Origin of the sequence: Gillisia xinjiangensis (assembly GCF_046298265.1) — a bacterium.
GTDB classification, from domain to species: domain Bacteria; phylum Bacteroidota; class Bacteroidia; order Flavobacteriales; family Flavobacteriaceae; genus Gillisia; species Gillisia xinjiangensis.
The window spans coordinates 1-57,671 of sequence record NZ_JBKAHK010000004.1 but is presented as its reverse complement, the minus strand read 5'-3'; the positions used below and the strand labels follow the sequence as shown (position 1 = coordinate 57,671).

The 57,671-nt window shown below is 38.7% G+C and carries 39 protein-coding genes, 1 tRNA gene and 1 pseudogene (1 of these 41 running past the window's edge); 9 read left to right on the top strand and 32 right to left on the bottom strand.

Going from position 1 to position 57,671, the window contains the following annotated elements; genetic code table 11:
* Nucleotides 1-940: the 5' portion of a flavohemoglobin expression-modulating QEGLA motif protein gene (locus tag ACKGJN_RS07770; protein ID WP_409538900.1), read on the bottom strand. 911 nt of this gene lie to the left of the window's left edge; only the first 940 of its 1,851 coding nucleotides appear in the window; its start codon is at nucleotides 938-940; its stop codon lies beyond the left edge, outside the window.
* Nucleotides 941-1,265: 325 nt separating this feature from the next.
* Here ACKGJN_RS07770 and ACKGJN_RS07765 point away from each other — a divergent pair, with 325 nt between their 5' ends.
* Entirely contained in the window at nucleotides 1,266-3,782 is a 2,517-nt protein-coding gene (locus ACKGJN_RS07765; protein WP_409538899.1) for a T9SS type B sorting domain-containing protein, read from the top strand.
* A gap of 1,067 nt (nucleotides 3,783-4,849) precedes the next feature.
* On the opposite strand, the gene ACKGJN_RS07760 is transcribed toward ACKGJN_RS07765, so the two are convergent.
* Entirely contained in the window at nucleotides 4,850-5,077 is a 228-nt protein-coding gene (locus ACKGJN_RS07760; RefSeq protein WP_409538898.1) for a hypothetical protein, read from the bottom strand.
* Nucleotides 5,078-5,405: 328 nt separating this feature from the next.
* Here ACKGJN_RS07760 and ACKGJN_RS07755 point away from each other — a divergent pair, with 328 nt between their 5' ends.
* Together ACKGJN_RS07755 and ACKGJN_RS07750 are read left to right on the top strand one after the other, a co-directional pair.
* Nucleotides 5,406-7,610, top strand: a complete 2,205-nt coding sequence (locus tag ACKGJN_RS07755; protein ID WP_409538897.1) for an amino acid permease — start codon at nucleotides 5,406-5,408, stop codon at nucleotides 7,608-7,610.
* A 314-nt stretch (nucleotides 7,611-7,924) separates the two neighbouring features.
* Entirely contained in the window at nucleotides 7,925-9,781 is a 1,857-nt protein-coding gene (locus ACKGJN_RS07750) for a PLP-dependent aminotransferase family protein (protein WP_409538896.1), read from the top strand.
* A gap of 244 nt (nucleotides 9,782-10,025) precedes the next feature.
* Here ACKGJN_RS07750 and ACKGJN_RS07745 read toward each other — a convergent pair whose 3' ends face one another.
* Complete coding sequence (locus ACKGJN_RS07745; RefSeq protein WP_409538895.1) at nucleotides 10,026-12,947, bottom strand: sensor histidine kinase; 2,922 nt, start codon at nucleotides 12,945-12,947, stop codon at nucleotides 10,026-10,028.
* A gap of 271 nt (nucleotides 12,948-13,218) precedes the next feature.
* Here ACKGJN_RS07745 and ACKGJN_RS07740 point away from each other — a divergent pair, with 271 nt between their 5' ends.
* Nucleotides 13,219-13,419 carry a YceI family protein gene (locus ACKGJN_RS07740; RefSeq protein ID WP_409538894.1) on the top strand — a complete coding sequence of 67 codons (201 nt, stop codon included), beginning with the start codon at nucleotides 13,219-13,221 and terminating at the stop codon, nucleotides 13,417-13,419.
* Between the two features lie 490 nt (nucleotides 13,420-13,909).
* Here ACKGJN_RS07740 and ACKGJN_RS07735 read toward each other — a convergent pair whose 3' ends face one another.
* The 3 genes from ACKGJN_RS07735 to ACKGJN_RS07725 form a co-directional block, all read right to left on the bottom strand.
* Nucleotides 13,910-16,132 (bottom strand): APC family permease, encoded by a 2,223-nt coding sequence (locus ACKGJN_RS07735; RefSeq protein WP_409538893.1) that lies wholly within the window; start codon nucleotides 16,130-16,132, stop codon nucleotides 13,910-13,912.
* 633 nt (nucleotides 16,133-16,765) lie between these two features.
* A complete protein-coding gene (locus ACKGJN_RS07730; RefSeq protein WP_409538892.1) occupies nucleotides 16,766-18,232 on the bottom strand; it encodes a serine hydrolase in 1,467 nt (488 codons plus the stop codon).
* Between the two features lie 111 nt (nucleotides 18,233-18,343).
* Complete coding sequence (locus ACKGJN_RS07725; protein WP_409538891.1) at nucleotides 18,344-18,697, bottom strand: hypothetical protein; 354 nt, start codon at nucleotides 18,695-18,697, stop codon at nucleotides 18,344-18,346.
* A 778-nt stretch (nucleotides 18,698-19,475) separates the two neighbouring features.
* On the opposite strand from ACKGJN_RS07725, the gene ACKGJN_RS07720 reads away from it, so the two are divergent.
* A complete protein-coding gene (locus tag ACKGJN_RS07720) occupies nucleotides 19,476-20,003 on the top strand; it encodes a CHRD domain-containing protein (protein WP_409538889.1) in 528 nt (175 codons plus the stop codon).
* A 676-nt stretch (nucleotides 20,004-20,679) separates the two neighbouring features.
* Complete coding sequence (locus ACKGJN_RS07715) at nucleotides 20,680-23,169, top strand: glycogen/starch/alpha-glucan phosphorylase (protein WP_409538888.1); 2,490 nt, start codon at nucleotides 20,680-20,682, stop codon at nucleotides 23,167-23,169.
* 252 nt (nucleotides 23,170-23,421) lie between these two features.
* Here ACKGJN_RS07715 and ACKGJN_RS07710 read toward each other — a convergent pair whose 3' ends face one another.
* The 12 genes from ACKGJN_RS07710 to ACKGJN_RS07655 form a co-directional block, all read right to left on the bottom strand.
* On the bottom strand, nucleotides 23,422-24,261 hold the full coding sequence (locus ACKGJN_RS07710; RefSeq protein ID WP_409538887.1) for a hypothetical protein: 840 nt from the start codon (nucleotides 24,259-24,261) through the stop codon (nucleotides 23,422-23,424).
* Nucleotides 24,262-24,617: 356 nt separating this feature from the next.
* A complete protein-coding gene (locus tag ACKGJN_RS07705) occupies nucleotides 24,618-25,346 on the bottom strand; it encodes a LytR/AlgR family response regulator transcription factor (protein ID WP_409538886.1) in 729 nt (242 codons plus the stop codon).
* 2 nt (nucleotides 25,347-25,348) lie between these two features.
* Nucleotides 25,349-26,479: a sensor histidine kinase gene (locus ACKGJN_RS07700; RefSeq protein WP_409538885.1), complete on the bottom strand. Its 1,131-nt coding sequence runs from the start codon at nucleotides 26,477-26,479 to the stop codon at nucleotides 25,349-25,351.
* Between the two features lie 1,440 nt (nucleotides 26,480-27,919).
* Nucleotides 27,920-27,993 (bottom strand) — tRNA-Arg (locus tag ACKGJN_RS07695).
* A 128-nt stretch (nucleotides 27,994-28,121) separates the two neighbouring features.
* Nucleotides 28,122-28,376, bottom strand: coding sequence for a hypothetical protein (locus tag ACKGJN_RS07690; RefSeq protein ID WP_409538884.1), 255 nt, complete (start codon nucleotides 28,374-28,376; stop codon nucleotides 28,122-28,124).
* 253 nt (nucleotides 28,377-28,629) lie between these two features.
* Nucleotides 28,630-29,628 carry an L-glyceraldehyde 3-phosphate reductase gene (mgrA, locus tag ACKGJN_RS07685; RefSeq protein ID WP_409538883.1) on the bottom strand — a complete coding sequence of 333 codons (999 nt, stop codon included), beginning with the start codon at nucleotides 29,626-29,628 and terminating at the stop codon, nucleotides 28,630-28,632.
* Nucleotides 29,629-29,897: 269 nt separating this feature from the next.
* Nucleotides 29,898-30,599: a purine-nucleoside phosphorylase gene (gene deoD, locus ACKGJN_RS07680; protein ID WP_409538882.1), complete on the bottom strand. Its 702-nt coding sequence runs from the start codon at nucleotides 30,597-30,599 to the stop codon at nucleotides 29,898-29,900.
* The gene (gene deoC, locus ACKGJN_RS07675; RefSeq protein ID WP_409538881.1) at nucleotides 30,599-31,252 is read right to left on the bottom strand and encodes a deoxyribose-phosphate aldolase; all 654 of its coding nucleotides are present in this window, start codon (nucleotides 31,250-31,252) and stop codon (nucleotides 30,599-30,601) included. The genes deoD and deoC overlap by 1 nt, the downstream gene beginning before the upstream one ends.
* Nucleotides 31,253-31,386: 134 nt before the next feature.
* Nucleotides 31,387-31,611, bottom strand: coding sequence for a hypothetical protein (locus tag ACKGJN_RS07670; protein WP_409538880.1), 225 nt, complete (start codon nucleotides 31,609-31,611; stop codon nucleotides 31,387-31,389).
* A gap of 80 nt (nucleotides 31,612-31,691) precedes the next feature.
* On the bottom strand, nucleotides 31,692-32,006 hold the full coding sequence (locus ACKGJN_RS07665; RefSeq protein ID WP_409538879.1) for a rhodanese-like domain-containing protein: 315 nt from the start codon (nucleotides 32,004-32,006) through the stop codon (nucleotides 31,692-31,694).
* Between the two features lie 45 nt (nucleotides 32,007-32,051).
* Nucleotides 32,052-32,255, bottom strand: coding sequence for a DUF6132 family protein (locus ACKGJN_RS07660; RefSeq protein WP_409538878.1), 204 nt, complete (start codon nucleotides 32,253-32,255; stop codon nucleotides 32,052-32,054).
* A gap of 236 nt (nucleotides 32,256-32,491) precedes the next feature.
* Entirely contained in the window at nucleotides 32,492-32,881 is a 390-nt protein-coding gene (locus ACKGJN_RS07655) for a DUF302 domain-containing protein (protein ID WP_409538877.1), read from the bottom strand.
* 359 nt (nucleotides 32,882-33,240) lie between these two features.
* Here ACKGJN_RS07655 and lpxD point away from each other — a divergent pair, with 359 nt between their 5' ends.
* A complete protein-coding gene (gene lpxD / locus ACKGJN_RS07650; protein ID WP_409538876.1) occupies nucleotides 33,241-34,233 on the top strand; it encodes a UDP-3-O-(3-hydroxymyristoyl)glucosamine N-acyltransferase in 993 nt (330 codons plus the stop codon).
* Nucleotides 34,234-34,735: 502 nt separating this feature from the next.
* Here the strand turns inward: lpxD and ACKGJN_RS07645 are convergent.
* From ACKGJN_RS07645 to ACKGJN_RS07580, 14 genes are all read right to left on the bottom strand, one after another.
* On the bottom strand, nucleotides 34,736-35,314 hold the full coding sequence (locus tag ACKGJN_RS07645; RefSeq protein WP_409538875.1) for an HD domain-containing protein: 579 nt from the start codon (nucleotides 35,312-35,314) through the stop codon (nucleotides 34,736-34,738).
* Nucleotides 35,314-36,201, bottom strand: a complete 888-nt coding sequence (locus ACKGJN_RS07640) for a YitT family protein (protein WP_409538874.1) — start codon at nucleotides 36,199-36,201, stop codon at nucleotides 35,314-35,316. Before ACKGJN_RS07640 ends, ACKGJN_RS07645 begins: the two co-directional genes overlap by 1 nt.
* Before the next feature lie 10 nt (nucleotides 36,202-36,211).
* The gene (locus tag ACKGJN_RS07635; RefSeq protein ID WP_409538873.1) at nucleotides 36,212-37,111 is read right to left on the bottom strand and encodes a YitT family protein; all 900 of its coding nucleotides are present in this window, start codon (nucleotides 37,109-37,111) and stop codon (nucleotides 36,212-36,214) included.
* A 62-nt stretch (nucleotides 37,112-37,173) separates the two neighbouring features.
* On the bottom strand, nucleotides 37,174-38,214 hold the full coding sequence (locus tag ACKGJN_RS07630) for an adenylate/guanylate cyclase domain-containing protein (RefSeq protein ID WP_409538872.1): 1,041 nt from the start codon (nucleotides 38,212-38,214) through the stop codon (nucleotides 37,174-37,176).
* A gap of 16 nt (nucleotides 38,215-38,230) precedes the next feature.
* Nucleotides 38,231-38,605, bottom strand: coding sequence for a response regulator (locus tag ACKGJN_RS07625; RefSeq protein ID WP_409538871.1), 375 nt, complete (start codon nucleotides 38,603-38,605; stop codon nucleotides 38,231-38,233).
* A gap of 2 nt (nucleotides 38,606-38,607) precedes the next feature.
* Nucleotides 38,608-41,037, bottom strand: coding sequence for a GAF domain-containing protein (locus ACKGJN_RS07620; protein ID WP_409538870.1), 2,430 nt, complete (start codon nucleotides 41,035-41,037; stop codon nucleotides 38,608-38,610).
* Nucleotides 41,038-41,467: 430 nt separating this feature from the next.
* Nucleotides 41,468-42,037, bottom strand: a complete 570-nt coding sequence (locus ACKGJN_RS07615) for a sensor histidine kinase (RefSeq protein WP_409538869.1) — start codon at nucleotides 42,035-42,037, stop codon at nucleotides 41,468-41,470.
* Nucleotides 42,038-42,071: 34 nt separating this feature from the next.
* Entirely contained in the window at nucleotides 42,072-43,211 is a 1,140-nt protein-coding gene (locus ACKGJN_RS07610) for a catalase family protein (protein ID WP_409538868.1), read from the bottom strand.
* Between the two features lie 3 nt (nucleotides 43,212-43,214).
* The gene (locus ACKGJN_RS07605) at nucleotides 43,215-45,404 is read right to left on the bottom strand and encodes a lipoxygenase family protein (RefSeq protein WP_409538867.1); all 2,190 of its coding nucleotides are present in this window, start codon (nucleotides 45,402-45,404) and stop codon (nucleotides 43,215-43,217) included.
* 24 nt (nucleotides 45,405-45,428) lie between these two features.
* Complete coding sequence (locus ACKGJN_RS07600) at nucleotides 45,429-50,534, bottom strand: adenylate/guanylate cyclase domain-containing protein (RefSeq protein ID WP_409538866.1); 5,106 nt, start codon at nucleotides 50,532-50,534, stop codon at nucleotides 45,429-45,431.
* Between the two features lie 608 nt (nucleotides 50,535-51,142).
* Nucleotides 51,143-51,316 (bottom strand): hypothetical protein, encoded by a 174-nt coding sequence (locus ACKGJN_RS07595; RefSeq protein WP_409538865.1) that lies wholly within the window; start codon nucleotides 51,314-51,316, stop codon nucleotides 51,143-51,145.
* 476 nt (nucleotides 51,317-51,792) lie between these two features.
* Nucleotides 51,793-52,002, bottom strand: a complete 210-nt coding sequence (locus tag ACKGJN_RS07590) for an ATP-binding protein (RefSeq protein WP_409538864.1) — start codon at nucleotides 52,000-52,002, stop codon at nucleotides 51,793-51,795.
* A gap of 814 nt (nucleotides 52,003-52,816) precedes the next feature.
* Nucleotides 52,817-53,680, bottom strand: a complete 864-nt coding sequence (locus ACKGJN_RS07585) for a site-specific integrase (protein ID WP_409538863.1) — start codon at nucleotides 53,678-53,680, stop codon at nucleotides 52,817-52,819.
* A gap of 96 nt (nucleotides 53,681-53,776) precedes the next feature.
* Nucleotides 53,777-54,019 carry an Arm DNA-binding domain-containing protein gene (locus ACKGJN_RS07580; protein ID WP_409538862.1) on the bottom strand — a complete coding sequence of 81 codons (243 nt, stop codon included), beginning with the start codon at nucleotides 54,017-54,019 and terminating at the stop codon, nucleotides 53,777-53,779.
* A 611-nt stretch (nucleotides 54,020-54,630) separates the two neighbouring features.
* On the opposite strand from ACKGJN_RS07580, the gene ACKGJN_RS07575 reads away from it, so the two are divergent.
* Together ACKGJN_RS07575 and ACKGJN_RS07570 are read left to right on the top strand one after the other, a co-directional pair.
* A complete protein-coding gene (locus ACKGJN_RS07575; RefSeq protein WP_409538861.1) occupies nucleotides 54,631-55,176 on the top strand; it encodes a DUF6252 family protein in 546 nt (181 codons plus the stop codon).
* A 37-nt stretch (nucleotides 55,177-55,213) separates the two neighbouring features.
* A pseudogene (locus ACKGJN_RS07570) lies at nucleotides 55,214-57,671 on the top strand (hypothetical protein); the annotation flags it as partial.

Here is a 57,671-nt window from a genome sequence, read left to right as displayed (position 1 = left end):
CCCTGAAGAGGTAAGACATAGCGGGATCATCAATTTCTTCGATCTTTAAATTAAAAAGTTCCCTTTTTAAAACATCCGGATCTATTGGTAGCAACCTGTAATGATAATCGAGCAGTTTTTCATAGTTGCTGTCAAAAAATGTTTGTTTGATATCCTGAATATTCGCGGGAGAAACCAGCCATAAAAACTGGTAGCTGCCTTCAATTTCAGCAAGTTTTCGGTCAATTTCAAAAACCTTCTCTTTCAAATACTTTGTGCCAAGTGCATTGTAACTCGGTATTTCAAAGGAAGATTGCACCCTTATAAAATCATAAACAAACTTATGTATGGCAGGAATAAAATAATCTCTGAAACCACGGAAAAACACCGGGTATAAAGCCCCGTTCTCATTTCTGAAAACCGGTGGTATTTCCAGACTTATTACCACCCCACCCGAAAGTTTTGCGCTTTCAACCTCCATTAAAGGTAATTCCCCTTCAGGATTCCGGTGCGGGGTATTTTTTATTTTGGCTTGTAGGTAAAGCCCGGAATAAACTTCATTGATATTTTCCAACTCCGTTTTTAAAATATTAAGGGAAGAGGATAATTTATCTTCGGGCCCTTTGATTAAAAAAGTATTGCTTCGCGGTTCCCCGGAATATAACTCCAGGATCATATACGTATTAAAACGGGCAGAAAGTATATTCGTCACTTCAAAAAGCAGGTCTTTATAAAGGTCAAATTCCTCATCACCAATGATCAGGTAGGAGGCTTCGCTTCTGGCAAGTCTTGAAATCCCAGTATCCTGCTTTTTTTTTCGGTACACCACCAGATAGGGTATGTCCTTTTCAATATGCAGCATTCCGCCACCGGGAAGTACCGCAGTGACTTCGTGATTATCCTTTAGATCTGTTAAAATTTGAAAAACTGATTTATCTGAAGAATTTGATATTTCCAGCATGGAATTATTTTTTTTTAAACATTTCAATTTAAAATCCATCAGCAAAGCCTTATTTTGCCGAGTTTTAAAGATTTTATATAATTAGGTTAATAGTAAATTTAGAATAAATTATGGGCCTGAAGGAGCAAAGAAGCTACTTTAGGTAATTTTTAAGAAACCTAAAGAATTGAAATAACCGGAAAGCTTTTCATGTTATTTTAAAGCAGTACGGGATAAAAGCCTTTTTTTTATAAATGTTGCAGTTTTGTGAGGATCTAAAAAATTGACTTTTGGTGGTGGAAGCCAAATTTATATTACTTTAGACCGCTTATATAAATCTTTTTATTTGAAGCCTCTTCTTTTATTTCTTTTTTGTTTTATATTCTGTAAATCTGTCGTAGCGCAATGTCCCCCAGGAGATGTACAGCTTAATGATCAGGTTGAAGTAGAAGAATTCCTCAATAATTATCCATCTTGTGAAGTCATAGCCGGAGATCTTTTCATAGGAGGTGGAGTTACAGATCTTTCCGGTCTTACTGCAATAAGAAAAATAGAAGGCTCTCTGCTTATCTCTCAGGCAGAGGTAACTACGTTTACCAATTTCTATAATTTAGAATTCATAGGAGGAGATTTGATCTTTGACGGACTCAACAAGGCCAAAATTCTTATCGGTTTTGATAAATTGAAGAAGATTGGCGGGAGTTTTGAAATTACAAATTGGTATAGCCTTAGTGATATCGATGCTTTTGATGCGCTTGATGAAATTAAAGGCGATTTTCTCATCTCTAATAGCGGTCTAATTTCTCTTACCGGCTTCGGGAATCTTGAAATTATTCACGGTAATTTTGAATTAAGCAATTATCCCCATGGTATAGCTGATTTTGGGAAACTACATACTATAGGAGGCGGATTTCAAATAAGCAATACCGGAATAAATTTTATAACCGGCTTTAACAATTTAACTTCCGTAGGAAGCTTATCTCCTTCTGGAGGTGATTTTATTATTTCCGTGAATGAGGAACTAATTGAAATAAGCGGATTCAATAATATAACCCGCATATATGGCTCCATGGTGATTAACAGCAATATAAACCTGCCGGATATAAAAGGTATAAGAAGCCTTAATGAACTCAATGGAACGTTACAGATTACCGACAATACTTTGCTAACAACCCTGGAGGGATTGCAAAGCCTTTTGTATGCAGGCGATGTTTCGGTTCAGGATGGGGTTCTCATTTCAGGAAATAATTCTTTAACTGATTGTTCCGCTATTTGCAATCTTTTGGGCTCCAATAGAGTTACAGGTATAGTGAGCATTTGGGGGAATCCTGCCAAATGCAGCAGCGAAATGGAAGTCAAAGAAGATTGTCTTGGAGATTTTGACGGGGATGGTATTCCCGATGATGTTGATCTCGATGATGATAATGACGGGATTTTGGATACCGTAGAACAACAGGGGCAGGAAGACAGGGATACAGATGGAGATTCTTTTCCCGACCATAGGGATCTGGACAGTGACGGAGATGGCTGTTTTGATGTTACAGAAGCAGGTTTTGCGGATGAAGATGAGAACGGCCGCCTGGGAACTGCACCCGAAAGTGTGGATATACAGGGTTTGGTAACAGGGGTTTCTTCAGGATATACCACTCCTGCCGATGCGGATGGGAATGGAATTTTTGACTTTCAGGAAGACCAAATATTACAGGCAGGATCAGACAAACAGCTTGAAATTTGTGCCGAAGACAGTCCTTCAGATCTTTTTGATTTACTGGGCAGTGAGGCAGATACTGGAGGTTCCTGGAATCCGCAAACTTCAGGCGGGAATGGAATCTTTGATCCTGCGGTAGACGCTTCGGGTATCTACGTGTATGCGGTGGATAATGGGGCTTGCGGAAAGGATTCCGTAGAAATTAAGGTGCAGGTAATCCCGAATCCGGAGATGGGAACCAATACCGAACTGGATTTGTGCGCAGGGGATGCTCCTGTAAACCTCAAACAGCTTATTGGAGTTGATGCTAATCTTGAAGGCACCTGGAGTTCCAGCCTGTCTGATGATGATATTTTTGATCCTGCCAGAGATCCCGAAGGAATGTACGTTTTTACGGTAGACAGAGGTTCCTGCGGAAGTAGTTCTACACAAGTGAAAATAACCGTAGGTAAACAACCCGATGCGGGAGAAAGTACTGCTGTTGAGCTGTGTTCTTATGAGGAGCCGGTAAATCTTTATGATCTTTTAGGAGGCACACCTGATATTGGTGGTACCTGGGATCCGCTTCCAAAGAGTGGAGGCGATATGCTGAATCCGGCAAGGGATAATCCTGGAATTTATACCTATACGTTGGACAACGGCTTTTGCGGGAAATCCAGCGCAACAGTGAATGTGGAAATAACGGGATATGTTCCCATTATCGGTTATGAATTCAAGGTGACATCTTTTAATGCCGATAAAAGCATTGTTGTAGTGATATACGACGATGGAGATTTTGAATATTCACTGGATGGTATATCCTACCAGGAAAACAATACCTTCAGAAATTTACGCGGAGGAGATTATCAGGTTTTTGTGCGGGAAATTCAGGGCTGCGGATATCTTGAGAAAGAAGTTTCTATACTATCTTTTCCTGCATATTTTTCTCCTAATAACGACAGTTACAATGATACCTGGAAAATGAATGGAAAAACCGAAAAAGAGTATACTCTCACGATTTTTGACCGCTACGGAAAACTTCTAAAAAAGCTGAATATTGATCAGGCCTGGAATGGCAGCTTCAATGGAAAGCCAATGCCAGCAGATGATTACTGGTTTCGGGTGGAATTTTCGACCGGTGATATGACAACAGGACATTTTAGTCTTATCAGATAAAGGGACATACTGGCGTTATTTTAAATTTAATGGCTAAGGTCTAAATATTCACTAAAAAAATGTTGTTTGTTAGACTGCTGGAAAGGAGCGAATTCGCGAGTATTGGTTCCTGTTAGAATCTTAAAATCCCTATACTAACAAACCCGTAAACAATATAGACCTCACAGGGCTTTTCCGAAGATCAATATTAGCAGAGTCATTCGCGAAAGTTGGCGAGATTTCGTTAATGAAACAGGAAATGTTTATATTTAATAATGTAAAATTTCTGTAAATAAAACCAGGATGGAAGAGAAAGAAGGCGATTTGCAAAAGAGGGACATTCCTTGTTGGGTTAATCAATGTACCTATCAAGCAGTCCGCTTAGATTTTCCAGGACCATCCAGGCAAAACCATTACAGAAAAAATGAGAGCCCATTTTAATTCAATTTTGATATTTTTCATTTTTAGGTGAAAAGTTGAAAGAAAAGTTGAAAGTTTATAGTTTAAAAATAACAAGAAAAATCGGATAGTTAATAACCGATTTTTCTTGTTATTTCAGCCAGATCGTAATTATCAATAATGCAAGCCGGGAAAATCATCAGCTCGATATTGTATAAAAATGTTGTTTTCATTTATTCCTGAAAAATCAAAAATAAAGAGTCCAATGTTTCCTGATAAGAAAGAACCCAATCGATAATGCTTTGAAGCTGGTTGACAAGAAAATGGGCCTGGTGATATCCGGATACCTTTTAGATACAATTTTTACTAGCTTTACCGCTGCAGTTGCTGGAGAATAAGATTGAAAAGTGGATTGATGTGGAGAAGGGAGATTAGTTTTTAGGAACAGTTGAGAAGTGAAAGTGGTCCCAATGCTTTTGGAGTGATCCCAAATTTAGGTAGGAACTACCTGGAGGACAAAACCCATCTAAAATAACCCGTTCCAGGATCCGTGGAACAGGGCTCTAATTTGGTTCCTGGCACGTTTGCTCTCATTTAAGGTTTAAGTCGTCTGAAGGACCTGCAGGTTCCCCAAGGCCTGCCCGCATTATTCCTTGCGGGCCTTCCCCGGGGTTTTTAATTTCTATACCTTAAAACGCCACTTCTGGTTTTCCTTTTAAACGTATTTCGATTTTTTTCTTCTTTGCCGTTAAACCTTTCATTATGTCCATAAGCTTAGTATCCTTGGATTTCTTATAAACCTCGTTTAAAGCTAGTATTAAACGTTTGGCTTCTCTGGATGCAGCCACTCTGTCACTGGTAGACATGTTGCTCATTTTTGATTTCTCAAATTCAAGAGCTTCATTTATTAAGTCCATATTATTAGAAATTGTTTATTGGCTGGTAATATAATTAAACAAATAATTATTTTTACATATTTAATATCTATTGTTATTATCTTAAGATAGGGCTGACCTATCGACAACTGAATAAAAGTGAAAATTTCTAAACCAGAGTAACAGCTGTTAAGACGGTATAGTACTCTCCGTCTAAGTTTTACTGAATATTATTATCTTCAAAATGCCTGATCACTCTTGTAAATCTTTTATATTTGAAAAGGAGTTTGGCAGCAAAACGCTTGAAATTAATTTCTAAACCGAAAGAAGAAAGAACATGCGGTTCCATAATTGAACGTAAATATTATTAATGAAGAATCCTTTTAAAAGCTATTCAAAAATCATTGGAAAAGTCAATCCATCCAAAAAAAAAGGATTAGGTACTTTTGGAGGGGTTTTCACCCCTTCTATTTTAACTATTCTCGGGGTTATAATGTACCTGCGTTTTGGTTGGGTAGTGGGAAATGTCGGGCTTATTGGTACCCTTATAATTGTTACTGTTTCGGTTTCAATTACTTTTCTTACAGCTTTATCAATTGCGGCGATCGCTACAGATCAGCGGGTAAAGGGGGGAGGAGCCTATTATATGATAAGTCGGTCGCTGGGGATTGAGGTGGGGGGAGCGGTGGGAATCCCGCTTTTTATCGCACTGGCGCTCTCAGTTGCTCTTTATACTGTAGGTTTTGCAGAAAGTATAGTGAGCGTATTTCCGAATTTAGATTTTAAAACAGTTGGTTTGGTCACCACCATTGGAGTTGCCAGTTTGGCTATTATCTCTGCTAAGATCGCTATCCGGGCGCAATACTTTATAATGTTTGGGATCGTTCTTTCGTTGCTATCCCTGTTTTTTGGAAGTCCCATAGAAGAAACGAATATAGAAATGTGGGGTGCGGCAGACAGGCATTCAGAAAGTTTCTGGATCGTTTTTGCCGTCTTTTTTCCTGCTGTCACAGGTATTATGGCTGGGGTGAATATGTCCGGTGATCTTAAAGATCCTGCCAAATCTATTCCCAAAGGTACTTTCGCGGCTGTTGGTGTAGGGTATCTTATCTATATGACTTTACCTATAATACTTGCGAATCGGGCAGATGCCATTAGCCTTATAGAAGATCCAATGATCATGCGAAGAATTTCTTATTGGGGAGATGCCATATTAATAGGGGTATGGGGAGCAACCCTCTCCAGTGCAGTGGGGAGTATATTGGGTGCTCCACGGGTACTTCAGGCTTTGGCAAAAGATCGGGTTTTGCCTGACTGGCTGGGAAAAGGCTCAGGAGAAGATGATTCTCCCCGCATCGCCACCTTTTTTACATTAGGGATTGCTCTTATTGCGGTTTTCTTCGGTAACCTGAATATTATTGCTCCCATACTAACCATGTTTTTTCTTACTACTTACGGCGTGTTGAATGCCGCTGCCGGTCTGGAAAAAATCCTGGACAGCCCTTCTTTCAGACCAACATTTAAAGTGCACTGGATTTTTTCACTTCTTGGGACCTTAGGTTGTATAGCTGTGATGTTTCTTATAAACGCCTTAGCCACAGCAATGGCCTTTGTTTTTGTAATTGTTATTTTTTTATGGCTGCAAAAACGCAGGATGAAAACCGCGTTTGGCGATGTACGAATGGGGATATGGATGACATTGGTGCGCAAAGGTCTTTTAAACCTTCGGAAAGAGAAGGAGGCTAAGACCTGGAGGCCAAATCCCTTAGTCCTGTCGGGTGCACCAACTAGTCGCTGGCATCTTATAGATTTTGCTGCTGCCATAAGCCATGACCGTGGTATCTTAACCGTCGCTACTGTGCTCACCGGCAGGCCCATTAGCCATGAGCGGCGTAAGAAGATAGAGGATAACATTCAGGATTTTTTGGAGAAACACGATACTTTAGGTTTTGCCAGTGTAATTTCAGCATCAGATGCTTACCAGGGGGCCTCTGAATTTGTGAAATATTATGGACTTGGTACAGTGACACCTAACACTGTCATTCTTGGAGATAGTGAAAATGAGGGAAGCAGGCAGAAGTATGCCGATATGATCACCCATTTCCATGAGCTGAACCGCAATGTGATTATTATTGCCAATGACGACAAAAAAGGTTTCGGGGACCGGAACCAAATAGATATTTGGTGGGGCGGTGTTAAAGGCAACGGCGGGCTTCTGCTAATCCTGGGGCACCTGTTAAAAGGCAGCCGTTCCTGGCGCGATACGAAAGTCACTGTAAAAATAATGGTGGATAATGTAAACTCGGCAAAAGATGCAAAACGAAATCTGTCTTCGATTATTGCAAGGTTAAGAATAGATGCAGAACTGGAAATAATAGTTTCCAAAGGCCGGTCGTTTGATGAGGTGTTGCATAATTCTTCAAAAGATGCCGATATGGTATTACTCGGGTTGGCTGAACCCGATGAAAATTTTATGGAATATTACAAAAAGATGCAGCAGCTCATTGCTCCATTGCCTACTACTATCTTGGTGCGCGCCGCAGATGAAGTTTCTTTCAGGGAGGTATTGTTATAAGAAGACTACTTAACCAAAAGGTAGAATGTTATTTAGAAATAGAACAGAGAGAAAAAACATTGCATAATCGAATTGTTTTAGCAAACTTTTGCGTGCATACTAATATTTGAATTTTACGCTTTCTCCTTAACATGTATTATCAAAATTTTAATAGGTTTGCAGGAAATGTGAAACCTGTTTTTATCCGGTGGCTGCCAGAATATGGTTTGAGAAGGGGGATATAACGAGGTAAGGTACAATGCAACAAAATGCCTTTACCAGATAATAATAAATCTTATTCAACTATATTGCCGGCCCATCAAAAAGTAAGGATTATGCAAGAAAATAAAGTTCTAAATTATATAGAAGCTATATTAGAAAATATGCCAACCGACTGGTTGACGCTAACAACGCATCGCCTGGACATTTATAATGAAGCCTTGGCTAAAACTCAATTTTTAGAGCAGTTTGAAAGCTTATTTGAAAACAATAATTCTGAAACATCAGCACTAAGTGCATTACCCACGGCTTATGATTATATTCGATTAGGTCATCCATTATCTTCAGTATTGGAATGGGCAATCGCTAACTTAAATGATCTCAAACCGGAAAATGTAATAAGTTTTTCATCAAGGACGATTCCTGTTTTAGCAGTTCTGAGAAAAAATTTATTTGAGAAAAAGAACACCCAAATTTTTTATACTGGGGAATTACCAGAGTTTTTTGACGCTGAAGCACTAAAGCAAGTGTATGGTTATAAATTTGACTTAAAAAAGGTTGAGAATGTAGAGGAGATTTCCGTCCCTGATAGTTATCGGGATAACGGTAGTACCATTTTCTTTTCACAGCAGGATGAAATTGGTGATTTTGACCTTAACCCTGATATTGACTTTTTTGTAAAAATTCACCCTCAATTCGGAAGTATTTTATCAGTAAACAGAGAGCAAAACGAAAGTTACATTACAGAAATTCAGCATGTGCGAAGAAGGGAAACCATTGCTATGACACCAGCCGATTCTTTTTCAGCTTTAAAGCAGCTAATAGGGAAGTCTTCTTCTTATCAGGAAAAAAATACTGTTGAAACAAACAAAACTCAGGTTTTAGATTCAATTAAAAAGATTACCGGTACAAATACAAAAGCGCTGCTGGGTTCTTCCGGATTATCTGTTCAATATGCAATTATGATGGGGCTAATTGACGATGCACTGGAAAAGCATAAAGGAAAGGCTATCAAAATTATTGTCCCTCCAAATTGTTATGGTGGAACAAACGACCAGGCAAGACGGGTTGCTGCGTGCCTGGATAATGTTGAAGTGGTGGATTTACCCGTTGATGGTGATAATGATATGGTACAGAGTACTGATTTGGTTTTGGATCAGGTTGCGAAAGAAAATGCTGTCCCTTACATTATCGCTGAAATTCCAACAAACCCCAGAGTCGAAGTTCCGGATCTGGAAAAGTTAAGGGATGTTTTAAGCAAGGCTCGTAATACTGCAACGGGTGAAGCTGCTATAGCTCCTGTATTTATTTTAGATCAAACATTTTGTCCTAATGTACAATTCTTAGCTGAAGATGGAATTTTCTCAACAATCAGGAGTATTTCATACGTTAGTGGATCAAAATTTCCAAGTGGAGGAAAATGTACTGCCGGTTATTGTGTAGCCAATAAAAGGGCTGAAGCTTTTTTGGATAAAATCGAAAAGCATCTAAGACTTTGCGATAATGAGGCTACAAATCTACAAGTTGAAATATTAGCAAAACAATTACCTTCAATGAATCAAAGGATTGTTGATGCTTATAAGAATACACGTGAATTTGTAAACTTTATCAAGGAGACTTTACCTGCGGCGAAGATCAATTTTGTTTCAGAAGAATTGGCTCAAGCAGGATTCACCCCATCTGTATTTTCATTAGATCTTCCCACTAAAGGGAATACTGAAGAAAGAGAAGCTTATAAAAGAGCGTTGAATAAAAAATTGATCGATATGATGATCAGTAAAATACCTGATGAAAGTAAATACTGTGTGAGCTACGGGCAGTTAAAAGGATGTTATTGGACGATACCCGCAACATCTACTCAGGGGACCACTAAAGAAGGCGACAAAGATTATATCGCCCGGGTATCAGTATCGCCTGATTTGGATCTTGAACTTCATAAAAAAGTCTTTTTAGATTTCGTTAAACAAATTTGATTCTGGTGAAGGTGGTGTTTTAAAAATATTAAAGTATAATAAATTTGTTGATGGAGAAACAGTCAATGGCTCTGTTGAAGGCTAAAGTTCCAATTGGCTTGGTTAAATGGAAAGTACTCATTCTGGAGGGACTTGGTAATAGTAGCTTTCCGGTATGAAGTGTTTTGGGATCCTTTAAATTTATGGAAACAGGTTAAACCGACATATCTTCTGCGACCAGGGCTTTTTTAAATATGATAAAATTTTATACCGGAATTAGGATCCTAATCTTTAATCCTTTTCCCTTTTCAGTTTCAAAAGTAAGTTTTCCCTTTACGGAAAAAATCCGGTTTTCTACATTTTTCAGTCCGTTGCCGTTTTGAATAGCTTGTCTGGTAGCGCCTTCACCGTTATCGGAATAGTTTATTTTTAAATGTTTTTCTTCTTCAGTAAAAACCAAAGCCACAAGCGATGCCCGACTATGCTTTTTCATATTCACCATAATTTCCTGCAATACCCTATAGGTCACAAACTTTTTTTCGGGATTTAAATCATTCCAGGAAATCGTCTTTTCCCCGCTTAAAATAAGTCTTGCATCTGGGGGGCAAATAACCGACAGCAATGCCGTTAGGTGATCTAAATACCCCGGTCCGGTGTCGATCTCACTGTTTTCCCTGGAAATATTTCGTGTGCGGCTATAGATGTTTTCCAGTTTGTCCATCATTTCTGCCGGGGCAATTGCTTCCAAACTGCTCATAAGGTTATATACATCATTGGCCAGCTCGTCGTGAATTACTTTTGAAATACGGGTTTCGGTATTATAAATTTCCCTTATTTTTTCCTTTTTATGTCTTATTTGAAATTTATAAACACTGTAAACCACCATAAATATGATGCTCATTATCAAAAACACAAACCACCAGGTTTTCCAAAAAGGCGGCAGGACAGCCAATTTTAACAAAGACTGAGCATAGCTTAAACTGGTGCTTTTATCGAACACTTTTACGCCAACATGGTAATTGCCTGTTGGTAAAAAAGGCAGGAATATTTCAGATTTAGAAGAGGGAATACTCCAGGCTTCATTTGCATTTAATCGGTATTGATAAGATAATTTTTGGGGGTAGGGATGTGCATTGGTGCCTAGTTTCAGCAATATTGTATTTTCATTGTGCGACAAATTTATTTCCGCTTTATTAGCAGATTGGCCTAAAGAAGATTTATTGTTGTTGATAAATATTTCTTTGAGTTTTAGGTGATTCACCAATGGTTCCGGATTGGTAAGCACCTCAAGATTTAGTGCATAATAGCCATTTTTGCTGCCAATGACCAATTTGTTTTCAAACTCCTCGGCACTCAATAAAGGTTGTTGAAGTCCTTGTTCCTGGTCTAAAAATATAAACTGGTTGTCTTTAAAAAGCGTTAATCCTTTTTCGGTCCCTATGAGTAAAGTTCCTTTATATTCTTTCAAAAAAGAAATGGAATTTCCCTGAATTTTAGCCCGCGGTATTTTTTTTAAAAGTTTAAATGATGCTTCATCATTTACGATAAACACATCGCCAAACTCATTTGAAATTGCCAAATTTTGACCGAAAGGCGTAAGGTGTTTTAATTTTTTTTCTTTCCAAATTCCATTTTGCAAATAGGAGCTAAACCCATCATTTTCCCATACAAAAAGGCCTGAGAAAACAGATAAAAAATAGGTTTTATTCCCCTGTTGAAAACTGTTTACCACCATGGTGGGAGTTTGGGAATTTTCTTTTTTAAAATGGGTATATTTAAAATCGTCTAAATCGCTATAAATTCGTGCCCCGCCATAGGGATTTGTTTCTATAAGATTCCCGGTTGGTGTGAAATTGATTTCTTCTGAATGTAAGGGTAAATAACGATGTATTTCCCCTGAATCTTTTATGGCAAATAGCCCAATATTGGTATTTACCCAATAAATATTTCGGGATACTTTTATATCATAAAAACTAATATCCTTTGCCGGTGTAGTGTAGTCCAATTCATAAAAAGAATCCTGGTGTTTTGGCAACGGCAGCTTGGTGTTTAACACATATTTTTCTTGCCATTTTTTAAGTTGGGGCAACGTAATTGTATATTCATTTTCAGCATTTTTCAGAAGGATGCCGTCGTTTAATAATATTGCGGACGTGTTTTTTGTTTTGGCAAATCCAATGACATTTTTTTCCTGAATCCCATTGAATTTTATTTGAGGATTTAATTTGATTTCAAACAATCCCGCATCTTTGGTTCCTACATATAATTTTTCAAACCTTGCATCATAACCCAATGAAATCACTTTATTGCTTAAAATATTAAAATCAGTAGCCCTGGAAATTAACTGATTGCCAACAACTTCATAAATCCCTCCTTTACTGCCATATATTCCCCAGGCTGCCGCAAATATTTTATGGTTTTTACTTTTAACATAATCCCAAATAATGGAATGTCCAAGCTTTTGATTTGGAATAGAATCTTTTTCATTCACATAATCAGCAAGCTTACTTTTTGTAAAAAAACCTTTGTTACTGCTGTAAATACTGTCATTATCCACTAAATTGGAATAAATGAATTTATGGTTATTCACCTTAATCAAGGCTTTTTGGTCATTCTTATTAAGAAATTTGTAGGTCCCTGAATTATAAGTGACAACGTAAATTTGATTCCTGTATCCAAAAAAGTTCTGAACCCTAAATAGCTCATTATTTGAGTCCTTATTTAAAGAATGCACTTTAAAAGTATTGACGTCAATTATAGAAACACCATTGCTGGTTCCCACAAACATAAAGTTCCCATAAGAAAACAGCTTGGTTATTTCGTTGTGAACCAATCCCTCTTTTTCTGAAATCACTCTAAATTTTACACCATCATAAATACTGACGCCTTCTCCATAGCTTCCAAACCATAATTTTTTATTTTTATCTTCTGCAATGGCCCAACAACTGTTTAAAGCCAGGCCATCTTCTTCAAAAAAGGTTGTAAAAACGTCATTTTCCTTTTTAACCACGCCGTTTTCAGTGCCAATCCATAAAATATTATTGCTGTCAACCAACAAGGATCTAACGGCATTATTTGGCAATTCACTGGCTGCAGTATAATTTTTACTGGGATAGTTCTGGGAAAACACAACATTGACCCACAAAAAAAATAAGAGGAAAAGTTTAATGATTTTGCAGGTTGGCATTGATAAATTCTTATTCTTTTTGAAAAGAAACAGGAAGTTTCTCTCCATTGGTTAATTTGTAATACCTATCAAGGGTTTCTCCAATAAAATTCGGGCATTTATTTTATCGGGTATGATTACTGCTTTTATCATATCATAAAAGTACAAATAAATGGTGAATTGCGAAGATACATAGACTGCCTTAGATTTTGTGAAATTTGGGCATTTGTCAAAAATACCTCGACGCTGATAGCCTTTGGTTTTTTTTGTATAACAGGAGGGGGTATCACGTATGGTTCCCCCGGTTGGTGCTGGTCCTGGAAAGTTTACAGTTGATATGAATACCATCCGGGTTACCGCATCTCCATCAGAGCCTATTCCGATTAAAAACCTTTCGGAGCATTTAAAAACAGCCTGTTTTTTTAATATGGAAAAATATCCTTCATCAGAATTTGAAATTCTTACGGTTAAATCCATTTCCGGTACAGTTTAAAGATCTCCGAAAATCTGACCATAAAAGATATTTCCAGCAACATTCAGAATGCTGCTTTGAAGAAATATCAATCCTTTACCACCACATTTCTTATAGCTCGTTTACATTGTAATATCGCCTAGGAAGGGAGTTGGGAAAACCAGACTCTTGTTGACAGGGAGATGGAGTTAAAGGTTGAGGTGTATTGGTAATTAGGGACTCGTTTTAATTTCAATCATACAAGTCTAATGGTGACGGGTCGGTACCTTTCGCCAGGCTCTTTTTCGCGTCCCGGGAAAAATAAACATTACAATCCTGTGGGCTAAATGAGGATTAGGGTGAACCCGAAATAAATGCCTTAGTAGTACATTATTATGCGCATCTTGAAAAAGAATGTTGAAGCTTTTAATTAGCTTGACAAGCCTACAACAAACGTGAAGTGGATTTAATTGTAAAGACTGACCCGAATTTATTTAAGGCTGGAGAACGATAGGAATTGGTCTCATATCTATTATTTTTTACTTATAAATATCAACGCCGTTTCTGTTTTTTCAGCCAGGGCATGTGCCAGGTGTCCAAATGCTTTCTCATTTTTACCGGCTTTCCCTAATCCCATAATTACCAGATCATGCCCGGAAGCCTGATTGATAAGTTCTGATGCCACGTCCCCACTTGGAATGATACGCACCTTAGTTTTTCCGGGAATTATACGGCTGGCAAAACGTGAAAGCCTTAAGTTATTCTTTTGAATTGTTTCCTGGGGGGTATTTAAAGGCAGGATTTGTATAAATGTTATTTCAGGTTGTGATGCACGCCACAGGCTGGCAGAAACCCGTGCCCGGAGCGGGTCATGACTTTCAAAACCGGCTACCGGAATAAGGATTTTCCGGGCTTCGGTAATTTTCCATCCGCTGTAGGGCTGGCGGAATACCACTACATCTGCCTTCACGTGTTTCACCAGTTTTTCAAGATTCTCACTGGTTTTTAAATCGTTGAGGTCACTCAATCCCAACAACAAACTCCTGCAATTGTGTACTTTAACAACCCGTTCAATCTCTTCCCATGGGTGGTCGGCGATAGTTGTGAGTGTATCCGGACGTAACCCTGCTTCAAAAGAGGCTTTAAGTGCATACTGGGTAACATCCCGGCTTGATAAAAGTCGTTTCTCAAGATCATCCTTTTCGGTGCTTGGGATAACGATCGAATGAAGCAGGACCCGTCCTACCACCGGGGGTGCCAGTGCATTCGCCAGAAAAACCATGGATTCGGCATTTGCAGGATTTGAAATTGGGAGCAGCACCAGAGGACTTAATCCCCTTAACCGCAACAGATCCGGATCCAGGGCATGTTCAGATGCTTCAATAGCCTTGGCTTTATTTACAAAAAAAGACACAAAGAGGACTGCTCCTATAAGGAGCCATATCATTGCAATAATTCCGGCAGCGGGCACCACAATGGCCTGAAATATTGCCAATCCTAAACAAGTAATGATTCCCACGATGGGAAGTGCAGGAAAAAAGGGTGCCCTGAAAGTTTCACTCTCTTTATATCCGCGATTTCGCATTAAGATCATGATGAGATGTGCCAGTGCAAAAGTGATGAGAAAGATCAAACTGGAAGCCGCACCTGCCGCTGCCAGATCCGGCAGGATCAAAACAAGAAATGCTACAATTCCACAGGTAACCCATATCGAGGTTTTTGGCGTCCCGTATTTTTTATCGATATTGGATAGGTGATGGTTTAAGGTACGGTCTTTTGCCATTCTTAATGAGATTCGGGAAGCTGCAAAAAGGTTAGCCTGTAAGGCCGATAACATTGAAAATATACCCGCTACCATAACCAGCCAGAACCCAAAAGCTCCAAGATAATTTTGTGCAGCAACGGCCAAAACGGTTTCAGGATTTTCCCGGCTCATTTCTGTAATTGAATCCCCTGGTAGCACGCCTACGGTGGACATCAGGAAAAGTAAAGGAATGTAAATTGCAAGACCTACGGCAAGTGTGCCCATCATTGCCTTGGGAATTGTTTTTTCAGGATTTTTAATTTCCCCTGCTGCAGAACCAATTAAATCAAATCCCTGAAGGGCAATAAATGTATAGCCCATTGCTGCGATAACGCCGCTAAATCCGCCGGAGAAAAACGGGTCAAGACTTCGAGTAATCTGGCTAAATGGCGTTTGCACAAAAACCGCGAGTCCGCCGGCTATAAGTATAGCGAATACTGCGAGTTTCCCAATGTTGATAACTGCGCCGCCATCGCCGGACCCTCTGCTAAGACTGAAAGCGAAGTAACCTATGGCAGCTAAGGCCAGCAAACCCGGGAGCATTCCGAACTCCAGGATTCCACTGAGCGCGCCTGACGGAATTTGCTGAAGAGCAAACACAGCAAAAGCCCCAAATCCAAGTGCATACAGAACTGCAGCTACCAGCGAGGCAAACCAAACAATCCATCCTACCCCAAACGCGACCTGAAGCGATAGCGCCTTCTTGGCATAGGTATAGGTGCCTCCCGACTGCGGGTTTGCCGAAGCCATTTCGGCAAAACTTAGAGCAGTTATAAATGCGATTAATCCGTTTAGCGTAAAGGCCAGAATTGCCGAAGGCCCACTCACAGCAAAGGCCACCCCGGCCAGGGCCAGGATCCCGCCCCCAACCATCGCACCCACGCCAATGCCTAAGGCCCCAAAAAATCCAATTGTTCGTTCTGTTATTGAAGTGGATGGATCTGTATTCATGCTGAGTTTAAAATTGGTAAAATAATCAGGATTAGTGGTCTATCAAAGGATAAATTTAGTCAAAACTTTCAAAATGGTGGACCTTTACATTGGTTCAATTACAGGAAATCTGAAGGTTATTACTTTGTTCGTATTTGTTATTTTTAGTCTTGAATTATATCAAAAAGTACTTCACGGCATGAAATCTCGGTCCCCCGGCCCAGAAACCAAATTTAGCGATATTTTTCCCTGTCCACAGCTTCGCTTTCCGGCCTGCATAAATCATAAATGGCGGGCTTTTTATGAATCTGAATTTTGTAAAATATTTGCTGATTTAGATATGAAAAAAGACATAATTTGGAACACCAATATATTTGCTGAAAAGAAAATTTCCGCATGGTCCGGTAAAAGATGTAATGCCATATTTGCTTTGAAGAGCAAAAAAAATACCTGTAAAAGGTCAGGCATCTAAAGAGCTTTTTTTAATCTAAAAGGAAATGAAAAGGAGGAATTTAGTAAAACCTGCTTAACAAGTACATAAAACGTCAGTCTTATGTGAATGTCTGTGGCCTTTCCGTCGGTACCTCAAATAAAATAAAAACAATAATTTTGAACAAATAAACAGTTCTAAGAAGGGAGATATAAACGTATATTTTACTGCTCCCGCAACTTCGCAAGCATTTCTTTGCCGTTGGTGTTCTCTGTATTCATTTGTATTGATTTTTCATAGTTCGCTATAGCGTTCTCTTTCTGGCCGTCAATCATATAAGCTTCTCCCAGACTGTCATAGGTATTCCATGAGTCGGGAAATTCCGCAACATTTATCTTGAAGACCTCAATGGCTTCCTCTACTTTTTCGTTTTGCAGAAGGTTGTAGCCCACACGGTTCATGTCTGCTTCGTTCAGCTCGTAGGATTTATCGGTTATAAGTTCCTTGTATTTTTTTAAACCCACAGCAACTCCCTCTTTTGCAAAGACAGGCAACACCTCCATGGCCAGAGATCTTCGGTGCATTTCTGCTTCGGCACCTTGTAGGATGTTGTTAATGCCCACTGCCATATCATTTAGTTTGGTACCCCCGGTATTATTGAGCAGTACGATAAGGTCGTCCTCTTCGGGAAAGCGAACTATTAAGGTGTTAAAGCCGTTAATACCGCCCCCGTGTCCAACCATATTCACGCTGTCCCGGGTTTTGCCAACAGGCATTTTATCGATCATCCATCCATAGCTGTATTCAGAATTTCCTGCCGGTATTTGAGGGGTGAACATGAGTTTTCGTGATTCTTCTGAAAGCACTTTATCGGTGTTTAGCGCACGGTCCCATTTATACATGTCTTCTACGGTGGAATACAAAGAGCCTGCGGCATAGGGCAGGGACATGTCAAGGTAAGGGGCATTTGCGTAACCATTGGCGCTCCGTTCATAGCCCGCAGCCCTGTTCTTCAGGATAGTTGCATGATGATCATAACCGGTTTCCTTCATATCCAGGGGATCGAGGATATTTTCCTGTAGCACCTGCTTATAGGTTTTTCCTGTCACCTCTTCTATTATGTGGCCCAGAAGGAAATAGCCGGAATTGCTGTAGTCGAATTGCTCGCCCGGTGTGAATTGCAGGGTGGAGTCGGCAAAGGTTTTGACAAAATCTTTCGGACTATAGGGATCCCGGCTTTGGTCCTTAAAAAATTTGGGAAAGGACGTATAACTGGGGATCCCGGAGGTGTGGGTGAGCAAATGATGAATGGTTACCACCTCGGCCGCGGGCCCGGCATAATTGGGCAGGCAGGTGGAGATGGGGGCGTTCAGTTCCAGTTTTCCCTGTTCTACCAGCTGCAGGATTAGGGCTGCCGTAAATTGTTTGGTGATAGAACCCAGCCTGTGTTTGGTATCGGGTTTATTTGGAATTCCATGTTCCATATTGGCCATTCCAAATCCGTTTTTAAAAATAACCTCCCCATTATTAGCAACCAGGACAGAGCCGTTGAACTGTCCGTATTCGTGGTATTTGCTTAACAGGCCCTCGATCTGTTGAGATTTGTCCTGAGCGAATATGCCGCTGCTAATGAAAAAAAAGAAAGCTGCTAAAAATCCTGTTTTATGAAGGTGCTGAAGGATTTGTTTCATTGGTATTGGTATTACTTGGTTACTTAAGGTAATTTTCGGGGGAATGATTACTAATTTAATCTAAATATTTGAATTTTAGAAAGTTGTGGCTGTTTCTATTCTTCCCGACATCTAGTTTTGCAGGATTCTGATGATTATCAGGATGACCCCGAAAATATAAACAGAGGTAAAGATGAGCTTGTTATATTTTGCCAGCCAATTGGGCAGAAAGATGTCGAAGTTTTCCTTTTTTGAGTCGGAATATTTTCGGGCGATCAAGGTCAGTGGGCAGAACATCTTAAAAATGAGCAATACAAGGCCTTCTCCTACGACCAGCAGTATAGAGATCCAGGTGAAAACAGTTATTTGGTTGGTAAAACCCGAATACACTATATAGAAAATTATAAACACAAAAAATAACCACACCAGGGTATGCAGCAGTTTAATGGCCATTAGTCTTTTATCCTTTTCTATAGATGATGCCATAAAGATTATATCGGTACAGATAAAGAATATTCCCTTTAAAAGATAATAAAAAATTCAATATGCCGCTATTGAAAATATTTCCCGGCTAAATTTCGGTTATTTATTTTCTGCTGAAGTTGTTAATTATGATCTTTTCTATTTACCATCTTGATCTTATTCCTTCTGGAATTTAACTCTTTACATCATTTTTGTCCTGCAAACATTTTTGTGAAAGTTAAAATCACTCATAGATTGGGCATTCCAATGGTATTTTTAATAAGCAAACCTTGCTTTTCTGAATTTTTCAATTATTTAGAAAATTAAGGTGTTTTGAAAAAACAAAAACCCTAACTAAATGTTTATCAGTTAATTAAAATCAAGTCTTTTTCTTGGTTCTTGCAATTACGCCGAAGGCGAAACGATCTTGGCTCTTTACCGGACATTACTGCCTTTAAATCAAAGAAAAAATGAAGACTAAGATCAAAAATAATTTTTCATCTGTGTTTTTATTCCTTTTCATTGGTCTCCCATTAGCTATCGGGAGTAAGGAGTAATTCGCATAACTTCATCGGTGTTTGTTTCGTGTTTCCGTTATGCTCATTTCATACTTTAAATTATTGAATGTAATATTTCAGCAAAAGAAAGGGAAGGTTAAACTTTTCTGAAGAAAAAATAAAATATACCTCATTCACTAAGCTTCGTGGTTAAAAATTGTGAAAATTTTAGTAATTGTTCTGAAACCAGAAATGATTAACTTAACGTAAGTATATTGATTATTAACTCGTTAAACTAAATGATTATGAAAACACACATGATTTACATCGCCGCTTTGCTATTTATTTTCACTTCCTGTGAAAAAGAAGCAATGGATCCAGAAGTTATGAATGCCCAGCTCCAAACGGAAGTAAATGGGCAAAAAGCACACCTTAAAAAGGTGCAAAATTTTAATGCCCATTTATCAGGATCTCAGGAAGTGCCTGCTGTAGAAACCAATGCTACCGGACAAACAATCTTTAAACTGAGCAAGGATGGCAACAGCCTCTCATATAAATTAATTGTTGCCAATATTGAAAATGTGGCTGCTGCCCACATACATATTGCACCCACCGGAACCAATGGGGGGGTGGTTGTAACCCTTTATAGCGGACTGGTTGAAGGAAGAAATAATGGAGTGCTTGCCGAAGGTGTGATAACAGATGATGACATTAACGGGTATTCCCTAGCTGAACTGCTTAATTTTATGCTGGCTGAAGGTGCTTATGTAAATGTTCACACCTCCCAGAAACCTGGTGGAGAAATAAGGGGGCAGATCTCTGCTAATAACTAAAATTTTAAAGAGACTAAAAATTTAAGGAACAGGTTATATCCATCGTGGTAGAACCTGTTTTTTTATATGGGAAAAGCTTTAACACTTTGGAAGGATAGTAGATGAGAAATATAAGCTCCACGATTCTGCTTTTATGTCACTTCATTAATTTAAGAAGGTCTTCTGAAAAATTGTTTAGAAGACCTTTTTAGCTTTAAATGATCTACCTTTTGATGAATTACCAGATTGAGCTGATTCCTGCTGGAAAGACTTCACCTTAAGAGCCTGATACCTTTGATATAAAAATGATCGCCAGGATTACCTGTTTTTTTTAGAATTCCGGTATGTATTGGGCTTTACACTATCTTTACCTTTCGTGTTTACCGATTTGTGAACCTCCCTAAAAATTTAGCTCTTGGCTAATAATAAATGTATTGAATTACGTTAAATGAACAAACGAGTTTTTAAATTAGATCTTCGGATAATTTTTATTAAATTCTAGCCACGAAAATTGTGGCTAGAATAAAATTAATTCCTCTAAATCTAGGAGGGCATATCTCCTCTAAAATCTTTACTGAAGATGAAATGAGCATAATGCAAACTTGATGTAAACACCAGTGTACCTGCCTGCCTTCCGGCAGGGATATGTGAACCCGATAGCTATCGGTAGGCCAATAAAAAACAATAATATAAACATATGAAATCCAGGAATAAAAAAATTGAAAGTTATTTTACAAAACCGGGAATAGGGGATGGTAATGTTGGCCTGAGCAAGGAGGACATAAAAACTTCTTTTCTGGAAAAGTTGTTTTACAGCCTGGGTAGAATCCCTGTTGTGGCCACTCCAAACGATTTTTATACTTCTCTTGCCCTTACAATTCGTGACCGGGTTTTTCTAAAATATGTAAAATCCCTTCAGCGGTATGCAGAAGAAGATGCACGCGGAGTTGCCTATCTCTCTGCAGAGTATCTTCCAGGGCCCCATCTTGGAAATAACTTGATCAACCTCGAAATTATGGAGGAAACAAGAGAAGCACTGGCTGATTTAAACCTGGACCTGGACGAGCTTCTTAGTGAGGAGGTGGAACCGGGACTGGGAAATGGGGGACTGGGGAGGCTGGCTTCCTGCTACATGGATTCTCTTGCAACGCTTGGAATACCTTCTATCGCCTATGGTATACGCTATGAATTCGGGATTTTTAAGCAGGAGATTAAAGATGGCTGGCAAGTGGAATCTACAGATAAATGGCTGCATAACGGTAATCCCTGGGAGGTAATACGGCCGGAGATATCCTTTGAAGTTAAATTTGGTGGCCATACAGAGCACACCAGGGATGAAGATAATAAACTGAAAATTGAGTGGATACCGGGATCAGAAATCAAGGGAACTGCCTACGATACTCCCATCCTGGGTTACCAAAGCAGTGGGATCATTTTAAGATTGTGGAAAGCAGAGGCAACAGAGCCATTTGATTTTGCTGCCTATAACCTTGGCGACTATTACAAGGCAGTGGAGAAGAAAATACGATCTGAAAATATTACAAAGGTCCTTTATCCTAATGATGAGAACCTTTCTGGAAAAGAATTAAGGCTGAAACAGCAATATTTCTTTGTTTGCTGTTCACTTCAGGATCTAATTAGGTTACACCTTGTTCAGGGACGTAAACTGGAAACCCTGCATGAAAAATTCACCATCCAGCTCAATGATACCCATCCATCTATAGCGGTGGCAGAGCTTATGCGGCTGCTGCTGGATGAGCACCAATTTGAATGGGAAGGGGCCTGGAAAATAACAAAAAATACTTTTGCATATACCAACCACACCCTGTTGCCTGAAGCCCTGGAGAAATGGCCGGTAAATCTTATCAGGAATCTACTGCCAAGACATTTAGAACTTATTATTGAAATAAATAGTAGATTCATCAGTGAACTCAGGGAGCGCGATTTTAGTGGGGAGCAAATATCCCGTATGTCCCTAATAGATGAAACAGGAGAACCTACTGTAAGAATGGCACACCTGGCAACGGTGGGAAGTTATATGGTCAATGGGGTTTCCGCATTACATTCCAGACTCCTTCAGGAACAGGTGCTAAAGGATTTTGCACAACTCTGGCCGGAAAAATTTACCAATGTTACCAATGGGGTAACTCACAGGAGATTTCTCGCGGTTAGTAACCCGCGGTTGGCAGCGCTTATTTCAGAAAAAATTGGAAAAAATTGGCTCACCCACCTGGATAAGCTCAAAGGATTGGAATCTTTTGCCGATGATGAGAATTTCCGAAGCAAATGGATGGAAGTGAAATTGGAAAACAAAAGAAATCTTGCTCATCACATAAAGGAGCATACAGGAATTGAAATCAATCCTGAAATGTTGATAGATGTACAGGTTAAGAGAATACATGAGTACAAAAGGCAGCATCTCAAGGTGCTTCATATTCTCAGTTTATACCTGCGGATAAAAGAGGATAAGGACAGGAGCATTCCACCAACAGCTTTTGTTTTTGGCGGAAAGGCTGCCCCGGGCTACTTTATGGCTAAGCGTATAATAAAGCTTATTACTGCCGTGGGTGATCTCATTAATGATGATCCTGAAGTCAATGAAACTTTGAAAGTAGTCTTTTTACCAAACTTCAGTGTAAAACTGGCGCAGCACGTTTATCCGGGAGCAGATCTTTCTGAACAAATTTCCATGGCAGGAAAAGAAGCTTCGGGAACAGGAAATATGAAATTTGCTCTCAATGGAGCACTTAGCGTTGGGACGCTGGACGGGGCAAATGTGGAGATACGGGAGGAAGTAGGGGAAGAAAACTTTTTCCTTTTTGGCCTTACCGCAGAGGAGGTGCAGAGCAGGAAAGCGAATGGGTACCATCCCTATAAAAAATATTCCGAAAATGATAAGCTAAAAAGAGTTATAGATTTTCTTATGTCTGACAAGCTTACAAATGGAGATCCGGAACTTTTTCGTTCTATATATGATAACCTTTTAAATCAGGACCCCTATCTTTTACTGGAAGATTATCCGTCTTATATAGACCAGATGGAAAATGTTTATAAAGTATGGAAGGATCCTGAAAAATGGGCACGGATGTCTATTTTGAACGTGGCCAATATGGGCAAATTCTCAAGCGATCGATCTATCCTGGATTACTGCGAGAAAATATGGAAAGTGAGAGCCGTGAAGATATGATTGGTGGCTCAAAGTCAGGAGACTTTGCGCAGCGGTTTGGTCTATTAAAATCCATTAATGGACTTCGAAAAATTCACGATGTACCGGCGATAAAAATTCAGGCTTTCTTTTCATTATAAATTTAACTGAATGAAAATCTTTTTTTTATGAAAACAACATCCACATTTTGAGGGGTTTTATTTTACTTTTTTCTGTCTGGGATTAAGAAACCCCCTTTACGGGGGCTTCTTATTTAAATAAATGTGAACACTTTTATCGCGCCACAAAATGGCTTAATGTGACATAGATCTCCCCGGTTTTTGAGTCTACATAAATATTATAGCGGGTAGGATAATTTGTTGACTCCTGAAAAAATTCTGGTTGCGAATAAGGTTCACTAATGTCCGGATTGGAAAGCAATAAATCTACTGTGGCCATAGGTTCAATAAAAATGGATTTGCCGTTATAAGTTCCAAGAACCGTGATACTGGTAAAAGGTAGATAGGCAGGTAAATTAAGAGGAAGCCAGTGCTTCCCTATTTGCGGATATACTCCCCCCTGTCCAGGAGGGGTTCCATAATCATCGGGCATAAAACCATCTGGAGGATAGAGAGTAAAAGCGGAAGCTGTGGTGAGATCATATTCAGGAATGGCCAAGCGTTCTTCTTTTGAGATCTTGTAAAAATAGAAATCAAAATGTGTGGCAAAAAAGGCTGGTGGATGCCCCGTTGACCATTTCAGGACCAAATGTTCAAATGGAGTAACTTCTTTTGCCTTGTAATGCAGGGGTAACACAGTAGCAATATCAAAGGGAGGTAAGATTTCCAGATTTTCAAATATTTCAGGGGTCATTATGAACCCTATCTCTACTGGAAAATTTTCATCATTTAGGCTTACAAAAGATCGAAGTTTCCCTTCCCCATATTGCACCTGTGGACCTTTGAATACCCGAAGTTTTTCAGATTTAAAATTTCTAAAATCTTCACCATCATTTTTCATGGAGGATTCCATATTTACCTCCCCTGGAAGCGGCTCTTGTAAATCCGTTTGAGAACAGGATGAAAAAGCAAGAAGAATGCTTGCCGCGCAAAAATTAAATAATAGATTTTTCATTGTTGAAATTTTTTAGGTTGTTCTTTTAAATTTAATTTAAATAAGTTCTCCATATTTTTTCAACGCATAGAAACACTGTTTTAGTAGATGAAAGGTTAAATTATGAAGTCAAATGATTGAATATATGATGTTTCTAATTCAAGCTGTACGGTACGCGTTTTCTGATAGTATGTCTTCCAGAACAATTTGAGGGAGCTTAAAAAGATTCCTTAAGCCATAACAATTCCTATGAGGTAGTCCGGTTTTTTTAAAAGAACCGTACTATTTGATATTTAAATTTTTTTAATAGAAAGTATATAGCGTTCTAAAAATTAATTCCGTGCGGGCTTCTATGCTTTTTTTTTAAAAATAGGGAATCATCTTTCGGCTACTCCACCCGGCAATTGTGGATTATTGGGCATTATTCTTTGGAAATGGCAGGTAAAACTTTTCCCTATAGGTAATTCAGTCCTGCCAATTTCAACATCGGTTTTGGTAAAGGCGGTAATTTTATCTATAGAAACAAGGAAAGATCTGTGAATCCTTAAAAATTGGTTAAACGGCAGCAATTTTTCTACATGATTAAGGGTTAACTTAACCCTTAGTTCCCTGGCCTTTTCCATATGGATTACCACATAGTCCCTAAAGCTTTCAATGTACAGGATCTCATTTAAAAATACCTTTATCATTTTTCTGTCTGCTCTGAAATAAACGAAACTGCTCGTGGAAGTTGGCTTTTCGGCTAAAGAATAATTAGTATGTAAAACCTTATTCACCGCTTTTAAAAACCGTTCAAAAGAAATAGGTTTAAGTAAATAATCAACCGCATCAAGCTCAAAGGCCTCGATTGCAAAATCTTTATGAGCCGTGGTGAAAATTACTTTTGGAGGGAGAAATAATGTTCTTATAAATTGGGTTCCATTAAGTCTGGGCATATCAATATCCAGAAAGATAAGGTCAACCTTCTCCTGAGAAAGCAGGTCCAATGCTTCAAAAGCATTTTTACAACTCGCCGTAATTTCCAGTTGGGGAACATTCCCTATATATTTTTTCAAAACCTTAATTGCCGGGGGTTCATCGTCAACAATAATACATTTACAAGCCATGGTCATAGGGTTTTGGATAATTGTAATTTATCTATATATTGGTCTTCCAGTTCTTCTAATTGAAGTTCAAGGCAAATCACATATACCTCCTCCAATTTTTGCGTGTTCAATTCATAAGTACCCTTGTATAAAATTTCAAGCCTTTTAATACTGTTTTTTAGCCCTAAACCACCTTGCCTGGATAGGTCATGGTTTTGTAGGGGATCAATACTATTGATAAGTTTGAATTTCATTAGGGAACCATCCAGCGACAGATTGAGGCTTATCCAGAATTGATCTATTTGTCTACTGGTTCCATGCTTAAAAGCATTTTCCAGAAATGGAAGTAATAATAACGGTGCAATCTGGTATCTTTCAATATCTCCGGTAATATTTACAGACAAATCCAACCGCTCTCCATACCGCAATTTTTCCAAAGAAATGTAATTTTGCAACAGGCCGAGTTCCTTTGTTAAAGAAATTCTTTGAGCGTTACTTTCATAGATCATAAACCTTAGCAATGCAGAAAGCCTTAAAACGATTTCCGGCGATTTCGGTGAAAATTCGAGCGTATGGGAATACAGGTTGTTAAGGGTGTTAAATAAAAAATGGGGATGAAGTTGAGCCTTCAATAATTGGAGTTCAGCCACTGTTCTTTGCTGTTCGGCTTCAAGGGTATGTTTTTTTTGAATATACCAAAATTTAAGAAGTTTGATAGACGCAGCTATGGCGGCAATATGAATGAATGGAAGGATATTCCTGCCAACAGTGAATGTTGCTCCCTGAAGGCTCGGATTTCCTGTAAGTGACAGTTGTGCTACAATGGTATAAATTCCGCATATTCCTATTAAAATAACAAAGCCTGAAAAAAATTGCCAGTATTTCCGATTTAAGAGATATTTGGGAACCAAAAAATACAGCAGGCTGTAAACTATAATTAAATGGCCGGGAACAAAGAACATTGCATTTAAAACAGATTTCATGGGTTGAACACCCAGACCGAATCCCCAGGCAAAATATAACACGACCAATATCCAGAAAAGAATATGCAAGCCTATTGTTTTAAACCATTTATCCACCATTTCATATTTAAAATGAATATTTATTTCTGACTGAAAAAGCTGATAAAAATTTTTGGGGGAAGGGGAGATCAAATTTATCCTTTGATAATTGGCTGCTTAAGTACCAATTTTATTTTTTAAACCAGTATTGTCCGTTAAAAAATCATATTAGGTCCTACGGAACTATATATAATATGTTTTTTTAAGAGTTATATAAAACTTTTATAGGATCAATAATGTTTTTAAACAATTAAAATTCAGCTTAATACAGTAAAAGTTACGAATTTAACCGGATATTTAAATTTATTTTTTCCTTACAGACATAAATTTTCACTGAATAAGTAAATCGTAAAATATAATTGCTGAAGGGGCAGGAATCGAAGAGAGAATAACCACATATTACCTTCGTCATTCCCGGCTACAATCGGGAAATCGAAGATTTAACGAAGTTAAACGTTAGGTAAGTGCCAGGTAATAAATGCGTGATTGGTGGCTCAAAGTCAGGAGGCTTTGCACAGCGGGACATGAAAAATTCTGAATTAAACTTAAATCCTCCGTAAAAACAGCAGGTAAAAAAGATTTGACCCAGTTGCTACTCAGCCTCCCGAAGCAGGTACTTATAAAACTCCAGGAGCTTTGCGCTCACCTTAGGGGTGAAAATCGCGAAACGTTCCAAAATCATCATACTATGCTTGCTTTTAGCTACTTAAAGTTAATAAAAAGAAGGTGTAGACAGTATTGAAAATTCAAAGTTTAAGTGAAATTAAATTTGATGTTTATTGGTATGAATTGGTGTATGTATTGCCGATAGAACTGGACGAAAATATCAAAAACCACCAAAAAACATCAAGATGTATTTTAATATTTTTCAGAAACTTTTTGCAGATTTACTTTTTATATCCGGAGCGTTTTCATTTTTGATTTTAAGGATGAAAAAACGGGATATAGATTGAACTGAAAAATGTTCTGCTGGGTTTTGATTTACTTCCCATAGAGCCCTCGCATTACCATTTTTTGATCTGCTTTTAACCGGATTAGCGCAATGTAGGGTTTCCCTTTTTTGTCTGTGTCCAAGACCTTTTTTTCACGAAGCGCTTTCCTTGAAATGCAGAGCAACGAAAGGGAGGGGAATTTGCTGAGGGGTTGGGTATTCTAAATATGATATTAGTATTCCTTTTTTCTTTACAATTTTTTTAAAAATAATATTTCTTGATCTATTCAAAGGAGAATAACAGGCTGAGAATAAGCAAAAAAATACTCCATTTTAAGGTTTTAGGTAACTAGAAAATTGATGATTTTGGTCTTGGTAGGTGTCCAATTGCGGTAGTCTAAATTATTTTATTTTTATAATTTGATTAAAATTGCAATTAAATAACTAATTCAGTTCATCAAAACAGCCTAAAAAGGATTAAAATTTAGTAAAATATTGAGGAAAATTTAAGAGTGCGTAAAGTGTGCGTAAATCTAAAAAACATAAAACTTGAGCAACCTGTATAAAAGTGTAAACCCCTGGTTTACAGGGGTTTACATTAGTGATCGCGCCAGGATTCGAACCTGGGACCGCCTGCTTAGAAGGCAGGTGCTCTATCCAACTGAGCTACGCGACCATTTTCGCGGTGCAAATATAGGTTTCTTTCTATTTAAAACAAGGTTTTTTTATTCAAAATAGATATTTATGCAGGGAAAATACTTAACTGCTTTATTTTCAGATTATATGAAATTGGATGAAGCGAAATTATTTTAGCTCCTGAAGAGGGTTTCGTCCCAAATGTCTGGAAAGCGAAACGAATTTATTAAATTCTCTGGGAATAACTCCGTTTATATTTTTGACAAGAGAATAGGATTGACAAAATCTTCGGGTTAGTTCCAGGGTTTCGAGAGATAGTGCGAAAATAGCTTGTTCCTGATAGATCTCATCCACCTGATTTTTCAGATTGTTGACAAGGTTCAATTCCTCGGAATGTACTTCAAATTCAAAAGCTGTATTCATGACCGGAATAATAAATTAAAAATTCCTTAGGGCCAGCATACGTAGGTGAAAAACAATAGACTTTGAGCCACAAAAATAGGTGGAATAATCTCCTTAAAAGAAGAATCCCACCTGTTTTCTTTGAAAGACCTGTTTTTGAAAGTTAATATTAAGGCTGAATTTTAATAAGATTATAGGTAATAGTCATAGAATTCAACTGAAAAAGCACTTATTAATCGGTGTCACGTTTGGAATAGTTTTTTTTTGAAACCTTTCAATCCTTTTTTAAAATTTGTTCAATTTCATGTAATTCTTCTGAAGTAAATTCTAAATTATTCAAGGCTTCAATGTTGTTTTCCAGCTGTGAAACTTTGCTCACTCCTACCAGTACAGATGTAATCCTGTTATCTTTTAACAACCAGCAAATGGCCATTTGCGCCAGACTTTGATTCCTGCTTTGAGCAATTTCATTCAGTTTCCCAACCTTATCAATAAGGGCAGGGGTAATTTGAGATTTATCGAGATATCCTCCTTCAATTGCAGCCCTGGAATCTTCAGGAATTTCTTTCAAATATTTTGAGGTAAGGATTCCCTGCTCCAAAGGAGAGAAAACAATGCTTCCCAGTCCGTAGTGTTCCAGGGTGTCCAAAAGGCCATTTTCCACCCATCTGTCCAGCATATTGTACCTGGGCTGGTGTATTAAAAAGGGAGTTTTTTGTTCTTTTAATATTTCTGCAGCTTTGGCCGTATCTTCTGCAGAATATTGGGAAATCCCAACATATAAGGCTTTTCCCTGACGCACTATTTGGTCAAGTGCACCCATGGTTTCTTCCAATGGTGTTTCAGGATCTGGTCGGTGATGGTAAAATATATCCACATAATCCAGCCCCATTCGGTTTAAGGACTGATCCAGACTTGCGATTAGATATTTCCGTGAACCGAAATTGCCGTAAGGTCCCGGCCACATATCCCATCCGGCTTTTGTGGAAATTATCAATTCATCCCGAAGCTGAACAAAATCCTCTTTAAAAATTTTTCCGAAATTCCTTTCGGCAGAACCATAAGGAGGACCATAATTGTTTGCAAGATCAAAATGTGTGATCCCATTGTCAAAGGCCGTTCTTAAGAGCTCCCTTGAGGTTTCCAGATTATCGTTATCCCCGAAATTATGCCATAATCCAAGCGATAATAAAGGAAGTTTTATCCCGCTTTTTCCGCAGCGGCGATACTGCATTTTTTCATATCGGTTATTTGCCGGAGTGTAATGTTTCATCTGTAGATATTTATTGTTTTTTATTGGTTATATGCAATTCGCATATCTTAATAGGTGCTTGTAACGTGTTTCGGTTATGCTCATTTCATAAATAAATATTTGTTGAGAAATGAAATGTTTTTAGGTTTGGAAAATGCCAATACGCAAGCTACAAAAATTAATCCCTCATTAAGGGTTTAATTCTCCAAGGCTTTCCTCGAATTTTTAAAAGTATTTTCTAACTGATACCTTGTGGGCTTGCCCCGAGGTTTTTGATTTTCTTGTGCTATTCAGGAAACCGTTCCCAGTGCAATTTCTATCATTTTTGAAAAGGATTGTTCCCTGTCTTCTGAAGAAAGATGTTCTCCTGTAACAAGGGAATCGGAAATTGTTAATATAGAAAGTGCGTTTACGTTATGTTTTGCCGCGATGGTATATAACCCGGCTGTTTCCATCTCTACGCACAGCACCCCGAATTCTGCCCATTTTTTATAAGCTTCGGGATCGTCTTCATAAAACTCATCTGAAGAAAGTATATTTCCCGCTTTGATGGAAATGTTGTTTTCTTTGGCATATAAAGCCGCTTTTAAAAAAAGATCAAAGTTGGCGGTGGGCGCATAATCGGCATTTTTAAACCGGGAATTATTTATTCCGGAAGTAGAAGATGCGGACATAGCAATCACAATATCACGAAGCCCGACATTTTCCTGATAAGAACCAGCAGATCCAACCCGGATGAGGTTTTTAACACCAAAATTATTGATGAGTTCATGGCAATAGATCAGGGTGGAAGGGATTCCCATGCCGGTTCCCTGTACCGATATGCGCTTGCCTTTATAAGTTCCGGTATATCCCAGCATCCCCCGAACTTTATTATAACATACATGATTTTTAAAAAATGTTTCGGCGATCCATTTGGCCCTTAAAGGGTCTCCGGGCAATAAAATAGTTTCTGCAATTTCTCCTTTTTCGGCTTGTATATGTGTACTCATTAAATTTTGTCTTTTGAAGTTAGCAGTACGATCCCAGAGGAAGTTCCCAATCTGCTCACCCCCATATTGATATAATTGATGGCTGTTCTTTTATCCTTAATTCCGCCGGAAGCTTTTATCTGAAGCTTGTCTCCAACAACTTCCTTCATAAGTTTTACATCCTCCGGTGTTGCTCCTCCGGTCCCGAAGCCAGTAGATGTTTTGACGAAATCTGCTTTTGCATTCAGTGCGGCCAGACAGGAAGCCCTTTTTTCTACTTCTGAAAGATAACAGGTTTCAATAATCACTTTTAAAACTTTGTTTCCGATGGCTTTTTTAATCGCTGAAATTTCCGATTCGACACGTTTGTTCTCGCCAGATTTTACCCAACCAATATTGATCACCATATCTATTTCATCGGCGCCATCGGCTATGCAAAACTCCGCTTCAGCTATTTTTGCAGCTGTACTCATTGCTCCAAGCGGAAATCCTATTACTGCTGCGATCTTTACATCAGATTTATTTAATACAGATTTTGCGGTTTTCACATAACATCCGTTTACACAAACGGCGTAAAAGTCGTACTCCAGGGCTTCAGAACAAAGAGTTTCTATTTCCTGAATTGTAGCTGTTGATTTCAGTAAAGTGTGATCTATATACTTGTTTAAATGCATATTTAAGTGCTGAATTTAGTCCACAATAAAGTTAAAGGAATTGTACAAAGTATTTCCTTTTAAACAAAAAAACCTGAAAATTATTTTCAGGTTAAATCTGGCAATCCTGGATAATAGATAAAATTGCTGCTTTATTATTCGTCTTCGTGTTTTGGATGATCTTCATACCAATTGTCAAAAGTCTTGTCTGTTTTATAATCATCGGTAAGTACTTTATAAACGGTAAAGATTAAAAGCAGCTGGCCAAAAACCACTAAATAAAAGATCAATGAAAAAGAAAAATTTAGAGAGGACAATATGGCTACTACAATCAAAAAAATTGTGGTAGCCCAAACCAATTTGATGGCAGTATTTTTCATTTTTATTTTAAAGTATGAAAAATCTGAAAAAATCACTCTTAAATAAGCGCTAATTAATTAGTTTTCAATATGTTAAATATTTAAAGTTTATTGTTAAGACTTTTCCACCCACCTCCATTATAAACCTGATCATAACCTTTGGATTTCAAAACCCTTTTCGCCATTCCGCTCCGATTTCCGGTAGCACAGCAGGTTATAATTGGAGTATTCTTATTTTTGAGTTTATTTAAATTCTGGAGCAGTGTGTTTACAGGGATATTGATGGAATTTTTAATATGTCCATCTGCAAATTCATTTTTGGTACGAACATCCAGGATAATCGCACCGTTTCGTTTGAGTTCTGCGTAATCGGTTTTAGGACCAAATCCTAATAATTCTTTTAAAGTGTTTAACATTAATTAAGTTTTTTGAAATTGACAAATTAGACTCTTGTATACATATTATACGGATTTAGAGGTTTTTGTATTGAATAAATTCAGCAGCAATCCGCCCATTAAAGCACCATATGCCGTGCTGTTTAAGGGTTTTGAAGTAATGCTGCAAGTTCCGCTTACACAGCCTATAAAATGATAATAAAGATAGCCTGCAATTGCACCAAGGAAGATTCCAAGGATAGTTAGCCTGTGTTTATTGAGAAAAGTCATTCTTATATTTTTGATTTGCAAATTTATTATCTGAATATCTCCCGTACAGCAACTATTGTTACACACTAAAAAATTAATTCCACCAATGGATTGATAGATAAGAATATTTGGGACAAGGTATTATAAAACCGAACCCAGAATGAAAATCAGAGAAATTCTCATTCCGGGTTATTGGTTTTTAATGGATATTTCTTATGAATGATCCATAATTTTAAACAGATAAACTTATCTCCTATTTATTTAAAATTTTCAATGACTTTTTTGAGCTTGTTTCTCACATCTTTCGCCACTTCACCAAGGTTATTATTTTCTACAGCCATCATGGAAGCAACCGGATCTACCGCACTCACTTCTACTTTTCCGTTTTCAAGCTCCTGGACGATCACGTTGCAGGGAAGCATCGTTCCTATCCGGGGTTCATGTTGGATGGCCTGATAAGCCATGTTGGGATTGCAGGCACCAAGAATTCTATATTTTCTGAAATCCACATCCAGTTTCTTTTTAAAAGTTTCTTTTACATCGATTTCAGTAAGAATTCCGAAACCTTCTTTTTTCAATTCTTCTGTAATTTTATCAATTGCTTCATCAAAATTATAATCTACTGTTTTGGAAAAATAATAACTCATGTTCGTTTTCTTTTGGATTAATAATTAAAGTTCATAAAAGTTAATCAATAAAATTTTCTAACCTGCAACAATTGTTACATAGCTGAAAAGTTTAATATTAATTTAAGATTTATGTTTTCAAAAAGAAATATTTCTAAAGTATTATATTATTGATAATAATGAAATAGGGAAGAATTCATACATTGAGGAAATTATATTCCGAAGGTATTTCAGTGTTTAGTCTGCTTAAACTTAAATAATAATGAATAAACTGCGTTAAATAGCGAGATTGTAATTTCAAAACCGTATTCTTAGTCAGGATTTTAAATAACCACAGTTGGTTAAAGCGGAACAGCTCGATATAATACAGAATTATAAAAATGAAAACATATACAATAACAGAGATCAATGAGCTTTTGGAAGGTGAAATAACCGGGAATTGTGCTCATCAAATTACCGCTCCTGAACAGTTGGAGAAAGCGGAAAATCATCATATTACTTTTATTGGAAGTCCGAAATACATTAAGCTTTGGGAAAAATCCAAAGCCTGTGCCGCTATTGTACCTGAAAACCTAAATTTTGAGCCCGGAGAAGGTCGTGCTTTTATCAGGGTAAAAAATGTGGACCTGTCTATGGCTAAAATATTGGAAATGTATACTCCTGATCCTCCCGTTTTTGAAATAGACATCCATCCCACGGCGGTGGTTCATAAATCTGTTATAATGGGATCCGGGTGTAAAATTGGGGCAGGTTGTTATGTGGGAAAGGACGTCATGCTGGGGGATGGTGTGGTTTTGTATCCCAATGTTACTGTTTTCGATGAAACCCATATAGGAAATCATACCGTTATTTGGTCTGGCACCGTGATTCGCGAACGCAGTGAGATTGGACACTATTGTATTTTTCACTTGAATGTTAGCATTGGTGCAGATGGGTTTGGCTTTCGTCCCAGCGAGGATGGTAGGGGATTGGTTAAAATTCCACAGATAGGAAATGTTGTAATTGGCAACGGCGTTGAAATAGGGGCGAACTCTACGGTAGACCGTGGAAAGTTTAGCTCCACCATTATAGGCGATGGCTGTAAAATAGATAACCTTGTTCAAATCGCTCATAATTGTGTGCTGGGGCGTTCCTGTATTATGGCCGGTAGTAGTGGTTTGGCAGGATCGGTTACTTTGGGCGATGGCGTGATTATAGGTGGCAGCGCCTCTATTAAAGACCATGTCACGATCCATAGCGGTGCGAAAGTAGGAGGAGGATCCGGGGTGATGAATGATGTGGCTGCCGGACAAACAGTCCTGGGATATCCCGCAACCGATTCCCGGGAAATGTTAAAGCAGTGGATTGCTATCCGGAATCTGGTGAAAGACTAAATGTTTTTTTAAGGTAAAAAAGGTAACCTAATAGGTCATATTTAGGATAATATTAAACACAAAAAAATGATCACCAGTTTCTATTAAAGCGCTGAAAATCATTAATTTAGGTATTTTTCGATGTCATTTGACACCTAAAAAGTCGGGGTGGCAGACTCTTAAAAAGCTCTGAAACCACCAGTATTTATACGGTTTTGCTCAGATCCAATTTCCTGAACTCACGATTAACTCACAATAGAAATAGAACGTTTTGGTGCAGTTTGATACTCTGTACTATATAAAGATACAAAATATTAGCTTACCGAGTTTTCATATAAACCGTTACAAAGTTTGGGGTAGGATAAAAAAAAAGCTTACCACAAGACTCAGCCCCGTGAATGCTGGCTTGAGCGCAATAAGCCATTTAATCTAAATCTATTTCTACCGGACACTAAGGATTTTAAAATAATCTTTGGCTTGGGGGAAATTGAAATTTGGGATTAACACAATTTTTGTTTTTAACTCACCCAGCTAATAAAAGTGCGTTTAAATTATTTCTTTTAACCGGTTCCAGGACTTCCTTGCCATATTTTGTATGGTAGTTGTGAGATGAAAGAAAATTGACCTGTATCTTTAACCATTTTTCTTCATTAATGGAAGGATCAAAATGCTTTAATTCTAAATAAAGTTTTTTGCTAAACTTTTTATAATCAGTAGTTCCAAGGTAAAACAAATCAGAATCTGCAACTATTTTTTCATGGATATTCCTGGGTTTTTGCGGAATTTTGGTTGCTGTGATCATCCCACATATATTTTCAAGTTCATCTGCATTTAATAATCCCTGAAGGTCCCGAAAAGCGATCTGACATCCAAGATTTTCGTGTTCTTTATGGTCAATTAAAAAACCGGTATCATGATATAGCGCTGCAATCGTTATGAGTTTTAGTTCTTTTCCTGTAATATTTTCATAGCCGGCCAGCAATATTGCTTTTTCGACCACATATTTTGTGTGGTGCGCATTATGATAGGCAAGTTCCTCCGGTAATTCATGCTCCAGTTTTCCAATGATCTTCTTATAAATATCCTGAAATATAATTTCCATCAATGCTGCTTGGTATTATGTTTACCTAATCCTCCTTTAACCTCCTTGATCCTTTGTACATAAAAGAAGGCGTTGGGGTCTAATTCTTTTATTACTTCTTTAATGCGGTGTATCTCTATTCTGGTAACAATGGTCATCACAATATCACAATCCTGTTTTATTTCAAAACTGGATGGAAGATAACCTCTTTCTCCTTTATAAACGGTAATTGCTTTCCCAAAATCATTGACAATTACAGATTTTACAGTTTCAAATTCCTTTGAAATTATCGTCAATGCGGTAAATTCCTCAAACCCGTCAACTACATAATCTGAGGTTTTCATCGCTGTAAAATAAACCAATATGGAATACATTGCGGTTTCAAGGCCAAATTCAAATGCCGCCCCTATGAAAAGTAAAGTATTAAAAGTCATTATAATTTCACCGGTAGAGAAACCAATTCTCTTATTGGTATAATGTGCAATGATCTCTAACCCGTCTATTACCCCGCCACCACGTATTACGAGACCTATGCCTAAACCAATGAAAAATCCGCCAAAAACGGCTATGAGTACTTTATCACTAGTGATCTGCGGAAAGGAGATAAAGGTCATCAGCACCGCAAGCAGGATGACAGCTAAAAATGCATTTACGCTAAAGGTTTTTCCAATCTTTTTATATCCAATTAAAATAAAAGGAAGATTGAATAGAATAAGGCACACGCTGAAGGGGATATGAAAAACCTCCTCAACCAAAATGGAGATCCCTGTAATACCGCCATCCAGAAAATGATTAGGTATCATAAATCCCTGTAAGGCGACCAGGGCAGAAAAAACACCTAAAATGGTATACATCATTGAAGAGAGAGAAAAAATTGATTTCCAGTCAATACGATCAGTATTACTCATAAATTTTAATTTAATTGGTTGAAACGTCTTCTTTATTGTGCTCCTTAAAAACCCCACCATTAACTTCCTTTATGCTATTAACAAAGATAAAAGCCTCGGGATCTATCTTAATTATTGAATTTTTTATACGGTGTATTTCCAGCCTCGTTACCACTGTCACAATGATGTCACAATGGACTTTATAATCATAAAACCCCGGTAGGTAGCCCCGCTCCCCTTTAAAGACCGTGATTCCTTTTCCATAGTCATTCACGATCACATTCCGGATGGCAGCTGCATTCCCGGAAATGATATTTAGGGCGGTATATTCTTCAAACCCGTCTACAACGTAATTGGTGGTTTTCATAGCGGTGTAATATACAAGAATAGAATACATTCCTGTTTCTATACCAAACCGGTAAGCGGCTCCTAAAATGATAAGGATGTTTAGCGTTAAAATAATTTCTGCGGAAGTGAAGGCCGATTTTTTCTCGGTGTGCAGGGCAACAACCTCAAGACCATCTATCACCCCCCCACCTCTTATTACAAAACCTATTCCCAGTCCTATGAAAAAACCTCCAAATAGTGCTATAAGTACCTTATCTTCAGTAAAAACATTGATATCTATAAAAAACATTCCGGCAGAAAGTAGGACTATAGCAATGCTGGCCTGCATACCAAAGGTGTAACCAATTTTCTTAAAACCTATAATTACAAAAGGTAGATTAAAGATCAATAACAACAGGCTTATATGAAGCTTACTTATTCCCAATAAAAGAATGGAAATACCGGTAACACCGCCATCTAGAAAATTGTTTGGTACCAGGAATCCCTGAAGGCCCACCACCGCAAAAAGAACCCCAATCCCGGTAGAGAAAATGGAGCGTAGTGAAAAAATAGAATGCCAGTTTATTCTGTTGGGGTTTGCCATTAAAAAGTCTTATTGCTTTTAGATTGCATTAAAAGCATACTTATATTCATTCAGGTTGATTCTTAACTCAGGATCTCATAAACTGTGAGAGGGTGTTCTTTATTTTTCATTTTAATTTCTGCCACACGGTTGCAGAAAAAGGATTCTTTCACTTTTTCATAATTGACCTCGCTAATAAGGATTTGCCCTTTTTTGGCAGCTTCCTGTAATCTTGCTGCTACATTTACAGCATCACCAATAACCGTATAATCCAGTCTTCTTAATGTGGCCGAACCTATATTTCCCCATACCATCTCGCCGCTGTTTATGCCAATGGAAACTTCTGGTTTATAAATATTATTACTTATTGTAATGTCTGCATTATAAATGGCTTTTCTAATAGACAGGCAGGCATCCATCGCCCGGTCAAGATGAAATTCACCTTTAAAAGACGCCATAACAGCATCACCAAGGAATTTATCAACGGTGCCTTCCTCTTTGATAATCTCATTGACCATTATATCAAAATAGGCGTTGAGCATGGCCACAACCTTATTTGCAGGTTCATTTTCACTTATAGCCGTGAAGCCGCATATATCTATAAAGGCAACTGTTCCCTCAACTGTTTCATTATCAAAAAGGGAAGTTTCCATTTTCTTTCCCCCCATAAAGTTGAGTACTGTTTCATCAACATACATTCTCAGGATGTTGTTTTCCTTGACTGCCTGCAAGGTTTTTTTGATTCCGGCAATATGGCTTATCGTTTTTTCAATGGTAATTTCAAGATCTTTAAAGTCTATTGGTTTGGTGGTGAAATCAAAAGCTCCGCGATTCATAGCTGTACGAATGTTTTCCATATCCCCATAGGCCGAAACTATCACTGACTTTAACAGGGAATTTTGTTCTGCCAGTTTTGTGAGAAGGGTGAGACCATCCATTTCAGGCATATTTATATCGCTTAGAACCATATCTACATCTGGGTGTTCCAATAACTGTTCTAAAGCATGCCTCCCGTTTTCGGCAAAGATGAATTCATATTCATTTTGACGAATCTTTTGTCTGAAGCGCTGCTTTATTAGTACTTTCAAATCTTCTTCGTCATCGACCACCAGAATTTTTGTCATTGTAAATTATTTTTGTTTAATTCATTAACTGGTTGATCTCCTTTTTAAGCGAGTCAAAATCTATGGGTTTAGTAAAAAATTCTTGTGCCCCGGATTCCTTTGCTTTATTATAATTTTCGGCATCTCCATAGGCAGATATCATGCTAACTTTTATTTCAGGAAAGCGTGTTTTTACTAATTTGAGTAATTCAAGCCCTGTCATTCCTGGCATGTTAATATCAGAAAAAACATACATTACAACGGGCGGATTATCGCGCTCAAGTAGTTCTAGTGCCTCTTGCCCTGAAAATGCAAACAGGAGTTCCAGACTATTATTTTTTACTTCTTTTCTGAATTTTTGACGGAATAACATTTCTACATCCTTCTCATCATCCACTATAAGTATTTTCATCTTTAATTTTTAATTATGGTTGGTATTACAATATTGAAACTGGTGTAATTGTCTTTTTCTGAAATTATATCCAAAAATCCTTTATGTGCTTTAATGATGTCGTTGGTGATGCTTAATCCCAGTCCTGTACCCTCAGTACCTTTTTTTGTGGTAAAGAAAGGCTGCAGGATCTTATCCTTAAATTCATCGGGTATACCACCTCCATTATCTTTAATCTGTATTTCAACATATTCTTTCTTCAGAAAAGTTTTCACAGTAAGTTTAGGATTGTATTCAATATTCCCTGAATGAGCATTGAACTTCTCCCTCATGGCATCAAATGCATTATTACATAAGTTAAGGATCACCCTGCTGAAGTCTTCACTAATTAGAGGAATCATTCCCACGCTATCGTCGAGCTGCAAATCCATAGTAACATTAATAGCCTTTTTACCTGCCCTCATGCCGTGAAAGGAAAGATTTACATATTCTCTAATGAGATCATTAAGGTCTGTAGGTTCAACTTTTCCACTACCACCACGGCTGTGCTGTAACATAGATTTTACAATACCATCTGCTCTTTTTCCATGCTGATGGATCTTTTTTGAATTGGATCTCAAATCTCCAAGAATTTCCGATATTTCTTTTATCGTGTTGTTCTCTTCCAATTTTTGAAGTTCCTCATAGATCTCCTCAATAAGTTCCACATTCAAATCTGAAAAATTATTTACGAAGTTTAGCGGATTTTTAATTTCATGGGCAATACCTGCAGTAAGTTGTCCAAGGGAAGCAAGTTTTTCCTGTTGCACCAGTTGCTCCTGAGCTGCTTTAAGATCTGTCATTGCTGCCTGGAGTTTTTGGTAAGCCTCCGCATTTTGCATGGCCACCCCAACATTGGCAGCAATGGTGGTAAGCAATCTAAGATCACTATCTGTAAACCTGTTTTGGACAGCTGTACTTTGAACACTTATCACTCCCATGGCCTCATTTCCTGCTATAATGGGCACTCCAAGATATGATTCCACCCATTTTCCACTTCTTTCGGCATCAATCCTGTCATAGGTCTTTTCAAGATCCTGATTAACAAGCAGGGGTTCCCGGTTAATGATGATCTTTTCAGTAATACCATTTCCGAAAGGCCTAGATTTTGCCTCATCTCCGTACATATAAGGAAAGCCAAGGATATTACTTTTGCGGTCATAATGTGCGAGATAAACAATGTCTGCATTAAACGTTTGTTGCATAAGGTCTCCAATCAATTTAATAAGTGCCCTTATTTCCAGCTGGGAAACCAGGGCATGGCTTATGCTGTTAACCGTTTGCATCTCGGTAGCCCTCTGTTCAGTCTCAGCCAGTAAACGCATAGTTTCATTGAAGAGCCTGGCGTTTTCCAGGGCAACGCTCATACTGTTGGTAAGGGTATTAAGCAACCTCACATCAGAATCGCTAAAGGCATTTTCACGGTCCAGGTTTTGAAGTGTCACATAACCCCTTACAGTGTCACCTACTAACATAGGTACGAATAGGGCCGACTTTGCAATCCTTGTTCCTTCAACGGGTTTATGAACTTCCCCGTTAATTCTTGAGATTTCTTCCTCTGCCTTTTCATTAAGAAGCATGATCTGGCGATCCTTAATTATTTTTTCACGAACCTTATCGTAAGGTCGATCCCCGGCCTTAATGCGTTTCCCGTCTTCAAATATATAGTGGAATATTTCTGTTTTATGGTTATGATCAAATGTTATAATACCGGTTACCTGTGCATCGAACAAATCCCGGATGCGATCCCCAACAAGGTCATAGATCCCCTGCATATCCATTTCGGCTACTAACCCCTGCTGAACGCTGTTTATTACTGCGAGTTCTGCATTGCGCTGCTCTGTTTCTGTAAAAAGCCGGGCGTTTTCAAGAGCCACACTCATACTGTTGGCAAGAGTACTCAGCAGTTGAACATCTGAATCGCTAAATGCATTTTCCCGGTCAACATTTTGAAGGCTAAGGTAGCCCCGTACAGTCTTCCCGACCGCCATGGGAACATATAGAGCCGATTTGGTCATTAAAGTTCCCGGAATCACCGTGGGGGCTTCCCCGGTGAGTTGGGTCCACAATTCATCGGCATTTTCATTTATTAGGATTAATTCACCCTTATCAATTAAACGTTGACGTAATTTATCAATGGGCCTTGGACCAATTTGATGAGTTTTCCCTTCTTCAAATACATAATGGAAAATTTCCAGTTTTTTTTCATAATCAAATGTACATACCAGAGCACCCTGAGCATCAAAAAGGTTTCTTATCCGATCACCTACCAGGTCATAGATCTCCTCCATTCCTCTTCCATCTACAATAGCCTCCTGCAGGCTGTTTATAAGGGAAAGTTCAGCCTCCCGTTGTTTTAACTGGCGGCTTACATCATCGAATTTGGTTTTTTTAATGGATGCTGTGTTCTTCATTTTTCAATCGTATAAATAGGATAAAAAATGCGCTTATTTTCAACTTCGTAATCCTTTAATAAAAAGATTATGATTTTTTAAATATAATATAAAAAAACTTGAAAGCCAACAAGGTTTTTGTGGCCATTCTCTTTCATAATCTCAGGTTTTACTTATTATCATTACTACTCGACCAATTTTTCTGCCGTTGCTCTTAAAAGATTTTCCTGCTTTTTAAGAGGCAGGTCATTTTCTTTCCTTTTTAAACGGTGTGCTTTACAAATATCAAATCTGGCAGGAGCTATTATTTGCCCACGCCGTTGAACATGAAACCGGAATGTGCCAGCCAGATATTATTTTAAGTTTTTGGCAGGTGAACGCTAAAAAATGGTTCCATTACTCTCGTTCGCCACTTTCAAATCACCTCCATGTGCCTTCACAATATCATAGCTCAAACTGAGTCCCTAATCCTGTTCCCTGCCCAGTAGGTTTGGTAGTGAAAAATGGTTGAATTATTTTTATCTTTAATTGCATCAGGGATGCCGGGTCCATTGTCAGAAACATTTATTTGTATGCCATTATCCAGTTTTTTTGTTGCCACAATAACTTTTGGTTTTTCAACGCCGTTAACCGCCTGAAAGGCATTATTGATCAAATTCAGTAACACCCTTCCAATGTCTTGAGAAACCACATTCACTTTTGGTAAATCAGGATCAAAATCAGTTTTAAAGTCTGCATTGAATGTGCTGTCTTTTGCCCTTAAGCCGTGATACGAAAGGCGAAGATATTCATCGGCCAAAGCATTGATATCAGTCGGGACTTTTTCACCAGAACTTGACCGGCTGTGTGCGAGCATGCCTTTTACGATGGCATCGGCTCGCTTGCCGTGATGGGTGATTTTTTGAAGGTTTTGTTTGATGTCCTCAGCTATGGCGAAACCTTCTTTCGTATCTCCCTTTTTAAACTCATCCTTCATTTCATCAACAAGCTCAATGCTATATAGGCATGGACATGCCGGCAACCTTGCACTTTAAACCTTGAACAATGAAGCCCCTTTAACTCCTCACCAACTTCGAAACTTTCTCTCCCTGGATCTTTGCCCAGTCACCCGAATTACGGTCTTCATTGTTGGGAATTGGCTTGGGATAGCCAAATATTTTATAAGACATCAACCGGGCTACTTTCGCTTTTTCTGAATGGCTGCGCATATAGTTCAGGCTGTTGTAGTCATAAATACTTTTGGCCGGAATGATGCCGAGGGTTTTCGGCATATTATTCAGTGAAAAGCTGGTTTTTGTGCTTTCTTTCCAATCCAGGATCTCACTAATTTCTATCTCTGCCAGATCATGCCATGGGTGGGCTATCTCATCCCAAGGCACCATATTATTGAAGATCTCGGGGTCATCATCATCCTGGGCGATCCTGGTCTGGATCTGCATCATATACTTTGCATCTCCGCTTTTTACCTTCTCCTCGTATTCATATTTCAGGTAATTTCTACCTCTGGTCTCAAATGGCAAAATCCGCTGGTTGCCGGTATCTACGTTGCTCATGCCAAGTTCAATTCCCGTTTCGGGTTCATTACCCAGCGGCCGCATCCTGTATTTGGCATAGCGTTTTACCTGGTCTTTACCCATAAATTTAAAGGGGGTTTTACAGTAATACCTTAAATTTTGAAAGGAGGATGGATTCCTGCGAAGCGCCAATTGCGCACCTTTTAATCCTTCAGGGTATTTTTTATAGTATTCTATATATTCCACTCCATGCTTTTCCTTCCGCAGTTTAGCAAACTGGAAAAAACTATAAGCCGACCAGAACAGGCTGGTCTCGCCAGTGTTCATTTCAATATCAAAAGGGCTTTTAAAATGCTGATCACTAAACTTGACAGACATGCTTCTTATACAGTTCATGGCATCATCCAGGAAAGTAGCAGATGCGTGCCTTATACGTGCAGAGTAAACCCGCCCGGGCTCGAAGAATTCATGCGCCGGGAATTTTGGATTGGGAACTATGCTGAGTTTTCCCATCCCGGCAATGCCGTTATCATGTGACATCCTTTTCCGGTAAAAAAGGCTTAGGGTGAGTACAATGATCCAGCTAAAAAACTGACAAAATAGCCAGAGATAGAGCTTGTTCCAGGCATTCTTTAAAATGTTTCCTGAACTTCGTGTTATAATTTTTTCGTTTGCTCCCATGGCTTAAATATTTGTTCGTGATTCAATATTGTCAATCTCAACATATAGCTCTTTGAAAGCCGACCTGCGTTTTTCCAGCAATTCACAAAATAAGTGGTCAATGTCATTTTCCTCATTTCGCGTAATAAATCCATACTCGGTCCTGGAGAGCAGATTGCTGAACCACATCATTTGTGTGGCCCTTGTAAGATCGGGTGAAATGGAATGATCACTTTCAGGCAGAAAAATTCCCTCTTCACTGTTGCCAAACCTAAGGCCAAGACTGCTGTATAATACTTCTCCAATATCCTCGTATTGGTGCTCATTCACCCAGGTATGCATAAAAGTTGCCTGCATAATGATGTATTTACAAGCCTGTTTCAGGTTTTCCCAATCCTCTTTGAGGGGTGCATCGGGATTTAGTGTTATTGGAGATATAGCCTTCGGAACACCGTCTACCGATCTGCGCGGAAGGTCAGGATCATACCTGAACCTTGCATGATAATATTCCACCCTCTTATTTTCAAAAGCCTGTTCTTCCGCAGAAAAGATCTTCCCGTTATTACGGAATTGAAATGCCGGGAGCGAGTGATTTACCAAGTCTTCACTAAAGAGAAATACTTCAGGCCATTCCTTCCTGATATCTTCCTCAAATTGCTCAAAAAAAGTATCTACATACTCTGTTACAACTTCCCAGAATAAATTTTCAGCCTGGGCATAGGTATGGCGGGAGTTGATGATCTCCATAGGCTCCCAGTTCTTCCAGTCCAGCACGCCCATCATATCTGCACACCTTTGCTCCATCCCGGCCGCAGTAACCGCCGAAGCTCTGGGAATATAACCGGGACCAATTAGTATTGTGTCGGCCGCAAAATTGATAAGGGCGACTTCCTTAAGATGTGGGAAAAGTAAAATGGTAAGCGGACTTCTTCTTAAATTCCTTCGGGCTGCAATGGCAAACTGTTCAGTATTTACGTGAGTTCCTGCAAAATGGTCATCCAGCTCTGTGCAAAGTGCCCCGGTAACTCTTGCTACTCTTTTGGCACACTCCCATCTTTCCCCATCTGCAGGGGTGAAGATATGGGTTGAGAATGGTGATTTTTCGTGATTATTGGTAGGACCCGTAGTAATGATCTGTTCCGGTATTGGCAGCTTATCCGGCGGAATGTAAAATTTGATCTCTACCGTGGGAAAAGCATATTCATCATTTACTTGATAATCACAGGCTCCAAAAAAACGTACCCAATATCTATTTTTTTCTTCAGGATCTGGTATAAAGGTGGCACAATTCATCCCATTCATCATACGTCTTCCAAACCAATAATCGCACCTGGTAGAATAGGGTAATTTTTCCTCCATGGCCACGGTAAGGTTTTTTGGATAATCGTTTTGGATATCTTTTAGGGAGAAATGCCCCTTGTCAAGCTTTATCTGCAGCAGGTGTTTGTCCTTAAGCAGTTGAATAGGAACAAATTGCTGCTGGATAGCCTCGTTACGCCCATCTGAATAATATTCGGGGGCGTCTTCTTCGTGATCTTTGATTACTACCCTGGGTAGTTTGGTGTCATCTCTGTATTCCCAGTAACACAGCTGAATATTCCCCAGATCATAACCCAGTCCGGTAAGATCCCCTTTTGGAATTTTAATCCTTTCAAAAAGATCCAATTTTATATCAGGATGTCCATTTTCTTTTTTGAAGTACACGTGCTGGATTTGATATATTTCAAGATGGAAAGTTTTGTATCTCCACCGCCTGGATACCAAATAATCAAACTTGAGTTTAAAAACTCCTTTTTCATCACTTTCGCCCTTTGTAAATAAGTGCCAGGCACCTAATCTTGTGCGACCCCACAATTCCACGGGCATGTGATGAAGCCCCCTGGCATAATCACTTCTTTTGGCAAAGGTGAGTTTGCCTGTAATATATGCATCCTTAGCAGTTCCAGTTATCTTCTCTATCCTTGGAAATAATGCATGGTATTTTTTTTTCAACCAAAGTATAAACCGCTGATACCAGGTTAGTAAATATTCAACGGCCCGCACCAAAAAGCTATTGATCATCCTGGAGTTACCCACTTCCAGGTGATTAATACTCTTGAAATTCGGGCTGAAAAAATTTCCGGAATTAGAGTAACCAATTTTGGTTTCGTTATACGATTCAAGATAAACTTTCTCAATGTCGTCTTCAGTTGTGGCTGGGGGATACAAACTCATGGGGTTTTATTATTAAATGAATATTTAACCTTCGATATTAACCCTGTCCTTCAGGGGCTCTACAAAATACATATCTATAAGGCCTTTATTTTTGGCTTCTATTTTCCCTCTGAATTCACAGTCAAAGGAGTCCTTGATGAGTAAATATGTTTTTCCGGAGATATTGATTTTGCCTGTTTCTCCTGAGGATTCCATCCTGGAGGCAGTGTTTACAGTATCTCCCCAGATGTCATAAGCAAATTTTTTGGAACCCACCACACCGGCGATTACAGGGCCCGTATCCAAACCAATCCTAATCTCAAAAACCGGTTTCCCACTCTCCCTGGCAGCCTCCTTTCGCGCTAGCATCCAGTCTCTTATTTCCATGGCCGCGTGAATTACATCTATTGAGTGAGTGGAATTGGGAACAGGAAGCCCACCCACACACATATAGGAATCTCCTATGGTTTTGATTTTTTCGACATTGTATTTTTCGACAATGTTGTCAAACTGGCTGAAACAAACATCCAATTCATCAACCAGATCCTGCGGGCTCATGGTCTCGCTGAACTGGGTAAATCCTTTGAAATCTGTAAACATCACAGTAACTTTATCAATGTATTGAGGGATGGTTTTTTTGGTTCTTTTAAGTTCTTCAGCAATTTCAGCAGGAAGGATGTTCAGTAATAATTCATCAGATTTCTTTTTTTCCTCCTCAAGCGCCACGGTTCTTTCTGCTACTTTGTGCTCAAGATTCTCATATAAGACCGCATTATTAATTGACACGGCAATTTGCCCTGAGAGCAGCGCCAGGAGGTCAACCCTTTCCTTTGTAAAGGCGGCGGTTGTTTTATTGTTTTCCAGATAAAGAACGCCTACCATTTTTCCTAAATGAATAATAGGAGAAGACAAAACAGATCTTACAGCAGAGGCCTGGAGGTAGTTGCACTGCGGGAATCTTCGCTCATTTTTAGCATCCTGGACCACTACGCTTTTTGCGGTTTGGGTAACGTAAGACACAATAGATTCAGACAAGAGCCCGGAACCTTTATAGTTGATATGTTGCATCACATTACAGGTCTTGCCATTATCTTCAGCCAAAGCTTCAATGTATAATTTCCCTTTGTCTTTCAGCAGAAGAATACCCCTGTCTGCGCCTGCATTTTCCATTACAGTCGCCATCAGTTTTTTGAACAGTTTATTCAAAACGATTTCCTGCGAAATAGAAGAGGAGGCTTTGAATATGGTTGCCAGGTCCAGTTTTAAACTACTGGTGCCGTCATCAAAAGTAGTAGCTGTCATGGAGATGCTGTTTAAACTCTCACCTGAAATAACCCCACTTATATATCTGGAATATTCCAATTCCATCGCCTTCAGTTTGGCCATTGCCCCCCAGGCTCTAAAGGCGTTGTAAGAAGATCTTAGAAAAAATTCAGCCAGCGCATCTGCAGATTGCTTCATGAAGAATCTTCCGGCCAGCTCCCGGGCTATTCCCTCCTCATGGATAAAATTCTGTTGGCTGGCTCCCTGAATTGCTTTATCGTAGTATAAAGCGGCTTTTTCAGTGTTTCCTCTTATACGAAAAAGTTCTGCCTTAATGATATCGTATTTATGCTGAAAATTTTCCGGAGCGTCTTTGCCCCAGGTTTTTAATTTTTTGAGATTTGATAGTATGCGCTTCCGGTATTTTCTCTGATCTTTTTTCTCTGTCTTTTCATAAAGGGCGAGCATGGTGAGTGCTTCGTAAAAATGATGGTTCGGGATTTCAAATTTGGCCATAACAGCTTCCAGAAGTTTTCGCGATTCTGCAGCATGCTTCAGTCCGTTTTCGTACTCACCAAATATGTAACAGAGTATAAGCTTGTTGAAATGAAGAAAAAACATCCCGGTCTTATCATTGCGCTCTTCATTCTGCACCACCATTTTTTCCTCATCATAGGCAGTACCTGTTAATATCACCGGATCTGCTGCCCGTCCTAACAGGTTAAGCATTCCCTGCCGGTATACTTCATTATAATTTAAGTTGGTCTCCTGGTTGAATAACCTGAAATTCTGGCTGTAAGCTTTTGTTTCCTCTTCAAGCCGCTCCAGGGGTTTACCACTAAGGTAACTGTGAATGCAGTATATATTGGTATTGATACAGGCAAACTCAATGGCGCCGGTTTCCATTCCAATGTGATAGGATTCCTGTAATGGCTTCAGGGTCTTATCTATATGTTCATTCCAGTTTACGATCAAACAATAAATAGGGGTATAAACCTGGGTTTTCCACTCTTTGGCTTTGTATTTTTCCAACAGGATCAGGCCCAGTTTCCCAAACTTATAGCCGGTTTTCATCGCACCAAGCACTCCGCACATAATTACCCCATACGTAGCAAAAGCAAAAGAAGACACCTGGGTATTGCCATATTTGAGAGAGAGGCTCACCAACCTGAATACGATTAACGGGAAAAGCGTAGGGGTGGCCCAGTAGCTGGATGAAGCAATCCCGGCCATGATCCTCATCGCAGCAATTTTCATTGGATCGCTCATGGGTGGCAGGTTGGCCAATGTTTCAGTATCCTTACCCCTCAGATCTATTTTTGATTTAATAAGGGCCACCATTACATGGGGCATTTTAGGTTTTGAAGGGAATTTTTCGCCCAGTTGCTCCAACACTTCCAGCCCTGTTTTTATAGCATCAAGTAATTTATTTTCAGCTTTATAAGCCAATATCCGGATTTCATATGATTTGACTTTTTCAAGAAGGCTTGTGGCATTATTCAGCACCTTAGTAATCATCACATCCATTTTCTGAAAATCCCCGTTGAGATAAGCTGTTTCTCCTGCCAGTGCATGGAGGCTTAGGGATAGATCGTATTGAACTTTCCAGTGATCTTCTTTGAGGAGATTGATGCCGGCGAGGAAGTAATCATAAGCCGTAACATACGCCGAAGATTCTTTAGCTTTAATACCCGCTCTGAGGTTTAGTTGGGAAAGCTCCTCTCTCTTTTCCGGATCCTTTATAAGCTTAACTGCCCTGTTCAGCTGATTGACCATGTCAAAAAGATAAACGGGTAATTTGTCTTCAGGCACATTATTTAAAAGCTGTTCTCCTATTTTTAAATGGGTCACATCCCTGTTTTCCTCTTCGATCTGGCTATATACAGCCTGCTGTATCCTGTCATGTCCAAATTTAAATCCCTGATCTCCTTTGGGTAAAATAAGCCCCTCCTGTAAGGCTTCTTTCAGATCCTTCAAAGTTTGTTCCTCTTCGGCCTCGTGGATAAGCATCAGGGTTTCCATATCAAATTGATTCCCAAAACATGCAGCTACTTTTAATACCTGCTGACTTGTTTCTGAAAGTTTCAGAAATCTCCCGGCCATTAATTCCACTACATTATCTGTAATGTTTTTCTCTTTTATTTGCTGAAGGTCGTAATCCCAAACTTTGGTGGTGCGGTCAAAATACAGCAACTTTTCTTCGTATAAGGATCGAAGGAATTGAGTCAAAAAGAAGGCATTTCCCTGCGTTTTCTGAAACACGAGTTCTGCAAGGCCTCTCACAACTTCAGGATCTCTTCCCAAAGCATCTGCGATAAGTTCGTTTAGATTTGCCAGTGAAAGGTTGTCGACTTTCAGATCATAAATATCTACCCCTTCTTTTTTAAGATCATTGACAAGGATAGCAAAGGGATGACTGGCATTTACTTCATTGTCCCGGTAGGCTCCAATAAACATGATATGGGTATTGTCAGGATCTGTGACCAAAGTGTGTAACAAGCTCAGCGAACTGGAATCGGCCCATTGCAGGTCATCGATAAAGATCACAACGGGGTAATCTTCTTTTGACACCACATTGGCGAATTTTTTAAAGATATAATTGAACCTGTTTTTGGCTTCATTTCCCCCTAGTTCTGGAACTTCAGGCTGTGGTCCTATGATAAGCTCCAGTGTCGGGAGCACCTCAGTAAGCACTTTTCCCTCTTCTCCCACAGCTTCAAGAATATCGTTTCTTATGATCTTCAGCCTGTCTTTACTTTCGCCCAAAAAGATATCTATTAATTCCTCGAAAGCCTTCAGGATCGCAAAATACGGCACGTCCCGCTGGTATTGATCATATTTCCCTTCAGCAAAATGTCCAGCTCTTTGGGTAATGGGTTTATGAATTTCATGAACAAGGGCAGATTTCCCGGTGCCGGAATACCCCGATACCAAAACCAACTCTATGCCTCCCTCGGCTACATCTTCAAATTTCCTAAGGAGAATGTCAAGTTCTTCATCCCTGCCATACAGTTTCTGCGGAAGGTTAAATTTTCCTGAAAAATCCTGGGTGCGCAAGGTAAATTCCTCTATCCGCTTATTTGCCTGAAACTGCTCCAGGCATTTCTCCAGATCATGCTGTAGCCCATACGCAGACTGATACCTGCTTTCAGAATTTTTGGAAAGAAGGATATCAATGATATCTGAGAGTGGAGTTGGACATTTAGAATTCCTGCTTTTTACGGGTTCCGGCATGCCGGCGATATGCCCGTGGATTATACCCAAAGGATCCAGGCCATCAAAAGGGGTGGTGCCGGTAAGCATTTCATACATAACTACCCCAAGGGAATAAAGATCTGTTCGGTAATCAATCACCCTGTTCATCCTGCCGGTTTGTTCAGGACTTATATACTCCAGTGTACCCTCTAATTGTGTTGGGTTTCCCAGGTGTTGCTGCTTAAGCGTGAGCCTGGATGCTAAACCCAGGTCAATGATCTTAATCCATCGGTCCTGAATATCTACGATGATATTGTTACCGGAAATGTCCTTATGAATAATATTCTGTTCATGTAATTCCGCCAGGGCCTCAGCCATGTGAATAGCTGTATGCAAAAAATCCAGGGTGTCATTTTGCTTACCATTAAAAACCTGTTTGACAGTTTTACCATTTACATACTCCAGATACATGGCATGCCGGCCGTTATGCTTCAATTTTTTTAAAGGCAGGCGTATACCTTTAATCTCCAGACCATCAATGATCTCAAATTCATTATAGAACTGGGATATTTCTTTTGGTGTAGGAAATTCATAGTTTAGGATTTTAAGAAGAACAGGGCGGCCGAATTCTGAATCCTCTAAAAGATAGATTTTCGACTTTTTACTTTCATGAATAAGTTGTTCAGCTACCATAAAAGTATTTTTTGCAAACAGATATGAAAGAAATGGTCGGGGTGGGTCTGAAACCCGAAGAGTTATTCAGGCACGCCTCAGCCGAGCATTTTGACAAAGAAAATTGACAAACTTCCTGCGATTTTCCCTCTATTGATTTTGCAATCATAATCATTAATCTTATTTAAAAAATAAGGTCAAAACAGATTTTGTAGGGAACACTCTAATGTAAGAAATAAAAGGATTGCTTTAACACTATTTTATGCTTTCTGTCTGATTTTGTGTAATTTACCTGTTTGGTTAATAGTTGATTTGTTAATTCGGGATTAGTTGTTACGTAAATTCGTTAATTCGTTGTTCCTGTTTCTGAACTTTCCCGGGATAGGCTTTCTCTCAAAAAATTAAACTACAGTTTAATTTTATGAAAGGAAATCAAATTGGGACGAACATACCTGAATTTTGTCCCAGATAACCGATTTCTTTTCCGGCATAAGGAAACCCTTCCATCTTGAGCGATAGAATGTTTGTAACCAGAAAACCACAGGGATGAGTGCCGAACAAACAGTAATTCCTGCTTATCAAATGGGGATAAGATCACTGAGTAAGGAACACCGAAAAGGACTTATATTTCATTCAAACAAAGCCACACAGCAACAAGCGCCTGAACGAAAATTTTGCACCCCGTTTTTTGCTCTTCCAAACTTTCCATAAGTAAAAAATCCTGCCATGGGGCTGCTCCACATTTCGGCCAACTCATCATTTTCCCTGGTTACCAGGGGGCCAAAATCAGGTGGAAAATTCATAGTTCAGATTTTTTTAACAGGACAGGACTCCCAAATTCTGACTCTTTTAAGAGACAGTTCTGTGACTTTTGGCTTTCATCAATAAGTTGCTCGGCTATCATTGAAAAACAATGACAGGTGAAAATGTGAAACCAGATAAAATTAAAGGTGGATATCCCGTCCTGAGAGAAACACAGGCTGTAGTGGGGCTTTTGTCCCACACAAATTTTAGAGCTTTACACGATTTTCCTTAACAGACTTTCCAATCATAAACGGTAATTTTATAAAAAAAAATTAGGTTATAAACAGATTTGTGTAGGGAAGAATCTAATGTAGGAAATAAAAGGATTGCTTTAATATTTTTTTAAGCTTAATATCTGATTTTATGTATTTTACGAGAGTATCGATGTGACGAATTTCAGAAAAGGATCATTGTATTAATGCCATACTTTTATACTTTAGCTTCTATTTTTCGGTAATATTATAATAGGGCATGTTCAAGTTCCCTCAGTAGAATTCACTTTCAACTCCACTCCATGCGCTTTCACAATATCATAGCTTAAACTAAGTTCCAATCCCGTTCCCTGCCCGTTAGGTTTGGTGGTAAAGATGGGCTGAAAGATTTTGTCTTTAATTGATTCCGGAATACCGGGACCATTATCAGAAATAGTTCTTCGTATGGCATTATCTAATTGTTTTGTGGTCACGATAACTTATGGAATTTCCACTTCACTAACTACCTGAAAAGCATTGTTGATTAAATTAAACAACATTCTTCCAATATCCTGAGGTACTACATTGACTTTTGGTAAGGTAGGTTCGAGTTCAGTTGAAAAATCTGCATTGAAGGATTTATCTTTAGCTCTTAACCCGTGGTAGCTAAGCCGCAGGTACTCATCGGCCAGGACATTCAGGTTAGTAGGTTCATTCTGCCCTTCACTTTATCATGCCGTCCTTTCTAATTTTTAGTTGAAAAATGAGAAGATAAGTTTCCATTGCCGCAAATGAAATAGATACGGGATACCGCAATATTCTAAGGGTCAATTTAAAAACCATCCAACTTTCTCCTCCCCTAATCGTGCAACCATATCCTTTTATTTTAGGAACAAAGGAGTATTAGATACGGCTTTTGGATCCTATGAAAAGTCTAAGCTGCTCTTCCTTGAATTTAATATTTTTAATTCCCTTATTATGATTAGAAAATGCAAAATAACCGGCCCAGCATCTTATTTGTGGTCACTTCTTCTGAGCTATACAGCTAACAAAAGAGTAATGTTGAAAATCAGGAAAATAGTAATAATTAAATATAAATACCATTAAGCCTCAACTGACGGTGTTTTTAAGACTATTGTACACAAATAATGTCATCTGTATTTAAAATTTTCTTTAAATTAGTCAAAAATAAACATTTCATATCATTCTAAAAGTTACCTAATCGGTTACCTGGATAAAAAGAAAGTTAAAAAAGTATTAAATTTCGATGTACTCGCGACCCAGTCCGTAAGCCCTGCACCATTACTTTCATTTTTTTAACTTCTCCCTCAAAGTAGCCATATCATCTGCTATTTTAGAATCAATAACCCTGGCATAGATCTGAGTCGTAGAAATTTTATGATGACCAAGTAGTTTGGATACAGTTTCAATTGGAACTCCATTGGCCAAAGTTACCGTGGTAGCAAAAGTATGCCTGGCAGTATGGAAGCTTAGCTTCTTTCTGATTTTTACTTTTTCAGCTATTTCCTTTAAATACTGGTTGGTTTTCTGGTTGGAGTAAACCGGCAACAGGTTGTCAGTTCCGTCAATCCTGGGATGATCCTTATAGCAATCCAGGATACGCTCTGCTTCTTCCAGTAAAGGAATACGGACGGCGGTATTGGTTTTGCTCCTTCGCATATAGATCCATTTCTTCCCGTCAACCCCAACCTGAAGATGATTTTTATTCAGGACTTTTACGTCGCCATAAGGCAGACCGGTATAGCAGGAGAAAACAAAAATATCCCTGTTAATGCTTAAAGTAGTTTTTTCAAATTCCTGATTTTTAATTTTTTCAAGTTCTGGTTTAGATAAATAAACCATATCCACCTGATCAAAGTGAAGCTTAAATCTTTGGGTTGGGTTCTTTTCAATCCAATTCAAATGTACTGCTAATCGAATCAGCTTTTTAAACCGCTCCATATGCTTCATTACCCCATTATTTTGAAGGCTGGGCATTAATCGAAGGTAACTCTCAAACCCTAAGGTAAACTCGTAATCAAGCTGCTTTAAATAAATATCTGAAGTATGATGCTTTGCTTTTAAATAATCCTTCAGGTAATTTTCTGTAGTAAAGTAATTTTTCATCGTCCCATACTTTAATGCACCAGATATTTGATGGTGATATTCCAAAAGCTGGGTTAAAGTATGATGCTGTTGGGCGGTCCCTAAGAACCGTGATTTGATACGATGAGCAGTGATAACCTGTTCCTGTTTCAGAAGACTGTCCTAGGCTTTGTAAAGTAAGATCCTCGTTTCATCAATCTTTTTATTGATGTGCTGGCTCTCCATCCTGGATCCCTGCATTTTTCCAGCGGATTGCTTCCACTTGTTTATGGGTAAAGTTCGTTTTAGGCTAATTTCCAGGGATTTTCCGTCAACGGTAATCCGGGCATAAAGCAGCGCAAGCTCCGGTTGTTTTTTCTTTTTGCGGGCGAAGAAAGAAATAGAAAAGGTTTGACTGGTACGCATGGTTTGATCGTATTAAATGAAACAATTATTAAGGGTACGAAGTCAAACTACCAATACGCGCTATGGAATAGCAGCGAATTAAAAATACGAAAAATAAGCTCACGAAAAGCTCACGTTAAATTTAACATTGTTTGTTAAATTTTAGGCACAAAATAAAAGGCTAACTATATGAAAACCATATAATTAGCCTTTATTTGTGTTAAAATAGTAACAGTTAAAGTCGGGGTGGCAGGGTTGATTTGCCGCTCCCTTAATACCAGTAAATTCAGTACTTTTCTTTATTTTCTTTCCTCCAGGTAACCGATTAGGTAACTTTTAGAATGATTTATTTCCTTGCTAAAGCTATAATTTTTTTTTGAATTTTATCTTTTTTGATTAGAAAACAATTTTTCATTTCCCATTCCTCTTTAACTAAAAAACTTTTATTTCAAAGACAAAACCGTAATTGAGGTATGGTTTAACATCACTGAAAATTGAAATTAAAAAAATAGATTTCAGTATTCTAATGGGATTAAAAAATGGGGGGAGGAATGTGAAGATTAGGTTCTTTTAATATAAATAATGATTTTTATTAAATTTTTTTTAATACTTTAACTTAAATTTATGTAAATATGAAAACTCCAATAAACCTTTTCTTAATATTATTATTAATAGGTCTAAATTCCTGCTCAAAACAAGACGAGTGTGATAATCCTGTGGATTGCCTGCCCCCTGCCACTCACATAGGTGCTAATACCGCCGGCTGCTTGGTAAATGGGGAAGTTTTAGTGCCTACAGGAGGAGGGTTCAATAGGCCGACGGTTTTATTGAGTCAATATGTTTTTCATAATGGGCGATATATATTTAGTATCAGTATTGTGGATTTGAAAAGCAAAATAGATAGGTCCATTCACCTTGAATCAAAAAAAAACAAATTAATTAATGGTGAAACCTATACGCTCAGCAAAAGTACTGAGGATAGTTCAAGTGCTTTCTATTTTTTAGAGGGGGGGTTTGTAGATGCCTTCGAAACCACTGATGAAATTATAGGAGAATTTAAAGTCACCCATCTGGATGAATACAAAAATATTATTAGCGGCACCTTTTGGTTTGATGCTATTAATAATGAAGGTGAAATCGTTCAAATTCGCGAAGGCCGCTTTGACGTACGCTATTAATAACACCTCCTTTAATATTCACATACTCCTAAATCTTATGAAAACAAAACTACTTTACATTCTCTTTCTGGCCTGTCTAAGCCTTTCGGCGCAGCAAAACACCAATACCAGCTTTGGTACACAAATGTCCTCCACTTTTGCGAACCTTGACAAGAGCCGTGTCCCTTACGGCCTGCTCAGCGATTTCTCTATGGAATTTACTTCACTCCAGGCTTTTCAGGGTACTTTAAACGACAGTTCTTATGTACACCCAGGCACCCTAAAACAACTTTACAAAACATTATTGTTCTCCAGAGTTACAACAAGTACGCAAGGCTTTGTGGCCTATAGCAATTTTGAAGGCAACTGGGAAAATTCCCGTAAAAAGAAAACCATCGTACTAAGCGGATTGTTTTATAGGTATTCCAAATTTCTCGATAATGCCTATCCCGATAAAATCACCATTTCCAACAATAAAATATACGATAAATATGTAAATGGGATATGGCAAAACCCTTACCTGCAGCAAAAGGCTTTTGCCATCTCCCCTTCCACCATCCATTATAAGAGCCTGGATATGCTGGTGAAATTCCCTGCCAGTTTATGGTATTCTAATGTGGGAAGCCAGGTACAGTCCATACAAATTAATTTTAATGATGGTGGCGGGTACCAAACTCTTAACCCGGGCCAGGAAAAATATATTCAATACAGTACTGCAGGGGTAAAAACCTGGGTTTATAAACTTAGCCTGAGCACCGGAGAGGTTTTATACAGTCATTCTAAAATTAATGTTGAGACAGGGATAAGCTCCAGGCTGTATGGTTCCAAAACTTCCCATACAGGGCATGGGCCTAGGGTAGACACCCTAAATATCACAGCAATCGAACCTTATTTGGGAAAATTTGGCAAATCTACAATACTGGTCAATTATGGCAATACAGTAGATCAGATTAGAAAACCTTTGATCATGGTCGAAGGCCTTGACATGGGTGCCGTTACAAATCCTGAAGAACCTTATGGGAATTCAGATTTAAGTAATTTTTCTACTAGTGCCTTTAATTCATCAAGTCAGGATTTGAGAGACCTCATTACCGGAAGTGCTAGTCTTATTGACAACGATCAGGAATATGATATCATCTATGTAAACTGGAGTAATGGGACCGATTATTTACAGCGAAATGCCTATGTCTTACAGGAAGTTATAAAGTGGGTAAATGGGGAAAAAGCCAAGGAGGGGAGCACAACGCCCAATGTGGTCCTCGGCCAAAGTATGGGCGGGGTTATTGCAAGGTACGCACTCAAAGACATGGAAAATAAGGGGCTCCCCCATGATACCCGCACTTATATAAGCCATGATGCTCCCCACCTGGGCGCCAATGTTCCTTTGGGTTACCAGTTCGCCGCGCGGCATGGCAGGAGCCAGTACGTACAATCCCCCTTCCAGCTTTTAGGAGGCGAGGTGATAGTGCCCCTTTTTAACGATGGGGTTGCAGTTTCAGATTATCTAAAATTATTGGACCAGCCTGCAGCAAAGCAACTGCTGGTGCAGCGGGTAGGCACAAATTACGCCAGTGATAACACCTCCCACCAGCAATGGCAAACTGAATTAAGGAATATGGGTTATCCCGAGCTAACCGAGCGCAATGTCGCGATAGCAAACGGGAACCAGTGTGCCATTACCCAGGGTTTTTTTCCCGGCAACAACCTTTTGTCTATTAATGGTTCTGCAAAAACCGGCTGGTTAACAGATGTGCTTACTAACTTTACGGGTTACGGTGCCTATGTAAATACCGCAATATTCCTGGCTGCCACCGTCTTTACCATTGAACCTGGTTTTTTGTTCGGTTTACTGCCGGGCAATAGCAAGTTAACCGCTGATATAAATATTAAAGCCCTACCGGCCTATGGACAAACCACTCAAATCTATTCTGGAAAGTTGACATTTACCAAAAAACTTTTGTGGTTAATTAATATCAATGTAAATCTTACAGACCGCAGTTTTGATTCCTTTCCCAATACCCTACCTTATGATTATTTCCCTGGGGGAGTAGAACATACGGGAATTGCAAGTTCCACAGCAAATCAATCAAATGCATTTTACGGTATGAAAACCACCATAACCAGTGATCCTGATTTTTCGTTTATACCTACTGCCAGTGCATTGGATATTGGCAAAGGCTTTACCGCTTTGACTACCGCAGATTATTTGAAGATCTATGAGCCGGGTAGTCCACCGCCTTCTCCAAAAGATACCCCGTTTGATAATTTTATTGCATCTTACCAGGCAACCCCTTTTAATATAAAGGAACTACAGGCTGGAAACACAACTGTCTCCATCACAAATTTTAATCAGGGGCATTTGGATTTTTATTCTGTAAATGGAAACTGGCTTGCAAATGAAATTAAAAATACAGTTTCAAATAATGTGGTTGATTGTACTTTTTTATGTGGAGCTGTTGAAATCTCCGGAAGCGCAAGTTTATGTTCTCCCGGCCAATACAGTATTCAAACCGGTG

Coding starts and splice junctions, on each gene's coding strand:
- ACKGJN_RS07760 (WP_409538898.1), bottom strand. CDS start 5,077: ATGGACTTAATAAATGAAGCTCTTGAATTTGAGAAATCAAAAATGAGC.
- ACKGJN_RS07755 (WP_409538897.1), top strand. CDS start 5,406: ATGAAGAATCCTTTTAAAAGCTATTCAAAAATCATTGGAAAAGTCAAT.
- ACKGJN_RS07750 (WP_409538896.1), top strand. CDS start 7,925: ATGCAAGAAAATAAAGTTCTAAATTATATAGAAGCTATATTAGAAAAT.
- ACKGJN_RS07745 (WP_409538895.1), bottom strand. CDS start 12,947: ATGCCAACCTGCAAAATCATTAAACTTTTCCTCTTATTTTTTTTGTGG.
- ACKGJN_RS07740 (WP_409538894.1), top strand. CDS start 13,219: ATGGTTCCCCCGGTTGGTGCTGGTCCTGGAAAGTTTACAGTTGATATG.
- ACKGJN_RS07735 (WP_409538893.1), bottom strand. CDS start 16,132: ATGAATACAGATCCATCCACTTCAATAACAGAACGAACAATTGGATTT.
- ACKGJN_RS07730 (WP_409538892.1), bottom strand. CDS start 18,232: ATGAAACAAATCCTTCAGCACCTTCATAAAACAGGATTTTTAGCAGCT.
- ACKGJN_RS07725 (WP_409538891.1), bottom strand. CDS start 18,697: ATGGCATCATCTATAGAAAAGGATAAAAGACTAATGGCCATTAAACTG.
- ACKGJN_RS07720 (WP_409538889.1), top strand. CDS start 19,476: ATGAAAACACACATGATTTACATCGCCGCTTTGCTATTTATTTTCACT.
- ACKGJN_RS07715 (WP_409538888.1), top strand. CDS start 20,680: ATGAAATCCAGGAATAAAAAAATTGAAAGTTATTTTACAAAACCGGGA.
- ACKGJN_RS07710 (WP_409538887.1), bottom strand. CDS start 24,261: ATGAAAAATCTATTATTTAATTTTTGCGCGGCAAGCATTCTTCTTGCT.
- ACKGJN_RS07705 (WP_409538886.1), bottom strand. CDS start 25,346: ATGGCTTGTAAATGTATTATTGTTGACGATGAACCCCCGGCAATTAAG.
- ACKGJN_RS07690 (WP_409538884.1), bottom strand. CDS start 28,376: ATGAATACAGCTTTTGAATTTGAAGTACATTCCGAGGAATTGAACCTT.
- mgrA (WP_409538883.1), bottom strand. CDS start 29,628: ATGAAACATTACACTCCGGCAAATAACCGATATGAAAAAATGCAGTAT.
- deoD (WP_409538882.1), bottom strand. CDS start 30,599: ATGAGTACACATATACAAGCCGAAAAAGGAGAAATTGCAGAAACTATT.
- deoC (WP_409538881.1), bottom strand. CDS start 31,252: ATGCATTTAAACAAGTATATAGATCACACTTTACTGAAATCAACAGCT.
- ACKGJN_RS07670 (WP_409538880.1), bottom strand. CDS start 31,611: ATGAAAAATACTGCCATCAAATTGGTTTGGGCTACCACAATTTTTTTG.
- ACKGJN_RS07665 (WP_409538879.1), bottom strand. CDS start 32,006: ATGTTAAACACTTTAAAAGAATTATTAGGATTTGGTCCTAAAACCGAT.
- ACKGJN_RS07660 (WP_409538878.1), bottom strand. CDS start 32,255: ATGACTTTTCTCAATAAACACAGGCTAACTATCCTTGGAATCTTCCTT.
- ACKGJN_RS07655 (WP_409538877.1), bottom strand. CDS start 32,881: ATGAGTTATTATTTTTCCAAAACAGTAGATTATAATTTTGATGAAGCA.
- lpxD (WP_409538876.1), top strand. CDS start 33,241: ATGAAAACATATACAATAACAGAGATCAATGAGCTTTTGGAAGGTGAA.
- ACKGJN_RS07645 (WP_409538875.1), bottom strand. CDS start 35,314: ATGGAAATTATATTTCAGGATATTTATAAGAAGATCATTGGAAAACTG.
- ACKGJN_RS07640 (WP_409538874.1), bottom strand. CDS start 36,201: ATGAGTAATACTGATCGTATTGACTGGAAATCAATTTTTTCTCTCTCT.
- ACKGJN_RS07635 (WP_409538873.1), bottom strand. CDS start 37,111: ATGGCAAACCCCAACAGAATAAACTGGCATTCTATTTTTTCACTACGC.
- ACKGJN_RS07630 (WP_409538872.1), bottom strand. CDS start 38,214: ATGACAAAAATTCTGGTGGTCGATGACGAAGAAGATTTGAAAGTACTA.
- ACKGJN_RS07625 (WP_409538871.1), bottom strand. CDS start 38,605: ATGAAAATACTTATAGTGGATGATGAGAAGGATGTAGAAATGTTATTC.
- ACKGJN_RS07620 (WP_409538870.1), bottom strand. CDS start 41,037: ATGAAGAACACAGCATCCATTAAAAAAACCAAATTCGATGATGTAAGC.
- ACKGJN_RS07610 (WP_409538868.1), bottom strand. CDS start 43,211: ATGGGAGCAAACGAAAAAATTATAACACGAAGTTCAGGAAACATTTTA.
- ACKGJN_RS07605 (WP_409538867.1), bottom strand. CDS start 45,404: ATGAGTTTGTATCCCCCAGCCACAACTGAAGACGACATTGAGAAAGTT.
- ACKGJN_RS07600 (WP_409538866.1), bottom strand. CDS start 50,534: ATGGTAGCTGAACAACTTATTCATGAAAGTAAAAAGTCGAAAATCTAT.
- ACKGJN_RS07595 (WP_409538865.1), bottom strand. CDS start 51,316: ATGAATTTTCCACCTGATTTTGGCCCCCTGGTAACCAGGGAAAATGAT.
- ACKGJN_RS07580 (WP_409538862.1), bottom strand. CDS start 54,019: ATGCGTACCAGTCAAACCTTTTCTATTTCTTTCTTCGCCCGCAAAAAG.
- ACKGJN_RS07575 (WP_409538861.1), top strand. CDS start 54,631: ATGAAAACTCCAATAAACCTTTTCTTAATATTATTATTAATAGGTCTA.